The 57,671-nt window shown below is 58.3% G+C and carries 45 protein-coding genes and 6 pseudogenes (1 of these 51 only partly in view); 32 read left to right on the top strand and 19 right to left on the bottom strand.

Annotated features, from left to right (window positions below):
- Positions 1 to 69 precede the first annotated feature (69 nt).
- From AC0L20_RS29255 to AC0L20_RS29225, 7 genes are all read right to left on the bottom strand, one after another.
- Positions 70 to 1,107 (bottom strand): hypothetical protein, encoded by a 1,038-nt coding sequence (locus AC0L20_RS29255; RefSeq protein ID WP_473294100.1) that lies wholly within the window; start codon positions 1,105 to 1,107, stop codon positions 70 to 72.
- A 223-nt stretch (positions 1,108 to 1,330) separates the two neighbouring features.
- On the bottom strand, positions 1,331 to 1,993 hold the full coding sequence (locus AC0L20_RS29250; protein ID WP_007606852.1) for a class I SAM-dependent methyltransferase: 663 nt from the start codon (positions 1,991 to 1,993) through the stop codon (positions 1,331 to 1,333).
- A 31-nt stretch (positions 1,994 to 2,024) separates the two neighbouring features.
- Positions 2,025 to 3,140: an acyltransferase family protein gene (locus tag AC0L20_RS29245; RefSeq protein WP_456765688.1), complete on the bottom strand. Its 1,116-nt coding sequence runs from the start codon at positions 3,138 to 3,140 to the stop codon at positions 2,025 to 2,027.
- 86 nt (positions 3,141 to 3,226) lie between these two features.
- Complete coding sequence (locus AC0L20_RS29240; RefSeq protein WP_007606850.1) at positions 3,227 to 4,684, bottom strand: oligosaccharide flippase family protein; 1,458 nt, start codon at positions 4,682 to 4,684, stop codon at positions 3,227 to 3,229.
- Positions 4,685 to 4,732: 48 nt separating this feature from the next.
- The gene (gene wecC / locus AC0L20_RS29235) at positions 4,733 to 6,010 is read right to left on the bottom strand and encodes a UDP-N-acetyl-D-mannosamine dehydrogenase (protein ID WP_007606849.1); all 1,278 of its coding nucleotides are present in this window, start codon (positions 6,008 to 6,010) and stop codon (positions 4,733 to 4,735) included.
- On the bottom strand, positions 6,003 to 7,121 hold the full coding sequence (gene wecB, locus AC0L20_RS29230; protein WP_007606848.1) for a non-hydrolyzing UDP-N-acetylglucosamine 2-epimerase: 1,119 nt from the start codon (positions 7,119 to 7,121) through the stop codon (positions 6,003 to 6,005). Before wecB ends, wecC begins: the two co-directional genes overlap by 8 nt.
- 13 nt (positions 7,122 to 7,134) lie before the next feature.
- Positions 7,135 to 7,902, bottom strand: coding sequence for a WecB/TagA/CpsF family glycosyltransferase (locus AC0L20_RS29225; RefSeq protein WP_473294099.1), 768 nt, complete (start codon positions 7,900 to 7,902; stop codon positions 7,135 to 7,137).
- A 139-nt stretch (positions 7,903 to 8,041) separates the two neighbouring features.
- On the opposite strand from AC0L20_RS29225, the gene AC0L20_RS29220 reads away from it, so the two are divergent.
- The 3 genes and pseudogenes from AC0L20_RS29220 to AC0L20_RS29210 all read left to right on the top strand — a co-directional run.
- Positions 8,042 to 9,004 (top strand): glycosyltransferase family 2 protein, encoded by a 963-nt coding sequence (locus tag AC0L20_RS29220; protein ID WP_456765690.1) that lies wholly within the window; start codon positions 8,042 to 8,044, stop codon positions 9,002 to 9,004.
- A gap of 54 nt (positions 9,005 to 9,058) precedes the next feature.
- A pseudogene (locus tag AC0L20_RS29215) lies at positions 9,059 to 9,229 on the top strand (IS481 family transposase); the annotation flags it as partial.
- Positions 9,230 to 9,369 (top strand): annotated as a pseudogene (locus AC0L20_RS29210) (IS481 family transposase); the annotation flags it as partial.
- Between the two features lie 19 nt (positions 9,370 to 9,388).
- Here AC0L20_RS29210 and AC0L20_RS29205 read toward each other — a convergent pair.
- Positions 9,389 to 10,531 carry a hypothetical protein gene (locus AC0L20_RS29205; protein WP_473294098.1) on the bottom strand — a complete coding sequence of 381 codons (1,143 nt, stop codon included), beginning with the start codon at positions 10,529 to 10,531 and terminating at the stop codon, positions 9,389 to 9,391.
- 459 nt (positions 10,532 to 10,990) lie between these two features.
- Here AC0L20_RS29205 and AC0L20_RS29200 point away from each other — a divergent pair, with 459 nt between their 5' ends.
- Positions 10,991 to 12,028 carry a glycosyltransferase family 2 protein gene (locus tag AC0L20_RS29200; RefSeq protein WP_473294097.1) on the top strand — a complete coding sequence of 346 codons (1,038 nt, stop codon included), beginning with the start codon at positions 10,991 to 10,993 and terminating at the stop codon, positions 12,026 to 12,028.
- Between the two features lie 58 nt (positions 12,029 to 12,086).
- Here AC0L20_RS29200 and AC0L20_RS29195 read toward each other — a convergent pair whose 3' ends face one another.
- The 3 genes from AC0L20_RS29195 to AC0L20_RS29185 form a co-directional block, all read right to left on the bottom strand.
- Positions 12,087 to 12,992, bottom strand: coding sequence for a polysaccharide deacetylase family protein (locus AC0L20_RS29195; protein ID WP_473294096.1), 906 nt, complete (start codon positions 12,990 to 12,992; stop codon positions 12,087 to 12,089).
- Positions 12,993 to 13,156: 164 nt separating this feature from the next.
- Entirely contained in the window at positions 13,157 to 13,603 is a 447-nt protein-coding gene (locus tag AC0L20_RS29190) for a hypothetical protein (protein WP_035973830.1), read from the bottom strand.
- 4 nt (positions 13,604 to 13,607) lie between these two features.
- On the bottom strand, positions 13,608 to 14,444 hold the full coding sequence (locus AC0L20_RS29185) for a hypothetical protein (protein ID WP_473294094.1): 837 nt from the start codon (positions 14,442 to 14,444) through the stop codon (positions 13,608 to 13,610).
- Positions 14,445 to 14,814: 370 nt separating this feature from the next.
- Between AC0L20_RS29185 and AC0L20_RS29180 the strand changes: the two genes are divergently transcribed.
- Together AC0L20_RS29180 and AC0L20_RS29175 are read left to right on the top strand one after the other, a co-directional pair.
- The gene (locus tag AC0L20_RS29180; protein ID WP_473294093.1) at positions 14,815 to 16,749 is read left to right on the top strand and encodes a non-ribosomal peptide synthetase; all 1,935 of its coding nucleotides are present in this window, start codon (positions 14,815 to 14,817) and stop codon (positions 16,747 to 16,749) included.
- Positions 16,749 to 17,672: a thioesterase domain-containing protein gene (locus AC0L20_RS29175; RefSeq protein ID WP_007606839.1), complete on the top strand. Its 924-nt coding sequence runs from the start codon at positions 16,749 to 16,751 to the stop codon at positions 17,670 to 17,672. Before AC0L20_RS29180 ends, AC0L20_RS29175 begins: the two co-directional genes overlap by 1 nt.
- 152 nt (positions 17,673 to 17,824) lie before the next feature.
- Here the strand turns inward: AC0L20_RS29175 and AC0L20_RS29170 are convergent, their stop codons facing one another.
- On the bottom strand, positions 17,825 to 18,976 hold the full coding sequence (locus AC0L20_RS29170) for an acyl-CoA dehydrogenase family protein (RefSeq protein WP_473294102.1): 1,152 nt from the start codon (positions 18,974 to 18,976) through the stop codon (positions 17,825 to 17,827).
- Positions 18,977 to 19,653: 677 nt separating this feature from the next.
- Here AC0L20_RS29170 and asnB point away from each other — a divergent pair.
- A complete protein-coding gene (asnB, locus tag AC0L20_RS29165; protein WP_473294091.1) occupies positions 19,654 to 21,402 on the top strand; it encodes an asparagine synthase B in 1,749 nt (582 codons plus the stop codon).
- Positions 21,403 to 21,604: 202 nt separating this feature from the next.
- On the opposite strand, the gene AC0L20_RS29160 is transcribed toward asnB, so the two are convergent.
- The gene (locus AC0L20_RS29160; RefSeq protein WP_007606836.1) at positions 21,605 to 21,850 is read right to left on the bottom strand and encodes a hypothetical protein; all 246 of its coding nucleotides are present in this window, start codon (positions 21,848 to 21,850) and stop codon (positions 21,605 to 21,607) included.
- 300 nt (positions 21,851 to 22,150) lie between these two features.
- Here AC0L20_RS29160 and AC0L20_RS29155 point away from each other — a divergent pair, with 300 nt between their 5' ends.
- From AC0L20_RS29155 to AC0L20_RS29125, 7 genes and pseudogenes are all read left to right on the top strand, one after another.
- Complete coding sequence (locus AC0L20_RS29155; protein ID WP_007606834.1) at positions 22,151 to 24,466, top strand: polysaccharide biosynthesis tyrosine autokinase; 2,316 nt, start codon at positions 22,151 to 22,153, stop codon at positions 24,464 to 24,466.
- Positions 24,467 to 24,651: 185 nt separating this feature from the next.
- Positions 24,652 to 25,857, top strand: coding sequence for a polysaccharide biosynthesis/export family protein (locus tag AC0L20_RS29150; protein WP_035973828.1), 1,206 nt, complete (start codon positions 24,652 to 24,654; stop codon positions 25,855 to 25,857).
- A gap of 111 nt (positions 25,858 to 25,968) precedes the next feature.
- Positions 25,969 to 27,966 carry a hypothetical protein gene (locus AC0L20_RS29145; RefSeq protein WP_473294090.1) on the top strand — a complete coding sequence of 666 codons (1,998 nt, stop codon included), beginning with the start codon at positions 25,969 to 25,971 and terminating at the stop codon, positions 27,964 to 27,966.
- A 491-nt stretch (positions 27,967 to 28,457) separates the two neighbouring features.
- The gene (locus tag AC0L20_RS29140; protein WP_231171088.1) at positions 28,458 to 28,664 is read left to right on the top strand and encodes an IS66 family insertion sequence element accessory protein TnpB; all 207 of its coding nucleotides are present in this window, start codon (positions 28,458 to 28,460) and stop codon (positions 28,662 to 28,664) included.
- Positions 28,585 to 29,004: an IS66 family insertion sequence element accessory protein TnpB gene (tnpB, locus tag AC0L20_RS29135; protein ID WP_371258308.1), complete on the top strand. Its 420-nt coding sequence runs from the start codon at positions 28,585 to 28,587 to the stop codon at positions 29,002 to 29,004. Before AC0L20_RS29140 ends, tnpB begins: the two co-directional genes overlap by 80 nt.
- A 67-nt stretch (positions 29,005 to 29,071) precedes the next feature.
- Positions 29,072 to 30,691: pseudogene (gene tnpC, locus AC0L20_RS29130) on the top strand (IS66 family transposase).
- A 253-nt stretch (positions 30,692 to 30,944) separates the two neighbouring features.
- A complete protein-coding gene (locus AC0L20_RS29125) occupies positions 30,945 to 32,414 on the top strand; it encodes an undecaprenyl-phosphate glucose phosphotransferase (RefSeq protein ID WP_473294089.1) in 1,470 nt (489 codons plus the stop codon).
- On the opposite strand, the gene AC0L20_RS29120 is transcribed toward AC0L20_RS29125, so the two are convergent.
- Positions 32,411 to 32,614: a hypothetical protein gene (locus tag AC0L20_RS29120; RefSeq protein ID WP_007606827.1), complete on the bottom strand. Its 204-nt coding sequence runs from the start codon at positions 32,612 to 32,614 to the stop codon at positions 32,411 to 32,413. The two genes, AC0L20_RS29125 and AC0L20_RS29120, sit on opposite strands and share 4 nt — an antisense overlap.
- 544 nt (positions 32,615 to 33,158) lie before the next feature.
- Between AC0L20_RS29120 and AC0L20_RS29115 the strand changes: the two genes are divergently transcribed.
- A complete protein-coding gene (locus AC0L20_RS29115; RefSeq protein WP_007606826.1) occupies positions 33,159 to 33,497 on the top strand; it encodes an H-NS histone family protein in 339 nt (112 codons plus the stop codon).
- A 113-nt stretch (positions 33,498 to 33,610) separates the two neighbouring features.
- On the opposite strand, the gene AC0L20_RS29110 is transcribed toward AC0L20_RS29115, so the two are convergent.
- The gene (locus AC0L20_RS29110) at positions 33,611 to 34,381 is read right to left on the bottom strand and encodes a metallophosphoesterase family protein (RefSeq protein ID WP_473294088.1); all 771 of its coding nucleotides are present in this window, start codon (positions 34,379 to 34,381) and stop codon (positions 33,611 to 33,613) included.
- A 663-nt stretch (positions 34,382 to 35,044) separates the two neighbouring features.
- On the opposite strand from AC0L20_RS29110, the gene AC0L20_RS29105 reads away from it, so the two are divergent.
- Together AC0L20_RS29105 and AC0L20_RS29100 are read left to right on the top strand one after the other, a co-directional pair.
- A complete protein-coding gene (locus tag AC0L20_RS29105) occupies positions 35,045 to 35,989 on the top strand; it encodes a GNAT family N-acetyltransferase (protein WP_473294087.1) in 945 nt (314 codons plus the stop codon).
- Between the two features lie 60 nt (positions 35,990 to 36,049).
- The gene (locus tag AC0L20_RS29100; protein WP_007606812.1) at positions 36,050 to 36,907 is read left to right on the top strand and encodes a thioesterase domain-containing protein; all 858 of its coding nucleotides are present in this window, start codon (positions 36,050 to 36,052) and stop codon (positions 36,905 to 36,907) included.
- 67 nt (positions 36,908 to 36,974) lie between these two features.
- Here AC0L20_RS29100 and AC0L20_RS29095 read toward each other — a convergent pair whose 3' ends face one another.
- Positions 36,975 to 38,153: a glycosyltransferase family 4 protein gene (locus AC0L20_RS29095; protein ID WP_007606811.1), complete on the bottom strand. Its 1,179-nt coding sequence runs from the start codon at positions 38,151 to 38,153 to the stop codon at positions 36,975 to 36,977.
- An 810-nt stretch (positions 38,154 to 38,963) separates the two neighbouring features.
- Positions 38,964 to 39,173, bottom strand: coding sequence for a hypothetical protein (locus AC0L20_RS29090; protein WP_050992598.1), 210 nt, complete (start codon positions 39,171 to 39,173; stop codon positions 38,964 to 38,966).
- A gap of 395 nt (positions 39,174 to 39,568) precedes the next feature.
- Between AC0L20_RS29090 and AC0L20_RS29085 the strand changes: the two are divergent.
- The 4 genes and pseudogenes from AC0L20_RS29085 to AC0L20_RS29070 all read left to right on the top strand — a co-directional run.
- Positions 39,569 to 40,162, top strand: a pseudogene (locus AC0L20_RS29085) (caspase family protein).
- Between the two features lie 311 nt (positions 40,163 to 40,473).
- The gene (locus tag AC0L20_RS29080) at positions 40,474 to 40,788 is read left to right on the top strand and encodes a peptidoglycan-binding domain-containing protein (protein WP_473294086.1); all 315 of its coding nucleotides are present in this window, start codon (positions 40,474 to 40,476) and stop codon (positions 40,786 to 40,788) included.
- Between the two features lie 687 nt (positions 40,789 to 41,475).
- Positions 41,476 to 41,682: a hypothetical protein gene (locus AC0L20_RS29075; RefSeq protein ID WP_007606809.1), complete on the top strand. Its 207-nt coding sequence runs from the start codon at positions 41,476 to 41,478 to the stop codon at positions 41,680 to 41,682.
- A 66-nt stretch (positions 41,683 to 41,748) separates the two neighbouring features.
- Positions 41,749 to 42,501 (top strand): annotated as a pseudogene (locus AC0L20_RS29070) (IS5 family transposase); the annotation flags it as partial.
- A gap of 383 nt (positions 42,502 to 42,884) precedes the next feature.
- Here AC0L20_RS29070 and AC0L20_RS29065 read toward each other — a convergent pair.
- Positions 42,885 to 43,369 (bottom strand): annotated as a pseudogene (locus AC0L20_RS29065) (winged helix-turn-helix domain-containing protein); the annotation flags it as partial.
- Here AC0L20_RS29065 and AC0L20_RS29060 point away from each other — a divergent pair.
- From AC0L20_RS29060 to AC0L20_RS29045, 4 genes are all read left to right on the top strand, one after another.
- Positions 43,356 to 43,619 carry a hypothetical protein gene (locus AC0L20_RS29060; protein ID WP_456769885.1) on the top strand — a complete coding sequence of 88 codons (264 nt, stop codon included), beginning with the start codon at positions 43,356 to 43,358 and terminating at the stop codon, positions 43,617 to 43,619. The pseudogene AC0L20_RS29065 and the gene AC0L20_RS29060 sit on opposite strands and share 14 nt — an antisense overlap.
- 12 nt (positions 43,620 to 43,631) lie before the next feature.
- Positions 43,632 to 44,276: a hypothetical protein gene (locus AC0L20_RS29055; RefSeq protein WP_473294085.1), complete on the top strand. Its 645-nt coding sequence runs from the start codon at positions 43,632 to 43,634 to the stop codon at positions 44,274 to 44,276.
- Positions 44,273 to 44,494, top strand: coding sequence for a hypothetical protein (locus tag AC0L20_RS29050; RefSeq protein WP_007606807.1), 222 nt, complete (start codon positions 44,273 to 44,275; stop codon positions 44,492 to 44,494). Before AC0L20_RS29055 ends, AC0L20_RS29050 begins: the two co-directional genes overlap by 4 nt.
- Before the next feature lie 114 nt (positions 44,495 to 44,608).
- Positions 44,609 to 44,752, top strand: a complete 144-nt coding sequence (locus AC0L20_RS29045; RefSeq protein ID WP_473294084.1) for a hypothetical protein — start codon at positions 44,609 to 44,611, stop codon at positions 44,750 to 44,752.
- Positions 44,753 to 44,762: 10 nt separating this feature from the next.
- On the opposite strand, the gene AC0L20_RS29040 is transcribed toward AC0L20_RS29045, so the two are convergent.
- On the bottom strand, positions 44,763 to 45,656 hold the full coding sequence (locus tag AC0L20_RS29040; RefSeq protein ID WP_473294083.1) for an aldose 1-epimerase family protein: 894 nt from the start codon (positions 45,654 to 45,656) through the stop codon (positions 44,763 to 44,765).
- A gap of 170 nt (positions 45,657 to 45,826) precedes the next feature.
- Here AC0L20_RS29040 and AC0L20_RS29035 point away from each other — a divergent pair, with 170 nt between their 5' ends.
- The 7 genes from AC0L20_RS29035 to AC0L20_RS29005 all read left to right on the top strand — a co-directional run.
- The gene (locus AC0L20_RS29035; protein WP_473294082.1) at positions 45,827 to 46,930 is read left to right on the top strand and encodes a glycosyltransferase family 4 protein; all 1,104 of its coding nucleotides are present in this window, start codon (positions 45,827 to 45,829) and stop codon (positions 46,928 to 46,930) included.
- Between the two features lie 264 nt (positions 46,931 to 47,194).
- Positions 47,195 to 48,334 (top strand): glycosyltransferase, encoded by a 1,140-nt coding sequence (locus tag AC0L20_RS29030; protein WP_456765705.1) that lies wholly within the window; start codon positions 47,195 to 47,197, stop codon positions 48,332 to 48,334.
- A complete protein-coding gene (locus AC0L20_RS29025; protein WP_473294081.1) occupies positions 48,334 to 49,668 on the top strand; it encodes a hypothetical protein in 1,335 nt (444 codons plus the stop codon). The genes AC0L20_RS29030 and AC0L20_RS29025 overlap by 1 nt, the downstream gene beginning before the upstream one ends.
- A gap of 30 nt (positions 49,669 to 49,698) precedes the next feature.
- Positions 49,699 to 50,973, top strand: a complete 1,275-nt coding sequence (locus AC0L20_RS29020) for a glycosyltransferase family 4 protein (protein WP_473294080.1) — start codon at positions 49,699 to 49,701, stop codon at positions 50,971 to 50,973.
- Positions 50,970 to 52,361, top strand: coding sequence for a hypothetical protein (locus tag AC0L20_RS29015; protein WP_007606797.1), 1,392 nt, complete (start codon positions 50,970 to 50,972; stop codon positions 52,359 to 52,361). Before AC0L20_RS29020 ends, AC0L20_RS29015 begins: the two co-directional genes overlap by 4 nt.
- Positions 52,362 to 52,837: 476 nt before the next feature.
- Positions 52,838 to 56,746, top strand: coding sequence for an RHS repeat domain-containing protein (locus AC0L20_RS29010; RefSeq protein WP_473294079.1), 3,909 nt, complete (start codon positions 52,838 to 52,840; stop codon positions 56,744 to 56,746).
- Between the two features lie 255 nt (positions 56,747 to 57,001).
- Positions 57,002 to 57,671: the 5' portion of an acyltransferase family protein gene (locus AC0L20_RS29005; protein ID WP_007606793.1), read on the top strand. Its footprint extends 455 nt past the window's final position; the window shows 670 of its 1,125 coding nt (coding positions 1-670); the start codon lies at positions 57,002 to 57,004; the stop codon falls past the right edge of the window.

Below are 57,671 nucleotides of genomic sequence, written 5' to 3'. Positions count from 1 at the left end.
CAGATTAGTGCCAATCGTGAGGCCGTAACCCAGCGCCTTTGTACAACGCGTGGGCAACTCTATGGCGCTCTAGAAGCGTTGTCCGGATCTCAAGAGGGTGTTGCCGCTCTTACGGTACCCTTGGCCCGGCGACGGGGTCGTCGAAATGACCCCGATCATATTCGTCAGATCCGCAAAGTTATCGTGGACATAGGCGTCCGCTATCGTGCCTTTGACCTGAGATACCCGGAAAAAGGTGCTCCCCCTAAGTCCCCCGACGGCTGTATTCGACGCGGTATTGTACGCAACTTCCGGTCCATTCATCACTTGCGTGCCTGACCCGAGTTGCGTCTCCAGGTCGATGAAACTGCTCGGACTCGCTTTGGTCGCAACCATATGAACGTAGGTGTTGAATAGGATCTTTATGTTGTTGGCCCTGCCGTCACCCGCGAATTGTATCGCATCGGCGTGAGCGCCGGCTTCATAGCCCATGGTGTCGAATAGATTGAAGCGCGCATCGATATCGGACGTCGCCAAGTCGATGAAATCATTCTGCGCACTATGTAACCAGTTATACCTCCAGAAGGACGTTACGCCGGTTCGCAAAAAGGCCAGGCAACCGAAGACTGTTTCCCCTGCCGAGCCCAGCCCGTCGATCTCGCAATATTTAACTGTCAACGGGCCGGTATCTATGTCGATACAGAGGTTTTGAAGCCTGGAGTTCGAGATCGTTAGATTGGCATGGCCGTTGCTTCGAATTTGCCACCAACCTCCCATCGTAAAATCGTAACCATCGAGGACAACGTCGTCAGCTTCGAGCCGCAGCACGATCGGGTTCGTTCCCGAACGAGAGGCTACATTCGGCATGATGCTTGCCGGATCCTTCAACTTGACACCAGCACTTACCCCCACGCGATAATCCACCCCGGCGACGGGCCAGGGTGGACGGACCGGATACGGCGAAATTCCGTTCAAGCTGGTGAAATATGTTGGATATTGCGCTACCCCGGCCGGCGCATCCTGGCTGCCAGAATCCGCGACCGATGGGACAGCCGTTTCATTCGACGATAAGGCAGTCGCAGCTCGCACGATTGCAGGTGCCGCGATCAGGTTGATCAAACCCGTCAAGACGCTTCGTCTAATGATACGCGAACCGTCCATAACGGGGATCCTTCGAAGCCAATGTTCGCTATCCTGACCGGGCCAGAGCGATAACCCGATGACCGACGGAGTTGCTCTCTGCCAGATCGCAGGTGGCAACTCAAGCGTTAGTGAAAGAGACGCTGCCATAGCTTCTCGGAGCAGAACGAACGATCAAACGCAAATCAAACAACGAAGCCTAGCGCAGACCTTACCTTGCGGGCTTCCAAGCCACCGGCGGTTGCGAAATCTGACCGGCGGTTTGCTGACCAAGCATGATGTATTGCTTTGCCAAATGATGCTGCAAACCGCCCAGGGAAAGCATATTCATCAACCTCGCCCGCGGGCCTTGCATTCCGGACATCAAACCTGCGATCACCGTCAAACTTGCATCGTTGAGAAGCTTCACCGCCGAACTCTCGACGAAGAACCTGAGATGCGTACGGTCGAGGATACCGGAATCCTGATAGGTGAAACGTCGCGTCAGCAGGAGTGGCAGCGAGACACTCAGATGCGCAATATTTGGCACTGAAACGATGATATGCCCTCCGGGGACCAGAAGGCTCGAGAGCTTCCGAAGCACTCCGACCGAGTCGGTCAGATGTTCGAGCACGTCAAGGAGCAAGATCAGATCGTAAGTTTTCAGTGCGGGCAGGACATCTTCAATCGGACCGATAAGTGCGACATCCACGTTCTGTGTCAGCTCGTCGCGCAGATCCGAATTTAGTTCGACCGCCGTAGTCTCTGCGCCTGGATACTGGGCCTTTAGCCACTTCAGCGTGCCCCCCGCCCCCGCGCCCACCTCGAGTATCCTAGTCGGATTAGGTGGCAATAGCGGTTCAATCTCACGCCGAACAAAGTGATAGTAATCCATGCTTCAAACTCGCCTTACGAGGGCACCAGGACTAATGCTCATCGATTTGCCTCTGCTGCGAGAGCCTCACATAGGTCGCGTTGATGCCTCGCGTCAGCCAAACGGCCACGGCCCCCTTTTGCGCGAGAGCTCTCTCCTCCACGAAATGCCAGGAAACAACGGCCAGGACTACCGTTATCGGCATGGACATCGCGACCATCATGACCGGCGTGCTCTTGACGTAAAGAGACGCAATGATCTGCTCGACGGGAAAAGCGTAAATATACATACCGTAGGAGTAATCACCTAGTCGGTTATATGCAAACAATAGTCGGCATTTCAGAAAGCCGATGTAGAAAATGGTGTACGACCACGACACGACAAACAACTCGTGAAACCACGGTCGACCGTAGGAGATGGCCGTCACCAACGCCAATAAAGTGACGATGAGAAGCCGCAACTGCATTCGATCACGAAACTGGAAGATCGTCATGCCCGCGACGAAGGGTAAGGACAGCAGATGCAGATTTCGAAGGATTGTGATGTGCGGGTAGTCTTCCCGGATTAGTGGGATGCTCGCAATATACCAGAAGGCGTAAACGGCCAGAAACAGCGCATAGCGACGCCAATTGGAGGTGAGGCCCGCGAGACCCACGACCGTGAGCATGATGTAGCAAAGCACCTCGTAGACAAGCGTCCAAAGCGACCCGTTGATCGCTACGGGATACGGATTCTCTACGAATACGCCGGGCAAACCGAATTGCAGCGGCCAGAGAGCAAGATTTCTCGGTATGTACAGGAACGTCTCTTGATCCGACAGATACCGGGCTAATCCAATCTTGGTGGTTGCTGGACCGAGTATAAGCGCGGTGAGTACCAGCACGCAAAGCAGACCCGGGTAAATTCGCAATGCCCTCGCGGTCGCGAAGTGTACGAAACTTCGCCGATTGTGGAAGCTCAGGGAAATAAAATATCCGGAAATAGCAAAGAACGTCAGTACAGCGAGCGTGCCCAACGTCATTCGAAGGGCTGTCTCAAGAGGCTCCGACGTCCCGGGACCGAACGAGAGCGGATAGGCGTGCGAGATCAAGACCGCACCGGCGGCGATCATTCTCAGAACGTTGAAGCTGTTGTCCCTGCCTTCGGTGACGCTTGACTGCAACAACATCGATTGATGGCCTCATGGTACCTTACGCGGAGTACCGATCATCCGCAAAGATTAGGGATTCGAATGCTTAATCCAACGCCGATCCTCTATGTTTGAACAGACCGGCGCCGCACGAGCCAGTCGCCAATAGCGTTAGAAAGCGCCCCGCGAAGACTGCGGTTGGTGTGCAATTCGAACCACACTTGCGAACCAATAAGTCCGAGCCCCAGCAGAAAGAGCATTCCGCGCGCCGGCCACGTCGGATCCGGTTCAAGCGCAAGAAAAGCGGCAAGCGTGGCTGGCACAAAGATGGCTGATATCACGTCCCGCATGACCACCGCCGGCCCTCGGCGAGACTGCTTGTCGCCCAGTGATGCAAAGAAGACCAAGAAAGAGATGAACTCCCCGATTGCTATGCCCACGAGCATGGACTCCAGACGCGGCCAAATAGCTATGCAGCCTGCCGCGAAAAGCAATCCGAAGCCAGACGACAAGTTCAAGACCGCGAGCTGCTTCGTACGGCCACCCGCCAAGAGAAGTGAAGTTGGTGCGCCCGAGCGCTGAAGTCTCAGGCAAGCGATCAGCACGAAGAGGACATGAGCCAGCGCGCTGATCGCAAAGGACTTCCCGTATATGAGCGGGATAATTCCGTCGAGAGTTAGCACCATCCAGAGCGCGTAAAGACTTGTTATAACTGAATAGACGCCTTGTAAGACGCGATAGCGTTCCTGCCGGAGTGCCACATTAGCATTATCGGCGAGCAGAAATGAAAACCCAGGCCCGCCGAGAACGTTCACGATCAAGTGCGTCGGAATCACGCTCATACTGAACATGACAGCGTATGTGCCTAGCTCCCTCACACCGAACCAATATCCGACCAGGACGCGGTCGAGTTGGGACATGATGGCGAGACCAATCCCATTGAGCGTCAGAGGGAGTCCGAACGCGAGAGCTTGTCGTAGCTTGGTCTTGTTAAAGCGAACCCGGTATGGAGAACGCGCAAGCGCATGAGACAGGCCAACATAAACCGTCCATTGGAACGCCATGCTTACGATGATCGCCCAATGATTGCGCAGCGTTGCCGCAGCGAAAAGTAGAACGACAACCGAGGTGAGGTTGGCCACGACTTGGGCAATGGTGTCCGGGCCATAATTATAGGTCCGCTGAATTTGTTTGGTACTCAAGTGACCAAACGACCCAATCATCGAGATGCAGGCTGCCCAGGCAAAACTCGATGAGAAATCGGGCACCCCGAACAGCCGAGCGGATAATGGCGAACAGACCACGAGCAAGATTGTAAGCAAGACGCCATTGGTTAACGACAACAGGTGTGCCGTCGCCAGCGCTCGCGCCGATCCATTGATCATGACGAAACGGTCCAGCGCAACGTCGGTCGCAAGGCCGCCAAGACTCAAGACGACGCCAATCGCAATCGCCGTCCCGAACTCGTCCGGCGCAAGCAATCTCGATAGGATAATATTGCCGACAAACCGCGAGCCGAACACGACTAGCGGCGCCAGGCCACCGACGAAGACACGTTCCGTCCACGTCCTAAGCAATGTCACGCGCGTCTTTCCATACCCTGCGATTCGGTGCGCGGTGAACGCTTCGTTTCACCGAGACGCACCCGAGCTCCTATCGGGCATATCCTGCCAAATCCCGCGCATATCGATAACTGCGAGGTGGCGGCGCTCAGCGAGAGGAACGAGCTTGAAATCGTCGTGATCGACCAGGACGATCGCTACATCGCACGTCTTGATGGCTTCATTGAGGTCGGTCAGGGTGGCACCGTGCTTGGAAATACTCGCGGGCAGTTCGCGAATATTCGGTTCGACGATTTTCACGCGACCTCCATAACGCTCGGCGAGCTGATGCGCCACTTCCAGGGCCGGGCTTTCCCTGAGATCGTCTACGTTCGCCTTGAATGCCAAGCCGCAACACGCCACGTTCGCGTAAGGATGCTCCTCGATCAGGGCCATGGCTCGCTCCACGGTCCATGAGATCTTTGAATCATTGACTTCACGGCTCGTCTTAATGAGGCGCGCGAGATCGGGCGCCGAGTCGACGATGAACCAGGGATCGATCGCGATGCAGTGCCCGCCCACTCCAGGACCGGGGCGCAGGACATTAACGCGGGGATGGCGATTGGCGAGATCGATGACCTCCCAAACATTAATTTTGTAACGATCACAGATCAAGGAGAGCTCGTTTGCAAACGCAATATTCGTATCGCGGAACGCATTTTCAGTCAGTTTGACCATTTCTGCGGCACGGGCACTGGTCGGAACGCACGCACCTCTCACGAACGTTTTGTAGAACCGCTGCGCTCTTCGGGCGCAATGAGGCGTCACGCCTCCAATGCATCGATCATTGTGGACCAGTTCGGTTAGGATTCGTCCGGGCAAGACGCGCTCCGGGCAATAGGCCACCGAGATTGCCTGTTCGTCCCCATCGGCCAAACCGATTTTCAGGTCGGGCCGAAGATCGGTGATCCGCTTTGCAACGGCTTCGGTTGTCCCGATCGGCACGGTTGATTCCAGAATCACCAGATTGCCAGGGCGTATAACTCCGGCAATACTCTCCACAGCGCTCATCACGCTTTTGAGGTCTGCTCGCTTTTCCTCGTCGATGGGTGTGGGGACCGCGATCATGAAGACGTCTGCGTTTGGCGGATCTTTTGCAACCCTTAGAGATCCCGCCGTCACAACCTTTTGAACGAGACCTTCCAGGTCGGGCTCTGCGATGTGGATCGAACCCGAGGCGACGGTCTTGACCACACGCTCGTTGACGTCGACACCCACGACCTGCATGCCACGGCTGGCAATGACAGCGGCCGTGGGCAAACCGATATATCCCAACCCGACCACGACAATATTCTGAAACTCAGCCATTTAGCATTACCTTCACAATTCGCGTGCTGGCGTGACCATCCCCGAACGGATTATGCGCACGCGACATTTCCGAATAGTGGGACGGATCATCAAGTAGTGAGAATGTCTCGGCGACAATCCGGTCGCGGCTGGTCCCGACGAGCCGGGCGGTCCCGGCCAGCACACCCTCTGGGCGCTCCGTAGTATCGCGCATGACGAGGACCGGTTTTCCGAGCGAGGGGGCCTCCTCCTGGATACCACCGGAGTCTGTCAACACGATATGAGCCATGGAAAGCAGACCGACAAAGTCGGCGTACTCCTGCGGCTCGATGATTTCGGCGCGTGGATGCCCCGACAATCGGCCCTGCAGAACATTTCGAACATTCGGGTTGAGATGCATGGGCAGAATCAGCATCACGTCTTCTCGCTCGAGAATTCGCTCAAGAGCATCAGCGATGCAATCCATCCCCTGGCCAAAATTCTCGCGCCGGTGCGTGGTCACGAGAACGATACGTCGGCTGCCTCGCCGCTTTTTGAGATCATCCCAACGTCGCGACAGCTGCGGATCGGCCTCGACGAATGCCTTGGTCGCCACCAGCGCATCGACAATCGTATTGCCCGTAACGTGGATCCTGTCCGCAGGAATATTCTCCTTTAGCAACACGTCGGCAGCGAGCCTAGTCGGGGCGAAATGCTGATCCGCGATCGTTCCGATGATCTTTCGGTTCACCTCTTCGGGCCAAGGAGCATAAATGTTACCGCTGCGAAGACCCGCTTCGACATGCGCAACGGGAATGCGCCGATAGTAGGCCGCCAGGGAACCCATCATTGCGGTGGCCGTATCCCCCTGCACGACCACCCGATCGGGGCGGACCCGGTCGAGCGCTTCGCCAACGGAAAGCAAGATCCTGCTGCTCAACTCGTCCAAGGTCTGATTTTTCTTCATCAGATCGAGGTCGATGTCGGGAACGATCTTCACGAGGCGCAACACCTGGTCCAGCATCTCGCGATGCTGGGCCGTCACGCACACCGTCACATCAATCGCGTCGAGGGCCTGAAGCTCCTTTACGACGGGAAAGAGTTTGATGGCTTCAGGCCGCGTCCCAAACAAGACAAATATTCGCTTCGTCACGCGCGACGCCTCCTCAACCAGAACGAGACAGTCGACCAGGGCCAATGCTTTGCTGGCTGAGGAAGGCGCGAACCAGTATTGCCGCGAACATGACGTTGGTCTTGGTGTATCGCCACCACATTCGACGCGGCTCCTGATAGACCCGATAGAGCCATTCAAGTCCCATTGACTGCATGAGAGGCGGGGCTCGCCGCACATGTCCCGCGATGACGTCGAGCGAGCCCCCAACGCCCATAATAAACGGCACAGAGAGCCGGTCCTTATGTGCGGAAAGAAACCGCTCCTTGCGTGGCGTCGGCATAGCGATGAACAGACAGTCGGCCTTGCTGTCGATAATCTGCTGGACGACCTCTTCCTCTTGATCGGTACGGAAGTAGCCATCCCTCGAGCCGGCGATCTGGAGCGACGGAAACTGCTTCTCAATGACACCGGCAGCACGATGCAAGACATCAGGGGTCGCACCCAGCAGGAATGGCCGGAACCCGTCGCGCGCGCAAACCGAGAGCACCTGCCAGCATAGATCGATGCCGGTGACACGCTCCTGGACCGGAACCCCGAGCATCCGGAGCGCGAGGACGATGCCCATGCCGTCGATGCCGATCAGGTCGCTGCCCAGCACGTCTGAACGGAGGATGTTATCCGAACGCATATTTACGAATTTTGCGACGTTCAACGCGACATGATGGAGGCGCCGCCGATCGCGCATTGCCTCCTGCACTCGCTCGACGGTTTCGGTCATGGTTAAAATGTCGACGGAACATCCCAGCAGATCTGCCCGCATGCTAGGCTCCTAAATCGATTAAAAAACGCGCCGTTGGCGCACCAACTGATTTCAATAATAATCCGTGCTCATTTATTTAATTATATTATTATCTTGTCAACAGCGATAATAATTTTTCGGTTAAAATTGATAGCAGGCCTTGAATGCCCACGTTTTGGATGGTGCCCGGAGAAAGCAGACGATGAAGCCCCCTAAACCCTCTATCTCCGTCATCATTCCTCACCTCAACCAGCCTGACCAACTGGCGGCATGTCTTGCAAGCCTGAGTGCGCAAAGCCTGGATCGAACCTCATTCGAAATCATCGTCGTCGATAACGGCTCCGCCTCGCTTCCTTGGCAGGTCATCGAGCGATATCCGGGAACTCTTCTTCTACAAGAAGCCAAACCCGGTCCCGGACCGGCTCGCAATAGGGGGGTTGACGCCGCCAGCGGCGAGATACTTGCTTTCATTGATGCTGATTGCCGCGCGCACAAGGATTGGCTCGGGTGCGCCTTCGAAACCTTGGACCGGGCGCCAGCGCAAACAATTTTAGGCGGCGACGTGAGGATATGGCGAGAGCCAAATCTGCCGATTACCGCTCTCGAAGCGTATGAAAGCGTGTTCGCGTACCGCTTCAAGCTCTACATCGAGCAGCACGGGTTTTGCGGCACCGGCAATTTGGTCGTCAGAAGATCGGATTTTGGGCGGATCGGCCCGTTTCGTGGAATTGATATCGCCGAAGATATCGACTGGGGACAACGCGCCTGTTCTGCCGGGTACACGTTCAACTACGTTTCCGGTATGATTGTCTTTCATCCGGCCCGAGAAACTCTGCACGAACTGCTTGTCAAATGGGATCGGCATATCCAGCACGCGGTAAACGCCGGAAGACACACAGCAAAATGGCAAGCTTTATGGCTGTTGCGAGCTGCAGCCGTACTGCTCTCCCCCGCCCTCGATTGGGTCAAGATTTTTGCCAGCGACCGCGTCGACGGTGTAATGGCGAAGGCGAAGGCTCTACTGGTGCTGGTAATCGTGCGGGCATACCGGGCGTACAAGATGCTCCACCTCCTGATTTCGCGCAGAGAGGTCGAATGGAATCGCAAGCCCCACCATGGCTAGGTGTCTGGTCGTGGGGGAAACCAGCCAAGCTGATCCCTCATTCCGGGAGGAGTTATGGGACAGATACTTCACGGCAGCGCCACGACCACGCACGCCAACCGAGCGGCAATACAGCTATCGAAAGCTCCGCTCAAAGATCTAGCCGCCCGGCACGCCCTTAATCAGAAAACAGTCTCCAAGTGGCGCAAGCGGACCTTTGTTCACGATGCGCCGATGGGTCCGAAGATCGACGGCTACAACCTCGCCAAGCGGCTGAAGACACTACGCGGCCTCACACCCTACGAGGCCATCTGTACAGCTTGGGTAACGAGCCAGACCGCTTTCGGCTCGATCCCATCCACTTGACCTCGGAACTGAACACCTAGTCCTAGAACGACAGGCATATTAGGTCTGGTTAGCCCGTGTGAAAGCTGCATGATGTGTCAATTCCGGCAGGTCAGAACGACTTCCAAACGACCAGAGAATCCAACCAAGCTCATAGCTTCGACACTCGAGGCGAAGTTCAATTTCTGAAGGATCAATCAGCGAGGCGTCGTGCTGGAGTAACGCATTGCTAATCGAACGCATGACTCTCGGCCCCTTTGATTTCAGTTCCCCTCGTCGAACTTGCGAGCGGATGCTCAAGTGCAAGTCGGGCACAAGCATCGACTTGGAGAGCTGGTTTTGGCCCAGGACCCACCGAAATCCCTTGCAGATCGCATCGCGCGCCTCTTGTACGCCGTGTTGCTCGGCCATTTCAAGAAACGCCGGAGCCATACCGTATTGGTGAACCGAGTACACCTCGTAGAAGTCGAGCACCCTTCCGCTTGCTGCATCGAAGAACCACGGCCATTCGCCAGCTGGGCCCTGAAGGCCGATCAGCTTTCGGGTGGTCGCGTTGGCGATCTCTATGAGCCGGCTGTCATTTGTCAGCTCGCCATAAGTGTAGCAAGCAAGAAGCAGATAAGTTTGGGTCGCAAAAGACGCAAACCGACGCCTTGGTCCCTGAGCCGCGTCGAAAAATAGACCTGATGGCGAATGGTATCGATCACGCAAAAATTGAACCAGCTCAGCAGCCCTCGACGTCCACTTTCTATCGATCTTCGCTTGCGCCACCACACCGGCGATGATCATGCCAAGATCTTGCGCACGAAAGGACCGCCACTGGTTCCGGTCGGCAACGAGCCCTTCAATATGGCGAAGAATATCGTCGGGCAACGCCACGCCTAGCTCCGCTGAAGTCCAGAGTGCCACGCCTAACGCGTATTTGGAAACGGGGAGCGCCTTCAACTGTCGCGCATTGCGCAAGAAGATCTCGCGCAGGTTAACGTGAGCGGGGACTGATGGTACTCGCGTCATCCCAAGGAGCACATTGAGAGTATAGAATACATCGCTTTGAGGAACCGATTCATTTGGCTCGCTGCGCCCGTCCAAATGATAGATATGAGACCAGCGACCGCTTTCGCCGAACCAGCATCGATCCAGACCTTTCAGGGCATAATCCACCAGCGGAGAATTTGCCGGTGTCAAAGCATCTCGGACATTCATAATGGACCCGCTAAAAATTAACGATATTGATTGCGTCGACCTCTTGCACATCGATTATTTAGCCGACTTATCCGAAAAGGCAAATCAAGCGAGGCATTTTACTGATACATCGCAATTGCTCAGGCTCGTATCGGCGCCCCGCCGTTCTGGCGCGATGCCCACAGGAGCCGGTTGGTCATGCTGTGGGCGAGGGGGCAAGTCCCGAACGTACGTTTACCAGCACTTCAAGCAAGCGCGACGCAAAGATTGTTCACGGCACGGCGCGGTCCTACAAAGCCAGTTCACCCCCTGCGCGGGACGCCGCAAAGAGTCGGAACAGGAGTTGCAGTTCGGTGAAATATCTCTCTAATGCCGATGATCCAGACGCCCAGATGTCTCCCATCCGGCGTTCCTGGCATCGGCTTGCATTGGCTCTAACGCATCAATCTGTTCTCGATAGGATTCTTTGAGTGAAGGTAAATGGCCCTGGATCAGCACCGCATTGCGATCATCATTGTAGGCTTCCGCAACCCCGAAGACGTACGGGCTTGCCTCGCCGCGCTGTCGCACTCGACGGATGAACCGCACTTTGACGTCTTCATTTGCGAGAACGGCGGAGATGAAGCGTTCGTTCTGCTGTGCGACACACTGATCGGGCCGGGAGGGCCCTGCACCAGAGGCTCGGATCCGCCCCCGGAAGCACCGCCGGCCGTTCCTTCCCGACAGATCGAGATCGCCCGGTTTGCGCTCAAGGGGCGCAGCACCCGTGTGTGGGTTGGCTGCGCAACGCAAAACTTGGGGTACGCCGGAGGCACCAACGTCTGGATTCATCGCGTGTTGCCAAATCCAGAGTGGGATGGAGTATGGGTGCTCAATCCGGACTCGGAACCCGAACCGGACGCTTTAAAAGCTCTGGTGGATCGCTCTTCGGCTGGCAACAAGGGGATGGTCGGCAGCACTATCGTGCCTGATGTCCACAGCACGTATGTTCATTGCCGCGCCGGTCATCGATGGCGCAAGTTTCGAGCAGATCTCGCGCTGATCGGCCTCGGAGAGCCCATCAACACTCCTGTGGACCTCAAGTCGATAGAGGCTGATCTCGACTGCATCGCCGGTGGATCGATGTATGTTACGAGGCGCTGCCTCGAGGACATTGGCCCCATGGATGAACGCTTCTTCCTATTCTACGAGGACGCCGATTGGTCAAAGCGAGCAAAAAAGCACGGTCTTGGATACGCGCCGGACTCGATTGTACCGCACAAAGGGGGCACGACAATCGGATCGGCCCGTCGTCGAGCACAAAGATCCTACCTTTCGGTCTACCTTGAAAGCCGCAATAATCTCACTTTCGTCCGGATGCACTGGCCCCGCTACGTTTTGCTAGCAGGATTGTTTGGTTGCATTCACGCGATGATGTATCTCGTCGCGCGCTCGCCAAGAAACTTCGAAGCGGCTGCGAGAGGTTTGTTCGCGGGGATACGAGGCGAAACAGGCCAGCCGCAGTTTCACGATAAGTGAATACGTTCGCCACGTTCGCTGCAGCGATATGAGAGGGACACGGGTTTCGGCGCCCCATTCATCGGGACGTGACTTGGTCGCGCGCCCCCCCACCCTTCATTGATCCCAAGAACCGCTTGAGTGGGGTTGTCAATCTCGTCCACTGATAGGCGCCGTTGAACTTCAAAAAGAACTCCAGCGGGCCATCGGACGGATCCACCTTTGTCCGTCCACGCAACATATCAGGAGCCGTTGTATCGATCTCTTGCGAAGATATTGAGTACACCGTTTCATAGCCGGCCGCCCTACAATCGGCGAGCATACCAACGTCATACTCTCCGTAGGGAAATGAGAAATCGAGAATTGGTCCCCTGTTCAATTGCATCAATCGAACTTTCGAGTCCTCAAGCTCCTCCCGCAGCTGCTTCCGACCGAGAGATGGCATTAACGGATGGCTTATCGTATGTGACCCGAGCGAGACCAGCGAGGCACTAAGAGCCTGCAATTGCTCGCGGGACATAACCACCTCCTGGGCCTCCGAACTTCCGCCGGTACCGATTGCGCCTTCGATCTCGTTCATAACCCATCCCGGCGCGCGCCCAAGCCAGCCCACGGGTACGAATATGGTGGAGTGGAACGCATACTCAGCAAGCTTGGGAAGGGCATTTTGGGCGACGCTGACGAACGCGTCGTCGAACGTGATTGCAACGCATTTCTTGCCTTCAGGGAGGGGGCCGCGGTGTGAGGCCGGCACCACCTGGGCTCTGCGGTGAAGAGCATCAATCTGACGCTCGAACGCTGGCCGGTCTTCAGCCGAGATACCGTGGTAGTAAAGTACGGTAAGGCGCTGCGCGGACGACCGCCCCAAGATGAAACGCAAGATCGTGCGACCAGCATAATAACTCAGGCTGATCAGGATCTTCACGTACCGGCGAAATTCTATCGCTCTCATCGTGCGGCACTTAAGAAATTGATGAAAGTTCATGCTACTCCATATCATGAGATCAGTAAAAAGATTGCTCCAACCGCCTGGAATTAGGCTCCGAGTCAAAAAATAAGGGAGGTCAATTGTCCTGGAAGTAAGCTTTAACACTCTTCAGCCGCGCGCGCCGGAGGGGCCGTCAAACCGAGGCATCTGACGCTCATACCTCAGGTCGGCTCGAGCGAACGCAGCATGCTCCATGGCAATTGGTCCGTCTCACAAGAGGCAACGACAGCGAGGACGGGGGGAACCCGGGACACGAAGCCGAGTTCGCGAAGAAACCTGAACCAGATATAGTTGACAACCGTCAGGTAGACTGGTTGGTCCGAGTAGACCACTCTTCTGAACACAAAATACGTACGACCGTTCAGCTCGTTCAACCTGCGAATGAGATCCGCCTCGTGGCCAAGCGGCGAGACCCTGGCTACCCGCAAATGGCACGAGGGTGATCTTGCATCCACGATATGCATGTATTCGAGGTTCTCGTCGCTGACGACGACTTCAAACTTCTGCTCGGCCAGAAACACAGCAATCGCATTTTGTATCTCGACCGGATCTTCCGGCTTCAACATCAATTTCCACCCGATCGTCAGCGGGATCAAAACGATGAGCATCCACTTAAGCGCGGGAGAATATGTCACGTCTAACGCCTAGCATGCTGATTGCAGCGACGAGGATCAGAATAATGACGTTCACAGCCAACTCGGATAGCGGGCTGTGAAGCATCGCGTAATGCGCGTAGCTCAGCCCCATGAGGCTCATACGAAGGACGTTCACTGCGATGACGCATACGCATACAAGTCCGCACCAGAGGATGTCTTGCGGGCGCCTTCTGTGGCCTGTCATTTCGCTGATCGCGATCCAACACAGCAGGCCGAGCGATACATTTGCGAGCGACGAACACGACGGGAAGATCGCGAGTGTTCCCGAGTGATCAGCAAACTCGACCATATTGGCGTGCCGATCCGTTCCCAGCATCCATCCGACAAGCCACGCATCGATTGCCAGCACATATTTTGCGAACATATCAAAGATGAGGCGGCTCCACAGCATAGGAACCGTGGTGGCCAGGAGAATGACTGCCCCGCGACGCAATGGTTCGGATACCTGCTGGGTCGACAACACGTAGATGCTCAGCATGGCAACAGCGATCCAACTAGCCGCGCCAATGGGAAGTGCGATGACCAGCAAGAGAATGGCCGCAAGGGCAACGTCGACGGCACGCGCCAGCTCAGTTCTGTCGGACAGGACCAGCGAAATTCCTGCAAAGCATGCCGCGATAACCACGGCGCTCACATCGAACGTGCCCAAAACGGCATCCTGCCATCCGATCCGATGCACCGACGAAATGGCTTTCGCGGCCAAGCCGTTGATGCAACCGATTATGAATACCCCCGCATAGAGCTCGCCGCGGGTCGGGCAATATTTCAAGATGGCGGTCATATCTTCAGCCATTTCGCTCGATGACCTGCTCCTGGACTTCAAATTCCAGGCGCGCCCCGCGGCCAAGGAAACTCATCTTGCTTCCGAGTGCCAGTTGCGGACCAAGTCCGACTTCCAGAATAGCTGAAAGACCCACTTCAAAACAATAAAATTAAATAGCGACAAAAAAGCGTGACGCTCATGCAGCGCTTCTCCATACTGATTTTATTGCTCTTTTCCCCCTTGAAATAATTTACCATAGCAATGCTATTTAATTAAATTTGGAAACGCTCTATGATTATTTAGGGACCTGGCGGACGCGTTTCCGGGACGCGGGCACAGCTGGGAAGCTTTTTACGCGGGCAAACAGTTTGTACGGTTGCGAACTACCGGGAGGCGATTTGTGTCATTGATAGAAGCGTTGCCAAATCCATCGAAGGAATATCGCTCCGACATTTGGGGCACCTTGTCCGACAAGGAGCGAGCGCAACTGCGCGCGTGGAACGACACTCAGGCTGATTTTCCGCAAGTTTGCGCGCAAGAATTGTTCGAGGCTCAGGTCGAGCGCACGCCGGACGCAATTGCGCTTACATTCGGAGAGCGCCGCTTAAGCTATAGCGATCTAAACGAGCGAGCCAACAGTGTCGCTCACTATCTCCGCAAGCGTGGGGTTGGTCCCAACACTCTGGTGGGTGTTTGCTTCGAGCGCTCTCCCGAACTGATCGTGGCCTTGTTGGCCGTTTGGAAAGCAGGCGGAGCATACGTTCCCCTTGATCCGGCCTATCCTAAGGAGCGGTTGTCCTTCATGATCGAGGACGCGAACCCGCTCGTCCTTCTAACGCAACAAGGGTGCCTGTCGCTCTTAACGACGCCTGTAGACAAGGTCATCTGCCTGGATGTCGATTCGCCAATCTTGAGCGGCGAGTCCAAGGCTAATCCCCCGTCGGCAACGATCCCCTCAAATCTGGCCTACGTCATGTACACGTCCGGCTCGACGGGCAGGCCGAAGGGGGCGATGATCGTGCATCGGGGCCTGGTCAATTACCTGTGGTGGGCGATCAAGACTTACCCCGTGGCTGCAGGGTTTGCCGTACCGGTTCACACATCGATATCGTTCGATTTGACGGTTACAAGTCTCTACACCACCCTTTTGGGCGGCGGGACCGTTGAACTTTTGCCAGAGGATGTTGGCGCTCAAGGGCTCATGGCAGCCCTCAAAGCCCCCGGAAAGCGAGGTCTCGTCAAGATCACGCCCGCGCATCTCGAGTTGCTTAACGCACAAATCGCGCCCGAGCAGGCCGCAGATGCAGCCAGCGCATTTGTGATCGGCGGGGAAAACCTCGTTGCCGAAACTCTCCGCCTCTGGCGCGAACATGCGCCTGCGACGCGTTTGTTCAACGAGTACGGTCCGACCGAAACAGTCGTCGGCTGCTGCGTGCACGAGGTTCAAATTGGTGATCCGACAAGCGGCTCTGTCTGCATCGGACGTCCAATCGCCAATACACAGCTCTACGTTCTGGAGGAGAACATGAAGCCGGTCGCGCCCGGAGTGGCGGGCGAGCTGTTTATCGGTGGGACTGGCGTTGGCCTCGGTTACTTGAACCGGGCCGAATTGACCGCGGAACGATTCCTGTCGGACCCATTCAGCACTGAAACAGACGCGCGCCTCTATCGAAGCGGAGACCTGGCTCGTTTTCGCAACGACGGCATCCTGGAGTATCTCGGCCGAGCGGATGATCAGGTGAAAATTCGCGGCTACCGCATCGAGCTCGGTGAGATCGAAGCCAATCTCGCGGCCGAACCCAACGTGCAAGCGTGCGCCGTGATTGCTCGCGAGGACGAGCCAGGAAACCGTCAGCTCGTGGGATACATCGTCCCCCGTTTCGGTGCGCTGGACATGAACGAGCTAAAGGAATCGTTGGGAACCCGCCTGCCCGAATACATGGTCCCTTCGCAATTCATGCTGCTCGAAGCCCTCCCGCTCACCCAGAACGGGAAGGTCGACCGAAAGGCTCTCCCCGCGCCTCTTGCTGCCAGCAGGGGCGAGGGCGGCCCCCCACGAACCGAGACTCAAAAGGCCATTGCCGCTGTCTGGCACGAGCTGTTGCGGACGGAAGGGATCGGCATTCAGGATGATTTCTTTGATCTTGGCGGGCAGTCTATGACTGCCGTCGGTCTTGTTGCGAGACTGCGCGCGCTCTTCAATATCAACCTCGAGATTGCTGTTCTGTTCGAGCGACCGACGATCGCCGGACTTTCGGAGGCGATCGATATGCTCGTGATCACCAACCAGAGCACCAGTACTTCTCCAGGCGCTCGTGAAGAGTTCAATCTGTGATGGATGATGCAGCCCTCCTTTCGACGCTTCGCGCCCGCGACGTCCGCCTGTGGATCGAGGATACGCAATTGAAGTGCAGCGCCCCGGTAGGGGCGTTGGATGATGAGCTAAAGCAGGCGCTTGCCAGCCGCAAGCAATCGATCATGACAATTCTCCGGCAAGCCGAAGCCCGGAATATCGAACGAACCTCGATCGTGCCTATCAAGCCAGATGGATCGAGGCCTCCGATATTTGCAGTTTCTGGCCACGGCGGCGACATCTTTTGTATGCTTCCGTTAGCGCGACACCTGCACGCGGAGCAGCCGATGGTCGGCATTCAACCGCCTGGTCTCGATGGCAGTGAGCCGCTCTCAACGGTCCAAGATCTCGCACGTTATGAAGTCCAGCAAATCCGCAAGTACCGTCCGGAAGGCCCCTATCTGATTGCAGGGCACTGTGCAGGCGGAGCTTTAGCCTTCGAGGTCGCGCAACAGCTCACAGCAATGGGACAGAAAGTGGCCCTGCTTGCGCTCATAGGCAGTGCGTATCCGACGATGTTCAATCCAACATCGCTGTTGCTCGTACGCCTTTCCAGCTACCTGAAAGTGCTGACCCCGAGCGCGTTCAAACGCCGCCTTCAATTGAGGCTCGAACGACAGAAGGGCGTGGAACTCGTGGGAGCCAGCAATCTCGCCGCCAGAAGCCGGGTAGAGAATGCAACAGTCGCGGCGGTCCACAACTATACGCCGCGGGTTTATGACGGCCATGTCGACCTCTTCATTACAGCCGACTGGTGGCATCGCGCACACCTTTGGAAGCCGTTTGCTCGTTCGGTCAGCGAACACCATCTTGAGAAGTTTGAGGTCAATGATCTATTGATCGGCGAGCACGTCGGCGTCCTCGCCGGCGCAATGCAAGAGCGGCTAAACCAGATCGGCGCCTGAGGCTCCGATACGCGCTTGGCGGCGAGAAGCCGCCAAGGTCCCGGCCGATCCCCATTCCGGGCGCACTGCAAGAATTTGGCAACGGCAGCACCAGGTCAAGACGATTGTGATGGCAGCCTGGATGCCACCCGCGTCGAACGGCCCGATTTGGCTCAAAGCGAGGAGCCGATCACTTCCTTTAACACCTCGTTCGCACCTCCGTATATGCGCTGGACCCGGCTATCGGTCCACAAGCGCGCAATTGCGGATTCCTGCATGTAGCCGTAGCCGCCGTGCAACTGCACGCACTCGTCTATGATCCGACACTGGCTATCAGTGAGCCAATATTTGGCCATGGCCGCGGTAACGGTATCGAACTGACCATTGATAAACTGCTGGATGCAATTATCCACGAACACCCGACCGACATGCGCCTCGGTCCTGCATTCGGCGAGCTTGAAGCGCGTGTTCTGCAGGTCCAGCAGAGGTTTGCCGAATGCCTTACGTTCCTTTACGTATGCGGTGGTGATTTCGATGGCGCGCTCCGCTGCCGCGACCGCGCTCAGTCCGATCGACAGCCGCTCGTATCGAAACTGATCCATCATTTGAAACAGGCCGCGCCCCTCGCTCGGGCCAAGCAGGCTACCGACGGGAACACGCACTTCGTCGAAAAACAATTCACAAGTGTCTTGAGCGTGCCGACCGACCTTCTCGAGTGGCTCGCCTACCCGATATCCCGGGAGATCTTTGGTCTCAATCACAAGCAGTGAGAGGGCCCTCGGCCCGGACACTCTGGGATCAGTCCGGACCGCGAGACAAACAAGACCGGCCTGCCAGCCGTTTGTGATGAACGTCTTTGATCCATTGATCACATAATGATCGCCATCTCTTTGCGCTGTGGTTCTGGTGCTCTGGAGATCCGATCCCGAACTGGGTTCCGTCAATCCGACCGCACCAACAAGTTCGCCAGCGGCCATTCGCGGCAGCCATCGAAGTTTCTGCTCTTCGTTTCCATAGGCGAGGATATAATGTGCAACTATGCTCTGAATGTTGAAGCCGAAGTGGACACCGCTCCGAGCAAGCTGTTCGATGATAACGGCCTCATAGGCGAAGGTCCCACCTCCCCCTCCATACTTCTCAGGTACGTCCGGAAGTAACAATCCAACCTGACCTGCCTTGAGCCAAGCCGAAGCGTCGGGGAAGCCACGTTCGGACCAACGCGCATGGTTTGGGACAAGCTCCGCTTCGATAAACTGTCGAACCGAGTTCTGAAAGATCCTTGTCTCATCGCTCATCCAAGGCGATTCAGGACGTGTCGGCATCATCATCTCAACTCACATTCGGATCGTGCACACCAACGATGCAGCATCGGCCAAGCGTTTGGCAAGGGGCGCAGGCGCCATTTCTTGAATCGGTCAAGGCAGATAGTAACAACAGAGAGAGCCAATTCGGAGCAAGACGCCGCGTGGCGGGACGATGGCTTGCCTCCTGATCGGGGATTTAAGACTGGCCCGACGTAATCGCATGGCCCTTTGCCAAATCACGCATTGCGATCATTCCGATCGACACATTCGGTCAACCTCGACCCACTTGCGTTCCGTGACAGGCATGCGTCTTCAAGCAAGACAGACGATTGCATTGTGCCGAGCACGTCCGTCGCGTGAGTGCGGCCGTCCGACCTCCAACCGACGGCAACGGCATTCGGTAGACCGCCGGTTTGGTCAACCCGAACCCCTATCTTTCGGTCTCCTGCGAGGCCGGGACAGAATCCCAGGTCGACCGACTTGGCAAAAAGGGGCTCGGCGCCAGGATTGTCATTAACGAAACTGGTAGTGCGCCCCTATTCGCTCGGAGCGAGCAGTAAAAGCGGTCCGCCCCCGTCGCAGCGACCCGTATCGAAGTGCTCCGAATGGCCAATGACTTTAACGCATAACGCAAAGCAAAATAATAAATCATATTGCAAATTTTTGTTTTATATATAATAAAATAAACCCGATTTAATATGACCCGCCGTTTCCTGCTTGCGGCTGATAGTGAATTTTACACCACCACGGCAGGCATTTTCCATAGTGGAGTAATTGCATTGTGCGGCTTTGTTGGCATTTTCGAGTTCAAGGAACCACTCGAAACGGCGCGTAACCGCGCTTTGGAAATGTCCAAGATGATCAGACATCGCGGACCAGATTGGAGCGGCGTCTACTCGAATGAAGGCGCAGTGCTTGCTCATGAGCGACTTTCAATCGTCGATGTGGAGCACGGGGCCCAACCCCTGATAGACGAAATGGCGGGTCGGGCGCTGGCCGTAAATGGCGAGATCTACAACCATGTTTCGCTTCGAGAGAAGCTGAAGCAACATCACGCCTGGAAAACGAAATCCGACTGCGAGGTCATCCTCTATCTTTATGACGAATATGGCCCCGCCGTGTGCAATATGCTCAGCGGGATTTTTGCGTTTGCTTTGTTCGATGAAAAGAAGCGTGACTTTTTTGTCGCGCGAGACCACATCGGCATCATTCCGCTTTACATCGGGTGGGATCGTGCCGGGGCAACCTACGTCGCGAGCGAGATGAAGGCTCTGGACGCCACCTGCGAAACGATCCAGGAATTTCCGCCAGGCCATTACTATACTGGGCGGGACAGGACTTTCGTCAAATGGTACAATCCATCCTGGGAGCACCAAGCGCCGACGGAAAAGGTTTCGCTTCAGAAACTCCGGACGGCACTTGAGACTGCGGTCAAGCAGCAACTCATGTGCGACGTTCCCTACGGCGTTTTGATATCCGGCGGCCTGGATTCGTCTCTCATCGCCGCCATCGCCGCGCAACACCGGTTCAAACGAATAGAATCAGGCGATACCGAGGAAGCTTGGTGGCCTCGCCTTCACTCCTTTTCCGTCGGGCTTGAAGGCGCTCCGGATATGCGCTTCGCGCGTAAGGTGGCCGAGCACATCGGAACGGTTCACCACGAGATTGTCTTCACGATCCAAGAAGGGCTTGATGCAGTGGCGGATGTCATCCGTCATCTCGAGACGTTTGACGTTACGTCAATTCGAGCGGCAACGCCCATGTATCTGATGGCGCGTAAGATACGGTCGACGGGCATCAAGATGGTGCTTTCGGGAGAAGGCGCGGATGAAGTGTTCGGCGGATATCTGTATTTTCACATGGCCCCGAATGCACAAGAATTTCACGAAGAGACTGTTCGAAAGCTGTTCGCCTTGAGCAAATACGACTGCTGTCGCGCTAACAAGGCCACAGCCGCCTGGGGGCTCGAGACGCGCGTACCATTTCTGGACAAGGAATTTCTGGACTACGCCATGTCAATAGACCCCGCGGACAAGATGTGCCCGGGAAAAAAAATCGAAAAAAGCATTTTGCGAGAAGCCTTTCCCGACCTTCTACCCGATGAGATTCTGTGGCGTCAAAAGGAGCAGTTTTCGGACGGTGTCGGCTATGGCTGGATCGATTCCCTGAAGGACTACGCGAACAGCAAGGTCACTGATGAAATGATGTCAATCGTGGAGCGGACATTTCCGAACCAGACGCCAACTTCGAAGGAGGGCTATCTGTACAGGACCATCTTCGATCGCATTTTCCAAAATCCGACCGCCTGCCTCACGGTTCCGGTAGGCCCGTCGATCGCTTGTTCGACGCCCACCGCATTTCGCTGGTCGCAGGAATTTGCGAAAATGGATGATCCTTCAGGAAGGGCTGTGCGGAGCGTGCACCTTCAGGCAACAGAGTCGGTCTGATTGTCCCTGGAGCGTCGCGGCAAAATTACCGCCCGGAGGCTCGACGAGAGTGGCTTAGGAGACCGCTAAAGGATCGGCAATGTCGAAATGGGGAAACCGAATGCATCTGCCTTCGGTCTCCCTTTCGTCAAGGGCTAAACAGCGATGAACGTGCTGATTCCAATGAACCGTTCGCGTTCGAGTACCGAGCGACTTTGGTTGCTCAGTCCTGCTTGCGACGTCGCTTCATCAGCCAATAAACGCCGTATGCCGCGGCCGCGAGCGGAATACCCGCACCGGCGATGGGCCCCGGAGCGCCATGCACCCCACCATTGGCCCAATTGGTGGGAGATCTTCCGCCGTAGACCCAGTCGTTAGACGAAAGAGCAGCGTTGTAGAAAACATAGCCGCTGGTTGCGGTACCCGACACGGCTAACAGAACTAAGACAATCTTCAAAATTGCGGACATGTTCAGCTTCCCGTCACCTGTTATAATTCTGATCTTCTAACACAAATATACATCCGACACCTGAAAATTAAACACACCGCGGCATTTGATCGCATTTATTATCAAATGCAATCCGTGACTTAGGGTTCCAGTTTTTCATAATCCGACCACTTGATTCACGATTAATTTCGCCTCTCGTCGATTTAATTTTGACGTGCACTAACTTATCGATATGGTTTGAACGGGCCTGTCCGGATTTCGCGCAAGCTTTAAACTTGCGGGTGTCTTGGCCGGCCTGTCACGGAACGCGGGAAAGACCGGATGCTGCAGAACACCGACAGATCGAGGACTGCGCTCGGCAATGCCGACGGCCCGCCGCCGGGGGGCGCGACCGGAATCGGTCCGCTGGTGAATTTGGCACGTGGATTTTTGCGTCGTCAGTACGCCATCGTAATTTTTGGCGCGGTCCTCGCCCTGGCTGCTGGTCTGATCTACCTTCGCATCACGCCACCAACTTACACAGCTCAAGTGCGCATCCTGTTGGGAAATCAAAAGGCGCAGTTCATTCAGCAACAGTCTGCCGTTGCCGAACCGTCCTTTGACCCGAGGGAAATAGAAACCCAACTGCAAATTCTCAGATCCAAGGCTATCGCAAGCGATGTCATCGACAAACTCGACCTCACGGCCGACCTGACGAGGAACACGGACTCTCCATTGACATTAATGGGACGCCGCCTTCGCAAGTGGTTTGGTGGCACACCAGGCCCCGATGAAAGCGAGTCACAGGCGCGACTGGCTGGCGACGTTATGACGGCGTTCCAAGAGCGGCTTACAGCAGCGCGCGTGAACTTGAGCAACGTGATCGAACTGACTTTCAGCTGGAATGATGCGGCGCGTGCGGCCCAGATCGCCAACGCAATTGCCGACGCGTACATCGCAGATCAGCTCAATGCAAAATTCGAGGCCAATCGAACGGCAACTCTCTGGCTGCAACAAAGAATAAAGGCGCTGGGAGATCAGGCTGAAACCGCTGAGCGCGCGGTCAACGCCTACAGATCTCAAAACAACATTTTCTCGACGGAAGGAAAACCTATCGACGAGCAGCAAGTCACTCAGGTGAATAGCCGCATCGTAGCGGCCCGGGCTCAAACGGCGGAATTGCTCGCGCGCCTAAACCGCTATGAAAGTATTCTCAAGGAGAATCCCTCTAAGGGGGAGTCAATCGGCACACTCGACGCCTCTGGATCGGATGCGCTGGCGAGCCCTATTATCAACAGTCTGCGCCAACAATACCTCGAGCTGGTCAGGCGGGAAAGCGAATGGTCGGCGCGGTTCGGCAAGGACCACCTCAGTGTCGTCAACCTGCGCGCTCGAATGCGCGAAATTCGAGCGTCCGTACTCGACGAAGTCCGCCGCCTGGCAGAAACGAGCCGGAGCGACTACGAGGTTTCCAAGCAACGCCAGCAAGATCTCGAAAAGCAGTTGTCAGAGGCCGTTTCGGTGTCACGGGCGACGAATTCGGCGGAAGTCACTCTGCGGGAGCTCGAAAGCCGAGCCAAAGGCTATCGAACGCTCTACGACACGTTCCTGCAGCGATATATGGGATCGGCGCAGCAAGAATCCTTCCCTATTTCGGATGCCAGGGTCATCTATCCCGCCTCCATTCCTCAGAGCAAAAGCAAGCCCAAGACGACAATCATACTTGCGATCGCCTTGTTCGGAGGTCTTGGTCTTGGCGTTGGACTGGGCTTGCTCAGAGAAACGATGGACCGGGTGTTCCGGACGCCGGATCAGCTCGAGGCAGCTCTGCGCCTCCCCTGCCTTTCCGTCGTTCCACTTCTGCAAGCGGCCAGGCTTCGGAAACTGAAAGCCAGCCTACTGCCGGATCGGGAAACCGGCAGGAGGACGGTTTCCACGCATTCGCCTTTGCATTGGGCCGTGATGAATATGCCGCTGTCGCGGTTTGCGGAATCGATTCGCTCAATCAAATTGGGCATTGACCTCAATCCGACGCAAACGACAAACAAGGTCATTGGCATAACGTCTTCACTGCCCCATGAGGGCAAGTCGACGATCGCGGCGTCTCTTGCCCAACTGATCGGACAGGGGGGAAAGAGCGTAATCCTCGTCGACTGTGATCTCAGAAACCCGTCTCTATCAAAGGCCCTCGCGCCGGATGCGAGCGTCGGTTTGCTTGAGGTCATTTTCGAAAAATGCTCTTTGGAAGAGGCGATCTGGCAGGAGCCAAAGACGAATTTGGCCTTTTTGCCGGTGGTTAAGATTCGGCCGCTGCTTCATAGCAGCGAGCTTCTGGCAACCGAACACATGCGCAAGTTGTTCGCTCGCTTACGAACCACCTATGACTATGTGATTGTCGACCTGCCCCCTCTGACGCCCATCGTCGACGTCCGCGCCACGGCGACGCTGGTCGACTGCTTTATGCTTGTCGTCGAGTGGGGGAAAACCAAAATCGATGTGGTGCAACACGCCCTGCACACGGCACCAAATGTCTATGAGAACCTGATTGGCGTCGTTCTCAACAAGACAGACATTCGGGCGATGCTCCAGTACGATTCCCACAGAAGCGACTACTATAGCGACGACCACTACGTGCACTACGGTCTTACCGACGCTTAACACTATTTTTGCGCGCTTTGCGTTTGTTGCATTTTGGCAACATTCTCGCACCGAGTTGCTGGGGCTGTCACGACGGCCTGTCCAGATTCCATACAAAATGGCATTCTCCCCAGCGCTGACTTTCCGACGAGCGTGCGGGGGATCTCCTGTTTACCATTGCGCAAATGACGGTGAAACGAACTGCCATGCTCCTAGTGCTGTTTTGCGCCGGGTGTTCGATCGTGCCGACGACTGGACCGCAGGGGGTCGATGTACTCAACAAATCAGAGGGCGGACAGCCAGTTAGCGTTCCTTACGCGCTTGTAAAGGTCACCCCCGAAGTCGTTCAGACGCTCGGTCAATATATACCGAGGTTGTCGACGGCATTTGCCGACCGGTCGCCGCCGAAGGCATTTCGCTTCGGCATCGGTGATATCGTCAGCGTGACTATTTTCGAGGCCGCGGCCGGTGGGCTGTTCACGTCCGAGAATGGCGTGCGGGCTGGAAACTTTGTGACAGTCCCCAATCAGGCGGTCGACGAGAACGGGAACATCGCTGTTCCGTACGCCGGAGAGGTGCGGGCAAAAGGCCGCTCGCCTACCGAGGTTCAAGCGGACATTGTCGGCAAGCTCAAGGCACGTGCGCTTGAACCGCAGGTGGTCGTCTCAGTCGCCCAGCAAAACACATCACTTATCAGCGTTCTGGGGGATGTGCGCACAGCTGGCCGCTTCCCTGCAAGCCCTTCGGGTGAACGCATCCTTGACGCAATTGCGAGAGCCGGCGGTCCAGGCACTCAAGGCTACGATATGTGGGTCTCGCTTGAGCGATCGGGTCATCGCGCCAGCGTGCCTTTTGGCGCTCTCTTGTACGAACCCACGAACAACATCTACGTGCTCCCGAGCGACGTGATCTATGTGTTCGGCCAGCCACAGACATTCGTCGCGGTGGGTGCTGCTGGCGCATCGGCCTCTGCCGGTCAGGGCCTCTACAAGTTTGACGCGTGGAGACTTTCGCTCGCGGAAGCTGTCGGCAAGCAGGGCGGCCTTAACGACTCCCTCGCCGATCCAAGCTGGGTGTTTTTGTATAGAGGCGAAACGCGCGAAGTTGCGGCGCGACTTGGCGTGGATTGTACGAAGTTTGCCGGCCCAATCATACCTATCGTTTATAATGTCAATCTTCGCGATCCGTCGGGGTATTTCCTCGCACAAAATTTCGAAATGAGGAACAAGGACGTGATTTACACATCGAACGCCGCGTCGGTTGAGACGACGAAATTCCTGACTTTCCTGCGGACCATCATGGCTACCGCGAACGACCCCATCACCTACGCGACGAACGGACTTATCCTCAGGAACACCATTCAGGGTACTGGCTCGGCAACGGTCATCACAACGCCCACACCGATTCACTGAAGTTGGCCATTGTGATGGCGACGGATCTCATCGAGCACAGCCACGAGGCCCTTTTCCTGCGACATTGATCGCAGGGAGGCGATGTCGGCCTCCGGCTCTCGAGGCAGCAGTATGTTCATTTGGCTTTACTTCTCGGCAATTTTCGTTGCCTTCGCCGTGGCGTTCAGTGCGGTTCGAGCCGAAGGTGCAACTGGCTTCGGTTGCGCCATGATGGCGGTCGCTCTTATCCGCCTCGCCTTAAGTTCACGCTTGGGTGCCATCGACAGGTTGTGCCGCAACATGCGCCCGGCTGCGCTCATTGCGCTGATCGTCCCGGGCTTATGGATATTGCTCCAAGTCGTACCGGCTCCCTCACCTTGGCCGTCTGACGCCATCTGGTCAACAGCATCCAGCGCGCTGAGAATGCCGATCGACGGGACGATATCGATCGACACCGGAGCGACACTCCTGTCATTTGCCCGGTATTGCGTTGTCATCGCAACAGGGATTGCGGTCAGCGCCGCAACCGTGGATCGACAATCTGCGGAGAATTTTCTCTACCTCCTGACTGCCATTGCAGCGTTTGTCGCAGGACTGCAGCTCGCTTCCGAGCTCGGCTACGTTCACAGCCTCGATACCGACGCCGCGGGAGCCGTCCTCGTTTCTACGATCGGGATCATCCTGTCGTGCGCTTCGGTACTTAACGTCCGGGAACAATATTCCAGCAAACGTCGCCAGCCAAAATCCAGGTTGCACGCGGTCGTGGGCCTTGGGGTAGCGACCGCAGCATTCGCCCTGGGGACATTTTCAATGATGATGCTGGGAGAGCTGACGCTGGCTTTCGCAGCGATTTTTGGGATGAGCGCCCCGGTCAGCATCTATATCGTTCGAAAATGGCGCTGGGGAAGATGGGGCAAGGCGGGGGTTTTGACCACCGGCGTGGTTGCTCTTCTTGGTTTCGTGGCCATCGCGCCGCTCAAAACGGACGTGGACATCACAAAATTGATGTCCCCCCAAAAAAGCTGGAGTGCGACAGACCTGCTGCTGTCAGATGCAAGGCCATTTGGCTATGGAGCGGGCGCCTTCGAGGACATACTTCCGGTCTACCGTGACGTTGGCGACGTTACTCGCCACGTCTCCGAAACCGCGGCGACGATCGTCGCGGTAGAGATGGGCCGGACCTTCCTGCTCGCTGCGATCCTCGTTATGGCTGCAGCGGCCATTGTTCTTGCGAAGGGGTCGTTGGCTCGCAGCAGGGATTACGTTTACGCCGCTGCGGGCGCTGGCGTCTTAGTGACGACCGCGATGACGGCGTTCATTAACAGCGACGCCTTGAGCTTTTCAGCGCTGCTGATCATCAGCGCATGCATCGGCCTGTCGTATGCCCAAAGCCGAAGCGCAATTGAGAACGTCGTTTCATCGCTGCGAACTCGCGACGTCGACAGAACGCATCCAGTTGTTGCCGGGCTGACCGTTGATAGACCCTTGATGCGGTCATGCTGCGCCCTGTTCGGACTATTGCTGGCAGCGCAGGCAACCTGGGTATTGCTTCCAACGTACTTCCTGTTGGGAACCAAGACGGTCGCCTTTGGAGCGACGTATCCGCCGGTCTCGGTCCGTGAAAAGAATAGCCTTGCGAATGCTGCATCGATTGCCATCGCTCGTGGCGATCTGTGGGCAGAATACGGTTTTGCAGGCGCGGCGCTGTTGCAAGGGACGCCGACACGAACTTCTGATGAAGCTGTGCGTCATGATCTTCTCAAAGCCTTGAGATTTTCTCCATACCGAAGTGATGTTTGGCTGACATTCGCGTTGCTGGCGGACCAGCATAAGTGGGGCGCCTATGATCCAGGCGCACTGCTTAAGATGGCGTACTACACGGCTCCCAACGACGTTGAACTCGTACCAGCGAGGATTAAGCTTGCGCTGCGCTTGAGCGGCGCGGTTGCCGATCTCGAGCTTCAGGACATGATCAAGCGGGACGTCAGTCTCATTGTAAGCCGACTGCCGGCTCTGAGGCCGACACTCGTCGAAGCTTATGCTTCGGCAAGTGTTGACGGACGGCGCCTTGCCGAACGACAAATCGCCGAGACTGACCCGGTCTTTCTGAAGGAAATGCGGCCGCGGTGAACGTTATGCCTCTCTCCTCGAGGGCTCAACGTGCACGAGCCCTGCGCGCTGGAGTTTGGCTCGAACACACATCCCGGTGACATAGCCAATTTGAAGGAAGGCCTCCGCGGCTAATCCCCAGAGAAAAGCAGCATAGACGCCGTTCGACGCGCCCCAACAAAGCGCTTCTGCGAACGTGAACAACGCCAAAAGCAGGAGCGTCTCAACGCGGAAACATAGCCCTGCTACGTCTGCCTCCGGTGGGGGCGGTCTTGTGGGGCTGAGCGGATTGCTTTGTAACAGCATTTATGGACAGCCATAAGTTCAGTACTCAGGTTGAGCGTCTCGAGATGGTCGAGACCGGCCGTCGCCGTCATTGGACGGACGACGAGAAGCTGAAGATTGCTTGAGAGCATGCACGCGCCGCGGGCGATTTCGTCGACGGCGCGGCGGCGCGGGATATCGCGGTCGTTGCTGCTGACGTGGCGTCGGCTGTTCGCTGGGGTAGTGGTGTGGCTACCGAGCAGCCCAAGCCGGCGTTTGTGCCAGCGGTCGTGGTGAGCGCGGCAGCATCGCCGAATGCGCTGCCGATACAAGTTGCCACGCGGGCGAGCGGCCGGATGGTGATCGAGCTGGGCAATGATCGCCGGATCATCGTCGATGTTGACGTCGACGCGGCCGCGTTGTCGCGGGTGCTCGGCATTTTGGAGCGCCGATGATCCCGGTCGCAGCAGGCGCGCGGATCTGGATCGCGACCGGGCATACCGACATGTGCAAAGGTATGCAGGGCTGGCGCTCCTGGTGCAGGAAGGCTTCGGGCGTGATCCGTTTGCCGGGGACGTCTTCGTGTTCGGTCGCGCCTGCACTTTGATTAAGGCGTTGTGGCACGACGGGATCGGTTTGTCGCTTTGCGCCAAGCGGCCGGACCGAGGTCGCTTCATCTGGCCATCGGCGGTGGACGGCGTGGTGGCGTTGACCGCGGCCCAGCTGGGCTATCTGTTGGAAGCGATCGACTGGCCCAATCCGCAACACAGCTGGCGTCCGCAGAGCGCTGGATAGGCTGCGCAAAAATCCTCTGAGATTGTAAAAAGCCGGCGCCAAGCAGCTTTTATGATTCCATTGAGGCATGGAAGACGGCCTCGAAAAGCTGCCGGACGACATCGAAGCGCTGCACGCGGCGTTGCTTTGCGGCGCGCGCCGAACTCGCCATCGTGCGCGCGGACGACCTGGCGCTGATCGCGCATCTGAAGCTGCAGATCGAAAGGCTGAACCGCGATCGGCATGGTTCACGCTCGGAGCGCACCGCACGTCTGCTGGATCAGTTTGAGCTGACGCTGGAGGAACTCGAGACCTCTGCGACCGAGGACGAACTGACAGACGAAATGGCCGCGACAAAGACTGCGAACGGGACGACGACTGTGGCGTCGTTCAGCCGCAAGCGCCATCGCGCAAGCCGTTCCCCGATCATCTGCCTCGCGAACGCGTGGTCGTACCGGGACCCATGGCGTGCGCCTGCTGCGGCGGGATGCGGCTGTCGAAGCTCGGCGAAGACATTACCGAGACGCTGGAGGTGGTTCCGAAATCCTGGAAGGGGATCCAGCACGTCCGGGAGAAGTTCAGCTGCCGGGACTGCGAGAAGATCAGCCAGGCGCCGGCGCCGTTCCACGTCATCGCCCGCGGCTGGGCCGGCCCGAGCTTCCTGGCGATGGTGCTGTTCGAGAAGTTTGGCCAGCACCAGCCGCTGAACCGGCAGGCCGAGCGCTGCGCCCGGGAAGACGTGCCAGTCAGCCTTCGACGCTTGCCGACCAGGCCGGCGGCTGCACGCTCGCGCTGATGCCGCTGTTCAATCGCCTCGAAGCCCATGTGCTCGCCGCCGAGCGCTTGCACGGCGACGACACCACGGTGCCGGTTCTGGCCAAGGGCAAGACCTCGACTGGCCGGATCTGGGTCTATGTCCGGGACGACAAGCCGTTCGGCGGACAGGCCCCGCCAGGGGCTGTGTTTTACTACTCACGCGATCGCGCCGGCGAGCATCCGCAGGCGCATCTGGCGAGCTACAGCGGGATCTTCCAGGCCGACGCCTATGGCGGCTATGGCAGGCTGCCGCAATGCGGGTCCAATACTGGAAGCCGCCTGCTGGGTCCACGCTCGGCGGCCGTTGTTCGTGCTGGCCGACCTGGCCGAGAACGCACGCCGCAAGGCGCAAGGCGGCAAGAAGCCGGCGGTGATCTCTCCCCTGGCGCTTGAAGCCGTGCGCCGGATCGATGCTCTGTTCGAGATCGAGCGCGGAAGAATGGCGAGACGCAGGAACGGCGCCGGGCCGTGCGGCAGGAGCTGAGCGCACCGCTTGTTGCCGATCTGGAACGCTGGATGCGTGAGCAACGTGCCAAGCTGTCGCGCGGCAACGACGTCGCCAAGGCGATGGACTCCATGCTCAAGCGTTGGAGCGCGTTCACCCGCTTCCTCGACGACGGCCGTATCTGTCTATCCAACAACGCAGCAGAACGGGCACTCCGCGGCATCGCGCTCGGCAGGAAGTCCTGGCTTTTCTGCGGCTCGACCGCGGCGGCGATCGCGCCGCGCTGATGTACAGCCTGATCGTCACCGCCAAGATGAATGACATCGGCCCGCAAACCTGGTTGGGTTTCGTTCTGGACCGCATCGCAGAGCATCCCGCCACCGGCTCGACGAACTCCTGCCGTGGAATTGGTGCGACACGATCCGGCGCGTCGATCAGGCCGCCTGAGTGGTCCTGCCGTGGTTCTCACCGAATGCTTACCCTGCTACCAATCCGATGAGGACATGAGCAACTTATAATTGCATCTCTGCTCGGGCAATTTCAGAGTATTCTCGCGGATTCGAAATCCCCAAAGCTGGTTGATTAGCCTAGCTCGGGTCTTCGTTCCCAGTTTAATTAATTTGACTGCCGCGCCAGTATGAGTTATTTCCTTCATTCATTAATTTTTGGTTAATTAATCTAGTTGGAAGGCTTTAATCCAATGAATTTCATTGACCAACGCCTCCATGCCGAACTACGGAGCTCGGCCTTTCAGGGCCGCGACGTTCCCCCGGTTCCGATTCGGAAATGGCCCATTCGCTATCATTCCATCGAGGCGGCAACGATCCTGTTCGATGTCGCAACGATTGCCTTGGCGAGCGTCTTGGCGACCTGTGCACATCATGTCCATGAAGGCATGCGCGTCGACCTGGGGCAGCCGATCGGTTCTGCCATTCTTGTCGCAACGCTTTTTACGTTGTGCCTGAAATCGCAGGGCCTCTACGAGCCCACAGCGCTTCTCGCCTGGCGTCGCCAGGCCCGAATGATTTTTGCCACGTGGGCGGGCGTTTTTCTGCTTCTGTCCGGCATAGTTTTCGCGCTGAAAATTGGTAGTGAGCTGTCGCGCGGCACAAGCATGCTTTTCGCGGGACTAGGCCTTGTGGCACTGCTGGCCAATCGAATGCTCGCAAAAGGCCTCCTTACAAAGGGGCTCGCCGAGCGACGTTTCTCCGGGCTCAAGGTTGTGTTGATCTCCGGGCACGAAGCTTCTGGTCTTGATTTTTTCGATACCTTGGCCGCGGTTGGTCTCGACATCAAGGAAAGCTTTGCGCTGCCTCGACCAGGCGTGAACTCGAACATTCGCCGAAGGCTTGCTGCCAACGTGATTGAGCGTATCAGGGGCTCTGACATCGAAGCGGTGGTCGTTGCGGCCGATACGAACCAATGGCCCGAACTCCGCGACTTCGCGGCTGAGCTCAGGGTACTGCCCTTTCCCGTAACATTCGTTCCAACCGGCCCGGCCGCTGAGGCTTTCAAGCGTCCCTCCAGGGATCTTGGCGACTTGGTGAGCATTGAGCTGCAACGAGGCCCCCTCAGTGCCGCCGAATGTACCGCAAAGCGGTGCGTTGACCTCTTTGGTGCGGGATTGATGCTGATCCTCATAGCGCCGATGCTTGTCTTCATCGCGGTGGCGATCAAGCTTACCTCGCGGGGCCCAATTCTGTTCAGACAGCACAGGATGGGATTCAACGGCCGAACCTTCCAGATCTGCAAATTCCGAACGATGACAGTGCTCGAAGACGGACCCGCGGTGATCCAGGCGCGCGCCGTCGATAACAGAGTTACAGGTGTTGGAAAGTGGCTTCGCCGCACAAGTCTTGACGAGCTACCGCAGCTCTTCAACGTGCTGCATGGTAGCATGTCGCTTATTGGTCCCCGGCCGCACGCGGTCGCGCACGACAATCAATTTGACAAGCTCGTAAGGAACTATGGCTTTCGCCAGTGCGTCAAACCTGGGTTGACCGGCTGGGCTCAGATACACGGTTACCGCGGACCAACGCCCACAACCGAGTTGATCGAGCGCAGGGTGGAATGTGATCTTTGGTATATAGAGAATTGGAGTTTCAAGTTGGATATCTGGATCCTTCTTCGAACTCCGTACGAAGTGTTACGTGGCCGGAACGCCTACTAATCGACCCGCGCCTCGATCCTTCCATCCTCAAGAGCCTGTGCGATGTGCTCTAGCACTGCTTCTCTAGCCTGCAGAGACGGGCAACGCGCGTCTCTCATTGAGTTTTTGTCGGTGAGAAAATTCAACTGATCGATCGAAGGGGCGACGCCCGGCATCGCCTCGGCCAACTCTCGCTCGATGCGTTCCCAATCCTGGCTCATAGCAATTTCCCGATATGCATCGGTAATGAAGCTACTCCGGCCTATCGACCTTTGAAAAACAAAGTCGGTCGCGTGGTTAAGGACCAAATAACCCCCCGCGAGTTCCCTATCCTTATCTCGCCGGGCCGAAGACCAGGGCGCATTATGCGGCTTCCGCCGCACTCCCAGAACTTAAGTTACGCAAGCGCGCCGCTTTCGGCCGGTGCCGGCCCGACAGCATCGCGCTTGTCGAAAGTCAGATGTGGCCCGAGCGACGTCATCGGTGCCCCAGGTTCAGGAGGATATTATCTGGGCCGCCCTTAAGTTGCGCTAGAATCAATCAAAGGACTACCTTTACGTGCGGATGGCCGGACGTTTAATCCTTATCCTAATTGAAATCGCGCGCAAAAATTGCCGATTAAATAAAACTAAGACCTTTTAATGTGCAAAAAATTAAGTAAAATCTCTTTGATTTTGGTTCTGTTTTAAAAGTCGCCCAAACCTCGGTTTCTTCGGGAAAGCAAATTTTTTGACACAGGGCGCATCTTTGCTGGATTCAGATCGCATGACCAAGCTGGCTTTTTTGGAAGCGATGAATTTTGACGAGCTCTGGATCTTGCACGAGCGGCTCACAAAGATCCTCTCGGACAAGATCACTTCAGAAAAGCTGGAACTGGACAAAAGATTGGCGCAGCTCAATGGTGCGGATCTTGGCGAGAGCCAGGAGACGCAACCGCGGCGGCGGAAGTATCCCAAGGTCTTGCCGAAATACTACAATCCGTCAGCTCCTAACGAGAAATGGTCGGGCAGAGGCAAAATGCCTCGATGGTTGGTCGCCGCGCTTCAAGCCGGCCGGAAACTTGAGGACTTCAGGATCGAAGCCGCCGAGAAGTCTGATAGCTGAATCGTTCAGGCGGCATCAGTTGGCCAGCTGACAAAATGTGCACGTTGCAACGGTTGTTGCACGATGCCGAGAGGCCGGCAGGCAGAGCGTACAATCGCAAAATAATCGTACTATTAAGATCTTGGCGGGCGCGACCGACTGCTCGAATGGAACTCGACTTTATCATCTTGGATCGACAACACCGTGAGTAACCCTGTTGCGTACGCTCCTGTGTCGATGTTGATGCGATGGCTTCTAATCTCGGGTTCCAGGCTTGGAGTATGGCCATGAACCACTACCTTGCCGAAATCTCGGTCGCTACTGAGAAACGGCTCGCGAATCCACATCAGATCCTCTTCGCTTTGCTTATCGAGCGGAACGCCAGGCCGCACGCCAGCATGAACAAAGAAGTAATCTCCGCAGCTGAAAAAAGGAACGAGGTTCGCCAGGAAGTCAGTGTGAGCGGAAGGAATTGCGGCGGCCAAGGCGACGCTAACTTCCCGTCCTCTCTGCAGCACGTCTCTGGCGGAGATCGTTATTCCGTAGGACATCAGCGTCGTCATGCCCCCCAGTTTAATCCAGTTAGGAAGCATCTTTGGGTCGTCCAGCAGCCTTAACAATAGGGCCTCGTGATTGCCTCTAACAAAAACGGTCTCGTGCCGCTGCCCTCGGTCAATGAGAAGGTCGATTGTGCGCTTCGCATCGGGGCCTCGATCGATATAGTCTCCGAGAAAGACTTGGATTGCCTGTTCTGGCCTGGAACGAGCCAAGTCAGCATCGATGAGATCAAATGCACCGGCCAGCAGATCAGCGCAGCCGTGAAGATCGCCCACTGCGTAGATGCGGACCCCTTTTGGCAGGCGCGCGCGCCTATCGAAACGAGAAAAAAAAGTCGTCAGCAACATGGAAGCTTATCGAACCGCTCAGATGCCGGTCGCACTGGGGCGTTAGCGAAATGAGCCTGAGTACGCACCCCAGAATGCCGGCCCGCCATAAGGTCCATAGGCGCCATAAAGGGCGTAGCAAGAGTATCCGTCAGGACACCCGTGACGGTGCCTACCGGCCGGATACCGTACTTCGTATCCAGCAACACGATCGACCCTCGACGTCCGAATTGGGAGAGCTGCGTCCGCAGCCCGTATCGGTTCAGGGATAGATGCGGCGGCAACCGCTCCCACGAATGCTCCCCTCACAAGCCATCTAGCAAAGTTGAGCGCCGACATGATTTACCTCGCATTCACCTTAGACTTGCCAACGAGCCACACCACGGCGAAAACGAGCCATAACACAGCGAAAAGCCAATATCTATCCCGCCAAATTGCCCGGCCCAACGCGTGACGGGAAGAACATGCAACTTGCGCCCCCATTTTAGGCTGGACGTCGACCTCACAAGCGCGCGAGCAACTAAATAGACAATCGTTTGGTTAACAGCCCAAACAGGATATTCCTGCGTCGAAAAGTCGCGCAACGTCGCTACGCGTCAAAAAAACACCGGGGATGCTATAATCTTCCTGCATTATTGGCAGATGTCGGCACGTACTTTTTTCAGCAACAAATAAGAACTCACTTTGAAGATCACAGTATTTCACGAACCGTGGTGGTTGTCCGCTGTGAGTGGCGGCCTCGTTCACGAATCCGTTGTCAAACGCGGGAACGATGTGGTTGGCCGATTGCCTTACGTCTTCGCGCGCAAGGGCCCCTTTCGTCTGCTTCGCATGCCAGCATTCACACATGTGCTTGGCCCCGTCGTCGATTCCGGAGACGGAAAGCCGCAAACGCGTCTCACCAGACGACTGGCAATTACCCAGCAGCTAATCGACCAATTGCCGTCAACATCAGAGCTCAAATTCTGCTTGGATCCATCTTTGGATGATGGTTTGGCGAAGATTGACGGTCTTGCCTTCCAGGACCGCAAGTGTTCGGTTGCGCCTCAGTTTACCTTCGAAATCGACTGCCGGCGAAGCCTGGACGATCTCCTGGCCGCTCTGGATCTGAAGACCCGGCAGCACATACGCCGCGCCGAAAAGGCCTATCACGTTCGTTCACTGGACCAACCGGAAGTCTTTATCGATTTCTACTTGAAGAATCTCACCGCCTTCGGCCGGACCAGCCGGATAGGTTTTGACAATTTTCCGGTCCTTTTCTCAGAGTGCCGCGCCCGCGAGTGTGGAATTATTCTGTCGCTGTTCAATGAAAACGATGAGCCCATCGCAATGACTTTTTTGGTGTGGGGCCACGGCACCATGTACTACCTGCTCTCTACGCGCTCCCGTCATTCCCATGACTCCGGCGCAATCAGTCTGTTGTTATGGTCAGCAATCAAGAGGGCACACGAGCTAGGGCTCTTTCTCGACCTCGACGGCATCTACTCAAGCGGAACCGCTCGCTTCTTGGCCAACTTTGGTGGCAAGCTGAAAACGCGTCTCGTCGTCCGGCGCAGCCGGATGCCCTACAGCGCGCTCCAATACGTGAAGGCGCAGTATTCCGGCAACGAGAGCAATTTTTTCACTTGATGATATTCTTCGCGTGCAGCGCTGAAAGTCGTCTTAAGCGACGCTAGGTAAGGCTACGGAATGTTCGACGGCGCCGAAAATCCCCGCCAATATCTTATATCGCTGCGAGCTTCCGGCGCCAGGCCGCCCTTGTTCTGCCTTCCTGGTTCAGGCGGCGATGTGAGAATTTTCCGGGACCTGGCTGCAGCGTTACCGCAAGCGCAGCCCGTTTACGGGCTCGACATGGAATGGTTATGCGATCTTACGGAACATTTCTCCGTAGAGCAGATCGCTTCCTTCTACCTTCGTGCTGTCAAAGCCGTTCAACCGAGCGGTCCATACCAGTTCTGCGGGTACTCGTTTGGTGGGCTAGTCGCCTATGAAATGGCCTCGCAATTAGCAATAGAGGGCGACAGAGCGAGCCTGGTGGCTCTGCTCGACGCGCCGAATCCCGCCCAACTTGCCGCCTTACCGGAAGCGGATGCGACGGCTTATCGAAAAACCTATGTAAATGACCGGCTCACAAAGTACGGCCGTGACTTGATAAAGGGCAATATCAAGACCTTCCTCAACCGCGGGCTCGTCTTTCTTAGCTCCCGCAGCAGAGGATTGCTAACACCCTGGATCAAGAAAGCATTTCGGACTATCGGAAGGCCGCTGCCCACCAAGCTGAGAGGCGACGATCCTGGCTTTATAAATGCTTGGCACGCTTACGTTCCGAAGCCCCATCCGATGAGCGTCGTCTGCTTTCGCGCCCAAGATCGTGGCCCGGAACACGATCTTGATCCGACCATGGGATGGGGTACGTGCGCGACAGCTGGCGTCGCTATTCACCTCGTTCCAGGAAGACACGTCGACATGATGAGAGAACCATCAATATCTTCCGTGGCCGAAAAGCTAGACGTTCACCTGGTCCAAGAAATTAGAAGTTTGCACTAAGGCTGGCACCGCTGCCGATCACCCGGAGAGTTCGCTTCGCTTCACCGCGTGCAACAAATGGATCTTGTTAGATCCGTTTTGAGCCCATTTGCGCCAACTTGTATGCTTCGGCGTAGGCACGAGCCACTGCACCCGCACCATAGCGCGATCGGAATCGAACTTGGGCACTCATTCGTGCGCGCTCAAGAAAGTCGGTGTCAACGATAAATTTCTCGATGGCGCGTGCGAGGCCCGTCAGATCACGTGGCTCGACCAAAATTCCGGTTTCGCCGTCAGCGATGATGTCCGGAATTCCGGCAATCCGAGTGCCGATTGCGGGAAGACCAAGCGCCATGCCTTCCAACAGGCAAAGCGGAAACATTTCTCCCTCCATATAACTTGGCAATACCACCACGTGTCCCGACCGCATAACCGCCGGAACTTGCCGATGGTCGACCCGTCCTAGACACTCGACCACCTCGCTCAAATCCAAGCGAAGGATCTCCGCCTCAATTTCTGGCCGCGTCGGCCCGTCACCGATCAGGATTGCGCGAAGCATTGGGTATTGGGAATGGAGCTGCCCCATGGCGCCCAGCAATTCCATATGGCCTTTGCCTCCAAACATGCGCGCCGACATGATCAACGTTAACTGTCCCGGCAGGGGCTTCAGTGCGACGCCCTCGAACGCAGCTTCATCGACGCAGAACGGAATGACAGTCATTTGGCTTCTTGAAATACCGCGCCCGATCATTTCCTCGGCTGCAGTCGAATAAGGGAATACAACTCGATCCGCGTATCGCCTTTCCAGCCAGAAGGTAATGGAGGACACCAAATTCCAATATTTCGAATACCAGCTTAGCGTCGCGTGATGCGTGATTATAAGTGGAGAGGACCAACTGGCGAGAAACCCTTCAAGGCCTGCTATCCCGACAGCGTGAATATGCATGACGTCATGGAGCCGCTGCAATTTCCCAAGAGCCCGTACACGACGCAGGCGCGTCAATAGTTGCGTCCATTTTCCCTGCCGGCCACTCGTCAATGTCTCGCCCTCCGAGAGATCAAAGACAGCTATTCCATTCTCATTGGCGATCCTGCCCACTTCCTCCCGGGAGCGAAGATCAATTGCAATAGTGGACAGAAATCCTAACCTCTTTTGCGCAACGCAAAGTTGGAGTATGAATGTCTCCACGCCGGTCATCCCGAAATTCGTCGGCATGTAGTGGAGGATTCGCAATGACGGAAGGCGCGAATACTTCGTGCAGGCCATACCCAAATCCCCTTGCCTATTCTTTCAATAAACTTTTAGTTGATCTGCCCAGCAGCGAAAATTACTCTGGTGCGTTTACTTAGATAACAATAGTCTTGGCGTATCTGTTCGTGAATCGCACCTCTGGCAAGGCAACCTCCGTTCGCCGAGCTGGGCGATAACCATCAATATTTCACCACTATGCACCAACAGGATTCCAGTGCTTCAGAATGGACCTGCGACCATGGATTTGAGCGTGACACCCCCACGCTTCTGTTTAAATTAGCGCAAAGCAACTGCAAATCTCCCTTTATTATGGAAAGCAATCAAATTGCGCGTCAACAAAGCTACTTGGGACAAGATTGGCTATGTCACCAAACCGGGCTGATACACGTACACATTTGGCTTTGTGACGATCACTCAAGCCTATAATGGCCGAACGCTGTTTTCACTTTAGTCGCGCGGGTGCCAACCGAGATGTCGGTAAGTGAAGAGTATCTGCTTGGTGCGTTCGATATCGGTTACCGACAAACCAGCGATTGATGGACAGCGCGGTTCGTGACGACAGCGGCGGCGCAATCGAGCGGCCAAATCAAACAGTTTACGTCTTGAGACGCCTCGCCCCAAACCGCCACGGCCGACGAGCGAGCCATGCAGCGGGACTGTTCTTCTCGCAAACGCTCGTCGTTAGCCGTAGCCCGCGCGAAATCAAATCTCGAATGAATTGGAACAAGACACGGAGATGGTCGTGCCGTGCGCCACCGCGGTGGCGAGAATTCAACGACGAACATTCATTGGAGCCGAGCCGAACGTCCCGCGACCGGCTTTTTGCTACCACTGACTTTCGCTTAGACTGATCGGCTGAAACACGATACGACGCCTCGACAGCTCGAGTTCGACCCTCTGTGAATGTTGTTTCCAGCCCATCGTCGTACGCACTTTGAATTTTGGCTCCTTGCCTTGCTCCTCTGCTGCAAGAGCGCCGCGAGCGGCCTCGTACATCATCAGAAGGCTCGGCGTTGTGAAATCTGAATAATCCATACGCAACCCGTAAAGAACTCCACTCAACCGCGTTGGCGACAACCACGGCGCTCCCTGAAATAATGGGTGCAGCCTACCTAAGGCTTTGTTGGAAAGCGGGTATATATTAACCATTTTGTTCGGTTTGGCTAGTCGCCCGTCGCTGGCATCAAAGTCCAGTAGGGCCACAGTTTTACCCACTGGGGCCCGCGCGCCTTCCCTTTGATTTTATTTAATTTACTTTATTTTCCAACCTAACTCGGGGAGCATTAAACCGGCCTTGTTTTTGGGTTCAAAAGACGTCGGTTGCCGCTCAAGGCGCTGGTCGCTCGCGATAATCGATGGAAATGTGACGCGCGTCACATTTGACTTCCAGCGCTTCTCCCACCTGCCCGTTCACATTGAGAGCGCATACGATGACGCGGGTGCTGCGCGATGTCGGCTTCGAGATGGTCGAGGGTGCCAATCTCACCCGCGACGCCATGACGGCGAAGCTGCTCGAGTTCGGAAAGAAGAGCGAGGGCGCCGATGTCGCGCTGTTCTTCCATGCCGGCCACGGCATCGGGGTGAACGGCACCAATTACCTGCTGCTTGTCGATGCCGAGATGGACGTCAAGCTCGGCGCGGCGATCAATGTCGATCTCACGCTCGAACAGACCATGGCCGACGCCAAGGTGAAGCTGGTGTTCCTCGATGCCTGCCGTGACAATCCCTCGTGGCCAGGATCCGTTCGGCCAAGGCGATACGGTCGGTGACCGTTACGAGCGGTCTTGCCGAGATGAAATCGGGCGAGGGCACGCTGATCGCGTTCGCCACCGGCCCGGCCTGACCGCGCTCGACGGCGAAGCCGGACCAACAGCCCGTTTACCCGCGCACTCGTCGCCGACGTTGCGCAGCCGGGCCTCGAGATTCAGCAGGCGATGACCAGGGTTCGCGCCCAGGTCAACGATGAGACCAACACGGCGCACCTGCCCTGGGGCCACACCAATCTCTCGGCCCGGTTTACCTGAACCCGGCCGCTGCGACCGGGACGGACGCTGTTGTTTCCACTCCCGTCGTTGCCCAGGCTGGCGAGGTCGAGCTCGAGTTCTGGCGCTCGATCAAGGACTCCAACAAGGTCGAGGAACTCAACGCCTATCTCATCAACTATCCGAATGGCACCTTCAAGTCGCTGGCGCTGGCCCGAATCGCCGCGATCCAGGACGGTCCCTCCACGACGACCCGTAACTCCACGGCCGGCGTCGATCCCAGGTCCTTCACTGATACCGCCGACCAGACCACCGAGGACCAGATCGGTCTCGACAAGAGCCAGCGCCGCGACGTGCAGCGCCGCCTGACCGGCCTTGGCTTCGACGTTGAGGCGACCGGTAAGTTCGACGAGGACATCCGCTCGGCCATCATGCGCTGGCAGGCTGTCCGCGGCCATCCCGCGGCCGGCTACCTCAACAAGCTCCAGCAAAAGGCGCTGCAGTCCGAGATCGTTTCCACCCGCGTCGCTTCCGACGAGTCGGACGAGCCCGCACGTCGCCGCTCCTCCGGCGGTGGCGGACGCCGTGCTCATGGCGGCGGTGGCGGCATGGGTGGCCCCGACGCCTTCTTCCGTAACATGATGGGCGGCATGTTCGGTCGCCGTTGAAGTGTCCGAAAAGCCAAAAAGAGAGGTTGGGCCATGATGATTGATGTAGACAAACTATCTCTGCGAGAGGTTCTGCACCTGCGTCGTGAAATTCAAATAGTGTTGGCGCAAAAACCCCAACAACGAGGCGAGAGGATCATCCGTGTCGAATCCGAGTTGGACAGCGCGATAGATACTCGACGCGCAACAAGGCATACGGATGCCTAGCGCAGCTCTTCCGCTAAGCCAGTTTGAGCAAGGTACCAGAACCATCGCTTGCGCGATGATTCGGTCGTGTAAGGCGTCACGTCCAGGGTAGCGTCGAGACCGGCTGCAAGTCACCGCAGTGAAGGGACTCACTCCAAGGAGCTACGCGACCCGCGGCCCACCACAAGATCCGCAACTGCATCGCCCGTGTTTATACGGTAGGCCGAGCTGATCGAATACGGATCATCGGCTTCGACGCGAATGCGATCCAGGGAAATCGTCATGGTCTCCGATGGCCATTGCAGCACCATTTTGCCAGCGTCATTTTTTCCACGTCCGTTGGAGCAGACCGGCAGGCGCCATTTAATACGGTTTAATTCTTTAAGTCCAAGAGGCCACAAATCGCCTCACCTTTGACGGGCTAAGCCGCGCGCGGAACTAATTCTCAACAAACTTTGAGACGACTCAGGTAGTGAAAGGATAGGGAGCGGAAACGATCGGATGACAATTAAGAACATCGTGATACCTTTGGAAATTGAGTATCTCCAACAGGCCGCCAAACATCGTGGGGTGTCACGCACAAGGCTCGTTCGACTGCTGATGGAGCGTGTCGTCAAGGACGAACTAGTCCCGCTAATTCTCGGGAATGAGAGCCTGCAGAAGCAAGAAGAACGCCAGCAGCGTTATCGCCGTTTCCGAAACTCCTAGGTTCTGTGCCCAAACCCCTTGAGGTTGAAGACGCAGAGTGATTCAAGGCCCCAAATGGAGGCTTTGATGGCACGCTTCGATTTGACAGACGCCGAGTGGTCAATCATCTGTCCGCTGTTGCCGGGAGCGGAAGGCAAAAGAACGGCCGGCCGCGGCCGGACGATCGCAAAGTACTCAACGGCATCTTCTTTGTATTGCGTACCGGCACGCCGTGGCGCGACTTGCCAGAGCGCTACGGCCCCTACACCACGGTCTATAATCGGTTCAATCGCTGGGCGAAGGCTGGAGTTTGGCTTCGGATATTCGAGGCTTGGCAGCGAAATCACCCCAGTCGCTGCAACTGATCGATAGTTTCATCATCCGCGCCCACCAGCTCGCCGCATGTGGTAAAAAGGGGGTCCGGATCACGCCATTGGCCGTTCTCGTAGAGGACTAAGCACCAAGATCAATGCCGTTGTTGACCACCAGGGACTACCGGTACGGATCGTGCTGTTGCAGGGCCAATCAGCCGACAAAACTATCGCGCCGATGCTGATCGAAGGGCTCAAGCCGGATCGCGACCTCGTCGCCGACCGCGGCTATGACGCCTGCGTTATTGTCGATCTGGTTGAACGTCGTGGCGGCCGGGCCCACATCCCCACCAGCAGAGACCGCAAGGTTCAGCGTTCGGTCGACCTCGCCATCTATCGACAACGCAATCTCGTCGAACGCTTCTTCAACAAGCTAAAACACTTCCGCCGCGTCGCCGCCCGCTATGAAAAGACCGCCCAAAACTTCCTCGCAGCCGTCCTTTTGGCTGCAACACGCCTATGGGCTAGGTTTGAGTCCACGGCCTATAGGCGGCGGGGACATCTGCCGCGCCGTCATGAAATACCGGGCGGGTCATGGCGAGGACACGATGACCCCGCGGTCGCAGGTCTATTGCAACCGCGCCCGTAACCGTCTTGTCGCCATGAACTCGACCTCGGTGGGGACTGAAGTGGCGGCTGTTCCGGATCCGGCGCCTCGCGGTTGCGGCTGTAGCTCCGGCCAAACCGGCGAGCCGCCCGAAGCTGTCGGCGCAGCCGAAAACGGTCTATGCCCACAATCGTCAGGGCACCGCGGCCGCCAGCCGCGCCTTTTGGGCCGCGCACGAGGCCAGGTCAGCCAGATCAAGGCGCGCATCGAAGCACGATGGAAGCGCATGGCGTCGCGTTGATTCTTTACAGCCGTTCGCTGAGCGCGAGCTTGTAGCCGACGCCGGTGACCGTCGTAATCACGGGCGTGCCGCTGCCGACGAGCTTGCGCCGCAGCCGCGCTACCAGCGCATCGACGGTGCGGATGTCGACCTCGTGGCCTGGCGGTTGCTGACGACCTCGATCAGATAGTCGCGGCTGAGCGGCCGACCATCGGCGCCGACCAGCGCCGCGAGCAGATCGAATTCGGCGCGCGTCAGCGCCACCGGCTTGCCGTCGCCGCCGAGCAATTCGCGCCGGGTCAGGTCGATGATCCAGTCGCCGAAGGCGATCGAATTGTGGTTGCGGGCCGCCTTGCGGTCGAGCGAACGCCGCCGCAGCACACTGCGGGCGCGCGCGAGCAGGTCGCGCAGATTGATCGGCTTGGTGACGTAATGGTCGCCGGCGATCTCGAGACCGAGGATGCGATCGACGTCGGTGTCGCGGCGCGTCACGAAGATGATGCCCGCGTTGCCCGGTCGAAGCGAGCAAGGCACAACGCCATTCGGCCGTTCGCACACGCTCGATGTCCTGCGCGGCCTCGCCATCGCCGGCGTGATGGCGATCCACGTCTCGCAATTTTTTCCGTCGCATATCCACGCCGTCGACTATGCCTTCATGTGCGGATGGACCGGCGTCAACGTGTTCTACTTCGTCAGCGCCATGACGATGTGCCTGATGTGGACGAAGCGCGTCGAAACCGGTCCGACGCGCAAGTTCTAGATCCGCCGTGCCTTGCGCATCGCGCCACTGTTCTGGCTCGCGATCCCGGTTTACCTGGTCATCAACGGCGCCGGGCCGAGCGACAACGCGCCCAACGGCATCGGCCCTGTTCAAGTGATCCTGACCGCGACGTTCCTGCACGGCTTCTGGCCGGACAGCGTCAACAGCGTGGTGCCCGGCGACTGGTCGATCGCGGCCGAGATGACCTTCTATCTCGTCTTTCCGCTTCTGATCACCGCGTTCGGATCGCGCCGCCATCTCTATGTCGCGCTGGCGATCGTGCTGCATCTCGTCAATGTCTGCCTGTTCAAGCCGTGGGCCTTCGCGCTGTTCTCCGCCTATTACGGCCCCGGCATTTGTCTGGACCACGCTGCACATCAGCTTCCTGAATCAGTTGCCGGTCTTCCTGGTCGGATGCGCGCTGTTCTTCTCGCTGCGCGACGGATTTGCCAAGTCGGACGCTGCGATCTATGCGGTCTTCATCGCGCTGTCCTTTGTCGCCAATCGCGTCACCGGCTCGCACGAATTCAACTATCTGATGATCAACCTCGTGCTCGGCGCGCTGGTTGCCGGCTGCATCAAGCTTGCGATCCGCTTCCAGCCGCTCGAAGCGCTCGGCCGCAATTCCTATTCGATGTACCTGTCACTTCGCGGTGATCTACGGCCTGCGTCAGCTCTGGCCGGTCGCCGAGGGACTGGTCTCGCTGTTCATCGCCTATGTCGTCACTGCCGCGCTGAGCTATCTCGTCGCACGCGCGACATGGCATCTGGTCGAACGGCGCGCACAGGACCTGGCGCACCGCCTGACATCCGCGGGATCGGACCGGTCGACCCTCCAGCCGGCCATTACTGCCACCGCGGCCGGCATGCGCTGACCGGCTTGCTTCATTGCCGTTTTAATCTCTACTGTGGAGACTCCTGACGCTGGAGTCGGCACCATCGAGGTCATACTGCTCGGCACCGGCGGCCCGCGCCCGGACCCGCGCCGCATGGCAACGACCACGCTGATCAGGCTCCGCGACGAGAACATCCTGTTCGACGCAGGCCGCGGCGTCATGGTACTTGCGGATGTCAGGCAGGATTATGCGGGGCCGGTTGTGCTCGGCGAGGATCTCACGCGCATCGAGGTCTAAGCGCCAACGATCAGTCGCCTCCGACTGGGGACGATCCGACCTCGATCCGGAACGACAGTCGCTCTTCCGCACCCGGCGCGACATGCATCAGGCCCGGCTTGTCCGTGAACTCGCCGTCGAAACCGGCAGGACTGGCGTAGCCGCGCCAGGGCTCGATGCAGAGGAACGGCGCGCCCGACGGCTTCGACCAGACCCCGAGCTCGCGAAAGCCGCGCCATGACATTTTCAGCCAGGGGCCGGTGGACGCAGCATAGCGGACCGCATCGCTCTCGATCCGGTCGAAGATGATGGCGTCATCGGCGAACAGGGATTCGGACAAGGGGAGCTGCATGCCCTTGACGGGACAAGGCTCCGCGGCGGCGCGCAGCAGCCCGCCATCGAGACGGCGGACAGGAGAGGCTTCCGCCTTCGCAAAGGTCAGCGCGTAATCCTCTTTCGCGCTTTCGGGTTTGAGCGGCCAGTTGAACGCCGGATGGCCGCCGGTCGAAGCCGGCAATGTCTCCTTGCCGGTGTTGGCGATCGTGAGCGTCAGATCGAGGCCGGCGGCGTCAAGCGCGAAGATCGCTGTCAGACGGAACGCGAACGGATAGAGCGCGCGGGTCGCCTCGCTGTCTTCGAGCACCAGCTTGCAGCGGCTCTCGCCGCGCTCCGCCCATGCAAAGCGGCTGTCGCGCGCAAAGCCGTGCTGGGTCATCCGGTATGTCTCGCCCCGGTGCCGCAATTCGTCCCCGGCAAGGCGCCCCACGATCGGAAACAGCAGCGGCGCATGGCGCGGCCATTCCGGCCCGGCCTGCCAGACGAATTCGGTGCCGGCATCGTCCCTGAGCGAGCAGAGCTCGGCGCCGTGCGCTTTGACCGTCGCGGTGAGGGAGCCGCTGCGAAGGGAGTGGGTATCGTCACTCATGGCCGACATCTACACCGCGACCTCACACGCAGCAAGGCAGCGCCAGCCATGCAGGTAGAGCTCCTCCACCGTGCAGGGCTGCGTCATATTTCCGTACCTAATGGTTGCTCCTTTGCGTTTCGTCCCCCGCCGGGTCGGCCCGGACTCCGATCAACCATCGTGGTAGCCAATTGAAATTCTTCATCAACGGCCGCTTTCTGTCGCAAAAGCTCACCGGCGTTCAGCGTTATGCTGCCGAGATCGTCAAGGCGATCGACGTGCTTTTGGCGTCGGAGCAAACGCCCGCCTCGCTGCGGAACGCAGACTGGCAGTTGCTGACGCCCGTGGATGCAAGCGAGCAGCTTCAGCTGGAGCGAATCAATATTCGCGCCGTCGGCCGCTTGCGCGGGCACGCCTGGGATCAAATCGACCTGGCGCGCGCCGCTGCGGGAGGCCGCTTGATCAGTCTCGCCAATTCCGGCCCGGTGTTCCATCACGACCACATTGTCGTGATCCACGACGCACAGGTCTTTCGCAGGCCCGACTTCTTCAACTGGCGCTATCTGGCGGTTCACCGAACCATGGGCCGGCTGCTCGCCCGGCACGCAAGTATCGCAACCGTTTCGGGCTTTTCGCGCAAAGAGCTTACCGAGGTGCTGAATCTGTCGGCAACAGCGATCCCGATCTTCCCCAATAGCGCAGAACACTTCGCCAGGACGAAGCCGGATCCCGGCATCATTGCCCGTCTCGGGATTCAGCCGCAGCAATTTTTCCTCTATGTCGGCTCCAGGACCAAGAACAAGAATCTTTCCGTCGCGATCCGGGCGATCGAGCTGCTCAACAGAACTGACGTTCCCCTGGTCATCGTCGGCGGCGACAACAGCAAGGTCTTCCAAGACAATTCGAGCGAAGGGGTTTCCGGCCTGTTGCTGGCCGGGCGTCTGACGGACAGCGAGATCGCAGCGCTCTACGCGCATGCATCGGCATTCGTATTTCCCTCGCTCTATGAAGGCTTCGGCGTGCCGCCGCTCGAAGCCATGATCTTCGGCTGCCCGGTCATTGCCTCGACAGCCGAAGCGGTCGTCGAGACGTGCGCCGACGCCGCTGCGTATTTTGACGCCAATGATGCCGAAGCATTGCAGCAACTCATGCTCGAAAGATTGGCAATCGGCGCCATCTCCGATCAGGAACGCCAGCGGCAGCAGGAACGCGTTGCGTTCTTTTCGTGGCAGAAGTCGGCGAAGTCGTTGCTCGATCATCTTGCACCACCGGCAAACATTGCCAGCGCTGCTTGAAGTTCGATGCAGTTCGCTCATTGCGCGCATCGGTTTTCGCACAAACAATTTGCAACTGGCTGCAACGCGCGCACATGCGCATGGTTCCGCCAAACCTTTCTGTTCTTCGAGTGACAATCGTGCGCGCAAAGAGCTTGGCGCAACATCACCACATCGCTGCCCCAATATCGCTACGGATTCGAGGAACTGTGTTTCGCACTAGCGAACTCGGAGCAGGGACTCACGATGTCCGGCTCTCCAACGCGGTCCTACGGAAGGCAAACGATGAAAGTGTTGCACATCGCCGAGACGATCCGCGGCGGGATTGCGAGCTACCTGAACGAGTTGCACCCACAGCAACAGGCGAGCTTCGGCACCGGGAACGTGCATTACGTCGTGCCGTCGGATCATCGTCGCGATCTTCCAGCGATCGATGACAACCAGATTACGACGTTCGAACGCTCCGGCCGCGGCGTTGCCGGACTGTTCCAGATGTTGCGCGCAAGCATGCAAGCGCTGGATGCCTTCCGTCCGGACGTCGTCCACCTGCATTCCTCGTTTGCCGGCCTCGTGCTGCGCCCGGCGCTGGCGGCCCGCTCGGACGGTCCGCGCGTCGTCTATTGCCCGCACGGCTGGGCGTTTTCACGCGAGACCGGCCGCCTCAGTCATCTCGTGACGAAGGCGGCGGAGAACCTCCTTGCGCGCACGTCGGACCGAATCATCTGCATCTCCGGCGACGAGTTCAACGAAGCCGTCCGCGCCGGGATTCCCGCCGAGCGCCTCACCCTCGTCCACAATGGCATCTCGAAGAGCCGCACACCGCAGCCTGTCGCGGCCGACTGGACGTCCAAGAAGGTCAAGGTCCTGTTCATCGGACGCCTGGACCGCCAGAAGGGCTTCGACCTCCTGATCGAAGCGGCACGCTCGCTCGAGGATGTGCTTGATATCCGCATGATCGGCGCCTCCGTCGTCAACAAATACGAAGGCCCGAGCGTCCCGCCCAACGTGTCCCTGCTGGGCTGGCTCGACCGGCCGACCATCGAGACTCAGCTCGAGGCCGCCGACCTCGTCGTGATCCCGTCACGATGGGAAGCCTTCGGCCTCGTTGCGCTCGAGGCGATGCGCGCGGCCAAACCCATCTTGGCGTTCCGCAGCGGAGCATTGCCCGAGATCGTCGTCGATGGCGTGACCGGCGTGCTTTGCGAGCCCGTTGCGGTCCAGCCGCTCGTCGACGGCTTCCGCCGAGCACTCGATCTCGATCTCAAGGTGCTGGGACAGCGCGGCTACGACCGGTTCAAGCAGTTTTACGACGTCCAGAAGACGCATGGGCAATTGCAGCAGGTCTATGCCGAGCTCCTGCAGGACGATCGGGCACCGGTCGACGCGAAGGCGGGGCTGCAATCGGACCTCTCCAAGAATTTCTGATGGCTCCGCTCCCACGCACCTTGGTTCGCGGCGGCCTGCGCCTCGCGGGCCTCATCGCATCCATTTTTCTACCGGTCTCTGTCTGCGCACAGCAGGCTCAACCGCTCGATGCCCGATTCCTGCTGGGGGTCGGCACCCATCAGGGGCTGGGTGGCCCGGTGAGCGCGCGCGGATACGTGCCTTCGGAGAACGTCGCGCAGATCAAGCAACTCGGCCTCAATGCCTTCCGCGATGATTTTCCCTGGTCCGATTTCGAGGTCGGGGGACGCCGGATGGGCTTCACGCCCAGGCTCGGCAGGCTCGAAGCGCAGGTCAGGTCCGGCGTCGCGCGCCCCCTCCTGATCCTGGCCTTCGGTCATCATCTGGTTCCGAATTCCTCGCCGCCGACCACCGATGAGGCGCGGCAGCGGTTCGCAGACTATGCCGCGGCGGCGGCGCAATCGGTCGTGGCGCAGCACCCGGTCTTCGAGCTCTGGAACGAATGGAATCTGGCGGCGAAGAAGGATCCGGCGTTCTCGCCGGAGAACTACCTGGCGCTCGCGCAAGTCGCGCGACCGGCGGTGAAGCGGGTTGCACCGAATGCACCTTTCCTGGTCGGAGCGCTCGGCGACGATCCGGGCTGGACATGGACGGAGAAGATGCTGCGGACCGGCATCCTTCAATATGCCGACGGCGCTTCGATCCATCTCTACAATTTCTGCATGGGCCCGAGCAAACGCACCTCGGCCGAGATCATCGACCGGCTCACGGCGTTTCACCGTCTCGTCGCCCAGGCCAGCGGAAACCCCGACTTCCCGATCTATGTCACGGAGACGGGCTGGACCACGGCCAGCAACAAATGCGGCGTCAGCGAGCAGGCCCAGGCCGACAATACCGCGCAGCTGATCCTGTGGGCGTCCACTGCGACGCGCTGGTTCAAGGGCATGTGGCTCTACGAGCTCAAGGACAGTGGAAAGAACCCGTCGGAGCTGGAGGATAATTTCGGACTCTATCGTTTCGACAATTCGCCCAAGCCCGTCGCCTGCGCGGTCCAGGGGGCCTGGGTTTTCATTCGCCCCACCCTGAGTGCCGAGCGACGCGAACTCGCCAATGGCGTCGTGTCGATCAATGCATCGACGAATTCTGGCAGCAGAATTGCAGTCTGGTCCGAGGCCCCGGACCGGCGTTACGAAATCCGGCTCAAGGGCGATCAACAGGGCGCAAGCTTTGCGATGCCGTGCGATCAGGCGGCAAAGCCTGCATCCGGGGTCTGGATCCCCGTCTCGAGCACACCGGTCCTGATTGCAGCCAATGACAGTGCCGTTCCCGCCCTGGAGATAAGGCCGGCGCGGTAGACGCGATTTTGCAGACATGAGGTTGACGCGATGAAAGTTCTTTTGACGTCCACGCTTTATCCGACGCCTCAGGCCCCAAAGATCGTCGGCGGCGCCGAGATCTTCGCCCGACGCTTCGCCGAAGGGCTGGTGCAGCGCGGTGACGAGGTGGAAGTGATCCGGGCCGCATCTACGCCCGGGCAAGCTCCGGAAACCTGCGACGGCATCAACGTCCATTCCGCGCCGGTGCGGAACGTGTACCTGCCCTTCACGGAGCAGAAAAACGTCGCATTGCGCAGCATCTGGCACGCGGTCGACGACTGGCAGATGCAGGCCCCCCTGATCGCGGAACGCATCCGGGCCTTCAAGCCGGACGTGCTGCACTCCAACAATCTGTCGGGTCTCACCACCGCGGTCTGGCGCGTTGCCGCCCAGCTCGGGGTTCCCGTGCTCCACACGCTTCACGACTATTACCTGACCTGTCCGCGCTGCTCGCGCTTCGAGAACGGACGGTCCTGCGAGCACACCTGCACGAGCTGCGGAATCCTGAGCTTTCATCGCAAGCGGGCCACGCACTGGCTCAGTGCCGTGGTCGGCGTCAGCGAGCGCGTCCTGTCGATTCATACCGACATGGGCATGTTCTCGGAGACGCCGATCCGCACCGTGATCCGCAACGCCTCGACCGAGCCGCCGCGCGAGCCCTATCCGCGTCCGATCTGCACCACGGAGGTGACGTTCGGATTCATCGGCCGCCTCACGGAAGAAAAGGGCATCGAGAACCTGATGCGGGCCCTGGCCCTGCTGCCCCGGGATCGCATCCGCATGTTGATCGCCGGCCGGGTCAGTGACGAGGAGCAACGGCGCCTCAGGACGCTCGCGCCGGATGCACGAATAGAGTTCATGGGCTTCGTGGCGCCCGACGATTTCTACAAGCAGGTCGACGTGGTGGTCGCGCCCTCCATCTGGCACGATCCCGGTCCGCTGGTCGTCGCAGATGCCAAGGCGGCCGGCAGGCCGCTGCTGGGAACGCGCTTCGGCGGCATGCCCGAGGTAATCGAGCACGGAGTGACCGGCTGGCTGACCGAAGCCGATCAGCAAGCCCTCGCCAAAAGCATGCTCGCGGTCGCAGCAGATCCGCACAAGATCGACGAGATCAGCCGGCGGCTCATCGCCGATACCAACAAGTGGATCTTCTCCGACGTGCTATCTTCATACAAGAGCTTGTATGAGCAATTGCGCGAGCAGCGAATGTCGCGCGTGCGTGCTGTAACGTCCGACGCGCCACAAGGGCGGTCCGTCGGCAAGGAGCGCCTCATTCCGAGATGACACGCCTCCTCGCGATGGCGGGCTATGTCTATCAAAGCGCCGCGGCGGTCATCCTGATCTTCGCGATCAGCCATCTGCTGCCCGCCGCCGACTACACCAACTTTTCGCTCGCGCTGGCCTCGAGCCAATTGCTCTGCGTCCTGATGTTCGAGTGGCTGCAGCTGGCCGGACTTCGTTTTCTCGCCGCAGCCGGGGACAACGAGGCGGCGCGGCTGAGATGGTCGCTGTTTGCAGCAGGCCTTTCGAGCGCGGCCGCGCTCGTTGTGGTCGGAAGCTGCGCGTCCCTGGCGAGTGCGCTCCCGGCAGGAATCATCGCGTTGGGCCTGGGCATATCCGTGCTTCAGGGCCTGGCAGATCTCTACTTCCTGTCGGTCCGTCTGTCCGACCGGCTCGGCGTCGCATCCTCTCTCCTTGCGCTGCGTGCCACCGCACTTCTGGCGGGGGCAGCGGCGGGAGGCGTGATTTCGGGGACGGCTGAAGCAGCGCTGCTCGGGATTGCGTCGGGCCACTTGCTGGGCCTCGTCGCCGGGCTCGTCGCATACCGCACGCCGCTGGAGCGCGCCTCTTTGCAGGCGATGCTGGCTGACTGGAAGACTTTCGCCGGCTACGGCATGCTCGCGGCAGGCGCCTCCGTCATCCATTTGTCGGTACCTGTGCTGCTCCGTGTCATCATCATCGGCCGCCTGGGCGCGACCGGGGCAGGTGCCGGATTTTCGATGGCGCTCGACCTGCTGCAACGTCCGTTCTGGGTCCTCAACGCCGCGATCCACACCGTGAGCTATCCCGATGTCGTCAAGGACTTCGAACACGGGACCGTCATGAAGTCGGTTCAATCGGCCCGGCGGATGTTCGAATTCATGATCTGCACGACCCTCGTGCTGCTCGGCGGCCTGGTCGGCTTCATTCCGGATGCGGCCCGTATCCTGGTGCCGCGGGAGAGCCTTGACGGGTTCCTGGCGACGGCCCCCGCGGTGGCCGCCTTCTATTTCCTGCACACGCATCTCCAAGCGACCGTCGCAGTGGTTCCACACCTGGAGAAGCTCGCGACCCGGCTTGTGGTCGTCGCGGCCGGTCAGCTCGCGATCGTCGCGGCCGTCGCGCTGGCGGCGGTATGGGCCGGACTGTCGCCGCAGCAGGCCGTCGGCTGCGCTGCGCTCGCTACCCTCGCCACGATCCTGATCGCGCTTGGTCCGACCCTGCGGTTCGAGGCATTCCCGCGCTTGTCGTTGGTCATGCAGGCCCTTGCGGCCGCCATCCTGATCGGATCGCTCGCTGCGATGCCGACCGGGCCCGCGACATGGCTCACCGGCAAGATCGTGATCGCCGCGATCGCGACGGCGGTCATCGGATGGCGCGGGGATTTTCTATTGCTGACCCGCCGCGGCTAGTTCGTCGCATCCAAGTCTGCGACGCAGGTCGGGTTGCGGATAAACTTCAGCAACGCGCACCTGCACCATTGCTGGGCATCCACAACCAAAACGAGTAAATTACAACATCTAATCGAAGCGGCATGTGCGAACTTCGCATGCAAGAAAACGCATGGGTTGCCGAAGGCACGAAACGAAAGACACTCCGAACGGTGGACAAGCGGGCCGCGTCGCACCGTCGTACGAATTCACTCGCGAGAGTTGCGCATATATTCAGCACCGCAATTGGTGAAAATCACGAAAGCGCCCTCCTCACGTCATCCTGTCCCGGCATCTCATTCATATTCTGCTGCGCAGAGATCGATTCTGTTCCTGCACAAGGAACTCGTTTCGCTCGCGATTTGTAGCTTCGATTTTTATCTGAAATTCACACTCGACAGAGAAGCTTGAACGCAATCCCTGCGAGCATTTTCGCTCGCGCTGAAATCGAGTGTGCAATGTCCGATCAAACCATCCTGTCCGCCAGCGGCTTCATCAACTCCATCGGCGTGAACACGCATGCCGGCTTCGGCTGGACCGGCTACAACAATCTCGCGCTGATGGTCGATGACCTCATGTATCTCGGTGTCACCCATCTCCGCGACGCCATGGGAACCAGCCCGGCGGCGCAACCCGTCGTCGAGGGTCTGGCTGCTGCCGGCTACAAGTTCGACTTCCTGGTGTCGTCCGCCCTACCCCAGACCGGCACAACCGGGCTGCAGAACTACATCGCCTCGCTCCAGAAGTTCGCGACGAGCCACCCGGGCAGCATCAGCGCCATCGAAGGGCTCAACGAGGCCAATCACCAGCCCTTCAGCTACAATGGCAGCTCGAGTCTTACCGCCGCGGCTCAGTTCCAGAGCGCGCTCTATCAGGCGGTCAACGCCAATGCCGCGCTCGGCAGCATCCCCGTGTACAATCTGTCACTGGCCTATAACGATCCGCAGGGCTACAGCCAGCTCGGCAACATGTCGGGCTCGGTCGACTACGCCAACGCCCACGCCTATGTCAGCACCAGCCTGACGACCGGCAGCTCGATTTCGGCCACGCTGAGCGCCGTGATGGCCGCGGCACCGGGAAAACCGGTCGTCATCACCGAGACCGGCTACACCACGCAGGCCGACACCCAATATCTCGGCGTCAACGAGACGGTGCAGGCCAAATCGATCCTGAACACCCTGGTCGATGCCTACAAGGCGGGCGTGAGCGCGACTTATCTCTACGAGCTGCTCGACCGCGACTCCTCCGCCAGCAATACCAACCCCGAGGCCAATTTCGGGTTGTTCAATTCCGACGGGACGCCGAAGCTCGCCGCCACGGCCATTCACAATTTGACGACCATTCTGGCCGACGACGGCAAGGGAAACCTGCAGCCGACTGATCCACTGAACTACACCCTGAGCAACATGCCGGCCACCGGCAACAGCATGGTGCTCGGCAAGAGCAACGGCGCTTACGAGCTCGTGGTGTGGGCGGAGCCGAAGCTCTGGAACGATCCCACCGATACCGAGGTCTCCAATCCGGCTCAGACGGTCACCGTGAACCTCGGCGGCGTGCATCATTCGGTCAAGGTGTACGACACGCTGACGGGAACCACTGCGATCGCCAGCTATACCGACGTCAGCACGATCACTATTCCGGTCAGCGATCACCCGCTGATCATCGAGATCGATGCCCCTCCGACCACCACGACTCCGCCGGACACGCGGACCAGCGTCAGCGGCACCGCTGCCGAGATCGTGCCGCAATTGTCCGACCTCAGCACGTCGACGGCGCTGAAGACGATCACGCTGACCGACTCGCATGTCCTACCGGTCGCCTCGAAGGCGACCATGGACTACATGATCGCCCATTACGGCGGCGCTCTCTCCAAGATCGAGGGGGGATACTCGTTCTCGGTAACGAATACGGCCGCGACCTGGCGGAGCACGAACACCTACAATTCCGGCGGGACGCTGCTGTCGAAGTCGGACACCGGCCTGAATTCGAGCGGACAGCCGACCTCGACCACCGTCGCCTACACCGACGGTTCCAAGGACCTGATCAGCTACACCGGCGGCGTGAAGACGAAATTCGTTCACGTCGGCACCGACGCAACCAGGACCACCGACACCTACAACACCGCCGGAACCCTGCTGAGCGAAGTGGTCCAGAAGTCCGACGGCTATTACTCCACCACGCTCTATACGAGCGGCGTGAAAACCGCCGCCTATGTCAAGAATGCCGACGGCTCGCAGGACAATTACACTTACGGCATCACGGGCAAGAGCTTCACGACCCAGGTTCAACACCTCGATGCATCCGGAAAGATCACCTCGGTGACCCGCAGCCACGCCGACGGCTCGCTGGACTCGACGCAAGTCTACAACCCCGACGGCAGCAGCGTGATCACCACCTATAGCGCCACGGGCGTCAAGCTGGTCGAGACCGCCTATCACGCCGACCACAGCAAGGATGTCTGGACCTACAACATCACCGGCCAGACCTACGCGACCGAGCACGACGTCTACAACGCCACCGGCTTCCTCACCGGCCTGACGCGATTGCACAGCGACGGCAGCCTTGCCTTCAAGCTCACGCAGACGACCGCCGGCACCAAGACGACCGATTGGTACAATGCCGCCGGCAGTCTCACCAGCGAGGTGGTCCAGAAGGCCGACGGCTTCTCCTCGACCACGCTCTACAGCAACGGCGTCAAGACCAACGCCTATGTGAAGAATGCCGACGGCAGCCAGGACAATACCGCCTACGGCATCACAGGCCAGAGCTACACCACGCTGATCCAGCACGTCGATCCCACGGGCAAGGTCACCGCCGTGACCCGCAAGCATGCCGACGGCACGCTCGACTATACCCAGGTCATCAACAGCGACGGCGGCAGCGTCGTCACCAATTATGATGCCGCGGGATCGCGGACCAAGGAAACCGACTTCCATGCCGACGGCAGCAAGGACGTCTTCCTCTTCAACATCGCCGGCCAGACCTACACGACCGAGCACGACATCTACGATGCGACCGGCTTCCTCACCACGCTGATACGCAAGCACGCCGACGGCAGCATGGCGTTCAAGCTGTTGCAGAGCGCCGATGGGACCAAGACCACGGACTGGTACGACGCCAGCGGCGTCCTCACCAGCGAGGTGCTCCAGAAGCCGAGCGGCTACAGCGCGACCACGGTGTACACCAACGGCGTGAAGACCGCGGCGTACATCACCAACGCCGACATGAGTCACGACAATTACAGCTACAACATCATCGGTCAGAGCTACACCACGCAGTACCAGCACCTCGATCCGTCCGGCCAGACCACCGAGGTGACCCGTTGGCATGCGGACAACTCGCTCGACTATACCCAAATCGTCAATAGCGACGGCAGCAGCGTGGTCACCAACTACGATGCATCAGGCGTCAAGAAGACGGAAACCGACTACCACGCCGATGGTTCGAAGGACGTCTTTCAGTTCAACGTCGCCGGCCAGACCTACACGAACGAGCACGACAGCTACGATTCGACCGGCTTCCTCACCGATATCGTTCGCACCCACGCGGACAACGGCCTGGCCTTCACGCTGAAGCAAAGCGCCGACGGAGCCAAGACCTCCGACTGGTACGACGCCCACGGCGTCATCACCAGCGAGGTGACGACCAAGAGCGATGGTTACAGCTCCACGACCGTCTATAGCGGCGGCGTGAAAAGCGCTGCCTACATCAAGAACGCCGACGGCACGTCCGACAACTGGAACTACAATATCACCGGGCAGTCGTACACGACCCAGCATCAGCACCTCGATGCCTCCGGCAAGATGGTCGAGCTCACCCGGACCCACGCCGACGGGACTCTGGACTATACCCAGGTCATCCACGACGACGGCAGCAAGCTGACGGACATCTACAACAGCGCCGGCACCAAGACCCAGGAGATCGCCAACCACACCGACGGCTCCAAGGACGTCTTCCTTTTCAACTTCAACGGACAGACCGGGACGACGCAGCACGAGAACTACAACTCCGCCAGCGCGCTGCAATTCTTCGATCAGAGCAAGGCCGACGGCACCCACAATGTCACGGCTGTCGCCGGCGGCGTGACGATCCAGGGCGGGGCCGGCAACGACGTGTTCTCGGCCGCGCCGAACTCGACCACCATCGCCTACGATCATGGCCAGGACCAGATCCTCAACTTCCAGGCCGGCGACGGCACGACGCACGACGTGGTCCAGATCTCGAAGCTGCTGGCCGCGGACTACGGTCACCTGCAGATCACGCAGTCCGGCACGAATGCGCTGATCACGTTTTCGGACAGTGATTCGATCCTGCTGAAGAACGTCTATGTCTCCAGCCTGACGAGCCACGACTTCGTGTTCGTCTGAGCCGGGCGGACTGATTGCTGCATCAACGTCGAGCGGGCCGGGACCCATCAAGGTCCCGGCCCGCTCACTTGGCGTCTGCCTCATCAAGAGGCAGTGTTGGGACGATGAAGACGTTCGCTTCCCTGGCAAGACGGTCTCGAGGAACTCGAGGCTGACCGATTCGCGATCACGCTGCCTCCGCCGCTGCATCCAGCGAACTTGCGTCACAATTCGACTCTAGAAGAGAGATGAACCGCGCAAGGACTCCGAGACCCGATGGAAGCCAGTGAAGCAAGACGTTTTGTCGTTCTCGACTTCTACCGCTTCGTCGCCGCGCTCGGGGTCTTCATCTTCCACCTGAAGCTGATCGACACTGGCATTTCGCCGGCCTGGAACGGGTCCTACGGCCTGTTCGTGGACATGTTCTTCATCCTGTCCGGCTTCGTGATCTCCTATTCCTACCCGTCCGACGCGCGTGGCGTGGCGGCCTATTCCCGTTTCATGATCCGTCGCATTGCACGGATCTATCCGCTGCACCTGCTGAGCTTGCTCATCTTCGTGGTGCTCATCGGCGTCGGCCTGGAGCGCACGGCCCGCTCGACCCCGCTGGACTTCCTGTACAACCTTGTGCTGCTCCAGGCCTGGGGCGTCACCGACCATCTCAGCTTCAACTCGCCGTCCTGGTCGATCAGCGCGGAATTCTTCTGCTATCTGGTGTTTCCGCTGCTGATGCTGCTTGCGCGCAAGGTCCAGCCGATCGTGCTTGGCGCGATCGTCGCAGCGCTCTATCTGGTTCTTGCCCACGGCCATCTGCCGATCTGGCAGGAACGGTCGCAGATGTATGGAGCCAATTTCGACTACGGGATGCTCCGCGCGCTGCCGAGCTTCCTGAATGGCATCCTGCTCGCCATCCTATTTCGGATGTCGCATCCCTATCGGCACAAGC

The organism is Bradyrhizobium sp. Kon58 (genome assembly GCF_055807455.1).
This window is presented reverse-complemented; position numbering and strand designations above follow the sequence as displayed.

Bases quoted from the DNA above. Each gene is read 5' to 3' on its own strand.
- AC0L20_RS29250 (WP_007606852.1), bottom strand. From the start codon at position 1,993: ATGGATTACTATCACTTTGTTCGGCGTGAGATTGAACCGCTATTGCCA.
- AC0L20_RS29245 (WP_456765688.1), bottom strand. From the start codon at position 3,140: ATGTTGTTGCAGTCAAGCGTCACCGAAGGCAGGGACAACAGCTTCAAC.
- wecC (WP_007606849.1), bottom strand. From the start codon at position 6,010: ATGGCTGAGTTTCAGAATATTGTCGTGGTCGGGTTGGGATATATCGGT.
- AC0L20_RS29225 (WP_473294099.1), bottom strand. From the start codon at position 7,902: ATGCGGGCAGATCTGCTGGGATGTTCCGTCGACATTTTAACCATGACC.
- AC0L20_RS29205 (WP_473294098.1), bottom strand. From the start codon at position 10,531: ATGAATGTCCGAGATGCTTTGACACCGGCAAATTCTCCGCTGGTGGAT.
- AC0L20_RS29200 (WP_473294097.1), top strand. From the start codon at position 10,991: ATGGCCCTGGATCAGCACCGCATTGCGATCATCATTGTAGGCTTCCGC.
- AC0L20_RS29195 (WP_473294096.1), bottom strand. From the start codon at position 12,992: ATGAACTTTCATCAATTTCTTAAGTGCCGCACGATGAGAGCGATAGAA.
- AC0L20_RS29190 (WP_035973830.1), bottom strand. From the start codon at position 13,603: ATGCTCATCGTTTTGATCCCGCTGACGATCGGGTGGAAATTGATGTTG.
- AC0L20_RS29185 (WP_473294094.1), bottom strand. From the start codon at position 14,444: ATGGCTGAAGATATGACCGCCATCTTGAAATATTGCCCGACCCGCGGC.
- AC0L20_RS29175 (WP_007606839.1), top strand. From the start codon at position 16,749: ATGGATGATGCAGCCCTCCTTTCGACGCTTCGCGCCCGCGACGTCCGC.
- AC0L20_RS29170 (WP_473294102.1), bottom strand. From the start codon at position 18,976: ATGATGCCGACACGTCCTGAATCGCCTTGGATGAGCGATGAGACAAGG.
- asnB (WP_473294091.1), top strand. From the start codon at position 19,654: ATGACCCGCCGTTTCCTGCTTGCGGCTGATAGTGAATTTTACACCACC.
- AC0L20_RS29160 (WP_007606836.1), bottom strand. From the start codon at position 21,850: ATGTCCGCAATTTTGAAGATTGTCTTAGTTCTGTTAGCCGTGTCGGGT.
- AC0L20_RS29155 (WP_007606834.1), top strand. From the start codon at position 22,151: ATGCTGCAGAACACCGACAGATCGAGGACTGCGCTCGGCAATGCCGAC.
- AC0L20_RS29150 (WP_035973828.1), top strand. From the start codon at position 24,652: ATGCTCCTAGTGCTGTTTTGCGCCGGGTGTTCGATCGTGCCGACGACT.
- AC0L20_RS29145 (WP_473294090.1), top strand. From the start codon at position 25,969: ATGTTCATTTGGCTTTACTTCTCGGCAATTTTCGTTGCCTTCGCCGTG.
- tnpB (WP_371258308.1), top strand. From the start codon at position 28,585: ATGATCGCCGGATCATCGTCGATGTTGACGTCGACGCGGCCGCGTTGT.
- AC0L20_RS29125 (WP_473294089.1), top strand. From the start codon at position 30,945: ATGAATTTCATTGACCAACGCCTCCATGCCGAACTACGGAGCTCGGCC.
- AC0L20_RS29120 (WP_007606827.1), bottom strand. From the start codon at position 32,614: ATGAGCCAGGATTGGGAACGCATCGAGCGAGAGTTGGCCGAGGCGATG.
- AC0L20_RS29115 (WP_007606826.1), top strand. From the start codon at position 33,159: ATGACCAAGCTGGCTTTTTTGGAAGCGATGAATTTTGACGAGCTCTGG.
- AC0L20_RS29110 (WP_473294088.1), bottom strand. From the start codon at position 34,381: ATGTTGCTGACGACTTTTTTTTCTCGTTTCGATAGGCGCGCGCGCCTG.
- AC0L20_RS29100 (WP_007606812.1), top strand. From the start codon at position 36,050: ATGTTCGACGGCGCCGAAAATCCCCGCCAATATCTTATATCGCTGCGA.
- AC0L20_RS29095 (WP_007606811.1), bottom strand. From the start codon at position 38,153: ATGGCCTGCACGAAGTATTCGCGCCTTCCGTCATTGCGAATCCTCCAC.
- AC0L20_RS29090 (WP_050992598.1), bottom strand. From the start codon at position 39,173: ATGGATTATTCAGATTTCACAACGCCGAGCCTTCTGATGATGTACGAG.
- AC0L20_RS29075 (WP_007606809.1), top strand. From the start codon at position 41,476: ATGACAATTAAGAACATCGTGATACCTTTGGAAATTGAGTATCTCCAA.
- AC0L20_RS29060 (WP_456769885.1), top strand. From the start codon at position 43,356: ATGATGCCCGCGTTGCCCGGTCGAAGCGAGCAAGGCACAACGCCATTC.
- AC0L20_RS29045 (WP_473294084.1), top strand. From the start codon at position 44,609: ATGGCAACGACCACGCTGATCAGGCTCCGCGACGAGAACATCCTGTTC.
- AC0L20_RS29040 (WP_473294083.1), bottom strand. From the start codon at position 45,656: ATGAGTGACGATACCCACTCCCTTCGCAGCGGCTCCCTCACCGCGACG.
- AC0L20_RS29030 (WP_456765705.1), top strand. From the start codon at position 47,195: ATGAAAGTGTTGCACATCGCCGAGACGATCCGCGGCGGGATTGCGAGC.
- AC0L20_RS29025 (WP_473294081.1), top strand. From the start codon at position 48,334: ATGGCTCCGCTCCCACGCACCTTGGTTCGCGGCGGCCTGCGCCTCGCG.
- AC0L20_RS29020 (WP_473294080.1), top strand. From the start codon at position 49,699: ATGAAAGTTCTTTTGACGTCCACGCTTTATCCGACGCCTCAGGCCCCA.
- AC0L20_RS29015 (WP_007606797.1), top strand. From the start codon at position 50,970: ATGACACGCCTCCTCGCGATGGCGGGCTATGTCTATCAAAGCGCCGCG.
- AC0L20_RS29010 (WP_473294079.1), top strand. From the start codon at position 52,838: ATGTCCGATCAAACCATCCTGTCCGCCAGCGGCTTCATCAACTCCATC.